The organism is Amycolatopsis bullii (genome assembly GCF_014654205.1).
GTDB classification, from domain to species: domain Bacteria; phylum Actinomycetota; class Actinomycetes; order Mycobacteriales; family Pseudonocardiaceae; genus Amycolatopsis; species Amycolatopsis plumensis.
The window spans coordinates 53,508-111,178 of the sequence record NZ_BNAW01000012.1; the positions used below are offsets into that span (position 1 = coordinate 53,508).

47 protein-coding genes and 1 pseudogene (2 of these 48 cut by a window edge) are annotated in these 57,671 nt (G+C 72.5%); 25 read left to right on the forward strand and 23 right to left on the reverse strand.

Features of this window, described 5'->3' with window-relative positions; translation table 11 throughout:
- From IE317_RS16535 to IE317_RS16560, 6 genes are all read left to right on the forward strand, one after another.
- Positions 1-1,222, forward strand: the 3' portion of a protein-coding gene (locus IE317_RS16535; RefSeq protein ID WP_191310950.1) for an anthranilate synthase component I. It extends 338 nt beyond the left edge of the window; only the last 1,222 of its 1,560 coding nucleotides appear in the window; its start codon lies off the left edge, out of view; its stop codon occupies positions 1,220-1,222.
- Positions 1,223-1,295: 73 nt separating this feature from the next.
- Positions 1,296-1,823, forward strand: a complete 528-nt coding sequence (locus IE317_RS16540; protein ID WP_191311130.1) for a Trp biosynthesis-associated membrane protein — start codon at positions 1,296-1,298, stop codon at positions 1,821-1,823.
- Positions 1,824-1,947: 124 nt separating this feature from the next.
- Positions 1,948-2,757: an indole-3-glycerol phosphate synthase TrpC gene (gene trpC, locus IE317_RS16545; RefSeq protein WP_191310952.1), complete on the forward strand. Its 810-nt coding sequence runs from the start codon at positions 1,948-1,950 to the stop codon at positions 2,755-2,757.
- Entirely contained in the window at positions 2,754-3,965 is a 1,212-nt protein-coding gene (trpB, locus tag IE317_RS16550; protein ID WP_191310954.1) for a tryptophan synthase subunit beta, read from the forward strand. The genes trpC and trpB overlap by 4 nt, the downstream gene beginning before the upstream one ends.
- Positions 3,962-4,753 (forward strand): tryptophan synthase subunit alpha, encoded by a 792-nt coding sequence (gene trpA, locus IE317_RS16555; protein ID WP_191310956.1) that lies wholly within the window; start codon positions 3,962-3,964, stop codon positions 4,751-4,753. The genes trpB and trpA overlap by 4 nt, the downstream gene beginning before the upstream one ends.
- 147 nt (positions 4,754-4,900) lie before the next feature.
- On the forward strand, positions 4,901-5,554 hold the full coding sequence (locus tag IE317_RS16560; RefSeq protein ID WP_191310958.1) for a peptidoglycan recognition protein family protein: 654 nt from the start codon (positions 4,901-4,903) through the stop codon (positions 5,552-5,554).
- Here IE317_RS16560 and IE317_RS16565 read toward each other — a convergent pair.
- Positions 5,546-6,904, reverse strand: a complete 1,359-nt coding sequence (locus tag IE317_RS16565; protein ID WP_191310960.1) for a glutamine synthetase family protein — start codon at positions 6,902-6,904, stop codon at positions 5,546-5,548. The two genes, IE317_RS16560 and IE317_RS16565, sit on opposite strands and share 9 nt — an antisense overlap.
- 55 nt (positions 6,905-6,959) lie before the next feature.
- Here IE317_RS16565 and IE317_RS16570 point away from each other — a divergent pair, with 55 nt between their 5' ends.
- Genes IE317_RS16570 through lgt form a run of 4 tightly spaced genes read left to right on the forward strand, consistent with a single transcriptional unit; the run spans position 6,960 to position 11,748 of the window.
- A complete protein-coding gene (locus IE317_RS16570; RefSeq protein WP_229902739.1) occupies positions 6,960-8,387 on the forward strand; it encodes an APC family permease in 1,428 nt (475 codons plus the stop codon).
- Positions 8,384-9,508: an amidohydrolase family protein gene (locus IE317_RS16575; RefSeq protein WP_191310964.1), complete on the forward strand. Its 1,125-nt coding sequence runs from the start codon at positions 8,384-8,386 to the stop codon at positions 9,506-9,508. Before IE317_RS16570 ends, IE317_RS16575 begins: the two co-directional genes overlap by 4 nt.
- Positions 9,505-10,674, forward strand: a complete 1,170-nt coding sequence (locus tag IE317_RS16580; protein ID WP_191310966.1) for a M20 metallopeptidase family protein — start codon at positions 9,505-9,507, stop codon at positions 10,672-10,674. Before IE317_RS16575 ends, IE317_RS16580 begins: the two co-directional genes overlap by 4 nt.
- Positions 10,675-10,692: 18 nt before the next feature.
- Positions 10,693-11,748 (forward strand): prolipoprotein diacylglyceryl transferase, encoded by a 1,056-nt coding sequence (gene lgt / locus IE317_RS16585; RefSeq protein ID WP_191310968.1) that lies wholly within the window; start codon positions 10,693-10,695, stop codon positions 11,746-11,748.
- A 5-nt stretch (positions 11,749-11,753) separates the two neighbouring features.
- Here the strand turns inward: lgt and IE317_RS16590 are convergent, their stop codons facing one another.
- Together IE317_RS16590 and IE317_RS16595 are read right to left on the reverse strand one after the other, a co-directional pair.
- Positions 11,754-12,254 carry an IS110 family transposase gene (locus tag IE317_RS16590; RefSeq protein WP_229902740.1) on the reverse strand — a complete coding sequence of 167 codons (501 nt, stop codon included), beginning with the start codon at positions 12,252-12,254 and terminating at the stop codon, positions 11,754-11,756.
- Between the two features lie 263 nt (positions 12,255-12,517).
- Complete coding sequence (locus tag IE317_RS16595; protein WP_191310970.1) at positions 12,518-13,303, reverse strand: SDR family oxidoreductase; 786 nt, start codon at positions 13,301-13,303, stop codon at positions 12,518-12,520.
- 300 nt (positions 13,304-13,603) lie between these two features.
- Between IE317_RS16595 and gltB the strand changes: the two genes are divergently transcribed.
- The 4 genes from gltB to IE317_RS16615 all read left to right on the forward strand — a co-directional run bounded on the left by gltB (position 13,604) and on the right by IE317_RS16615 (position 22,161).
- Positions 13,604-18,157, forward strand: a complete 4,554-nt coding sequence (gene gltB, locus IE317_RS16600) for a glutamate synthase large subunit (protein ID WP_191311132.1) — start codon at positions 13,604-13,606, stop codon at positions 18,155-18,157.
- A complete protein-coding gene (locus IE317_RS16605; RefSeq protein ID WP_191310972.1) occupies positions 18,150-19,658 on the forward strand; it encodes a glutamate synthase subunit beta in 1,509 nt (502 codons plus the stop codon). Before gltB ends, IE317_RS16605 begins: the two co-directional genes overlap by 8 nt.
- 159 nt (positions 19,659-19,817) lie before the next feature.
- Positions 19,818-20,696, forward strand: a complete 879-nt coding sequence (locus tag IE317_RS16610; RefSeq protein ID WP_191310974.1) for a trypsin-like serine peptidase — start codon at positions 19,818-19,820, stop codon at positions 20,694-20,696.
- Between the two features lie 82 nt (positions 20,697-20,778).
- Positions 20,779-22,161 carry an alpha/beta hydrolase gene (locus IE317_RS16615; protein ID WP_191310976.1) on the forward strand — a complete coding sequence of 461 codons (1,383 nt, stop codon included), beginning with the start codon at positions 20,779-20,781 and terminating at the stop codon, positions 22,159-22,161.
- 13 nt (positions 22,162-22,174) lie between these two features.
- Here the strand turns inward: IE317_RS16615 and IE317_RS16620 are convergent, their stop codons facing one another.
- Entirely contained in the window at positions 22,175-22,771 is a 597-nt protein-coding gene (locus IE317_RS16620) for a hypothetical protein (RefSeq protein WP_191310978.1), read from the reverse strand.
- Between the two features lie 24 nt (positions 22,772-22,795).
- On the opposite strand from IE317_RS16620, the gene IE317_RS16625 reads away from it, so the two are divergent.
- Entirely contained in the window at positions 22,796-24,187 is a 1,392-nt protein-coding gene (locus IE317_RS16625) for a class II 3-deoxy-7-phosphoheptulonate synthase (RefSeq protein ID WP_191310980.1), read from the forward strand.
- A 161-nt stretch (positions 24,188-24,348) separates the two neighbouring features.
- Here IE317_RS16625 and IE317_RS16630 read toward each other — a convergent pair whose 3' ends face one another.
- From IE317_RS16630 to pknB, 5 genes are all read right to left on the reverse strand, one after another.
- Positions 24,349-25,644 (reverse strand): wax ester/triacylglycerol synthase family O-acyltransferase, encoded by a 1,296-nt coding sequence (locus tag IE317_RS16630; protein WP_191310982.1) that lies wholly within the window; start codon positions 25,642-25,644, stop codon positions 24,349-24,351.
- A 185-nt stretch (positions 25,645-25,829) separates the two neighbouring features.
- Positions 25,830-26,534: a hypothetical protein gene (locus IE317_RS16635; RefSeq protein WP_191310984.1), complete on the reverse strand. Its 705-nt coding sequence runs from the start codon at positions 26,532-26,534 to the stop codon at positions 25,830-25,832.
- Between the two features lie 136 nt (positions 26,535-26,670).
- A complete protein-coding gene (locus IE317_RS16640) occupies positions 26,671-28,176 on the reverse strand; it encodes an SPFH domain-containing protein (RefSeq protein ID WP_191310986.1) in 1,506 nt (501 codons plus the stop codon).
- Between the two features lie 57 nt (positions 28,177-28,233).
- Positions 28,234-28,443 (reverse strand): hypothetical protein, encoded by a 210-nt coding sequence (locus tag IE317_RS16645; RefSeq protein WP_072480677.1) that lies wholly within the window; start codon positions 28,441-28,443, stop codon positions 28,234-28,236.
- Positions 28,440-30,461, reverse strand: a complete 2,022-nt coding sequence (pknB, locus tag IE317_RS16650; protein WP_191310988.1) for a Stk1 family PASTA domain-containing Ser/Thr kinase — start codon at positions 30,459-30,461, stop codon at positions 28,440-28,442. Before pknB ends, IE317_RS16645 begins: the two co-directional genes overlap by 4 nt.
- Before the next feature lie 103 nt (positions 30,462-30,564).
- On the opposite strand from pknB, the gene IE317_RS16655 reads away from it, so the two are divergent.
- Positions 30,565-30,933, forward strand: a complete 369-nt coding sequence (locus IE317_RS16655) for an Rv2175c family DNA-binding protein (RefSeq protein ID WP_191311134.1) — start codon at positions 30,565-30,567, stop codon at positions 30,931-30,933.
- 399 nt (positions 30,934-31,332) lie between these two features.
- On the opposite strand, the pseudogene IE317_RS45460 reads toward IE317_RS16655, so the two are convergent.
- Positions 31,333-32,040, reverse strand: a pseudogene (locus IE317_RS45460) (MFS transporter); the annotation flags it as partial.
- Here IE317_RS45460 and IE317_RS16665 point away from each other — a divergent pair.
- Positions 32,039-32,560 carry a CGNR zinc finger domain-containing protein gene (locus IE317_RS16665; protein WP_191311136.1) on the forward strand — a complete coding sequence of 174 codons (522 nt, stop codon included), beginning with the start codon at positions 32,039-32,041 and terminating at the stop codon, positions 32,558-32,560. The pseudogene IE317_RS45460 and the gene IE317_RS16665 sit on opposite strands and share 2 nt — an antisense overlap.
- Before the next feature lie 4 nt (positions 32,561-32,564).
- Here IE317_RS16665 and IE317_RS16670 read toward each other — a convergent pair whose 3' ends face one another.
- From IE317_RS16670 to merB, 5 genes are all read right to left on the reverse strand, one after another.
- On the reverse strand, positions 32,565-33,344 hold the full coding sequence (locus IE317_RS16670) for an LLM class F420-dependent oxidoreductase (RefSeq protein ID WP_191310990.1): 780 nt from the start codon (positions 33,342-33,344) through the stop codon (positions 32,565-32,567).
- The gene (locus IE317_RS16675) at positions 33,341-34,267 is read right to left on the reverse strand and encodes a phytoene/squalene synthase family protein (protein WP_191310992.1); all 927 of its coding nucleotides are present in this window, start codon (positions 34,265-34,267) and stop codon (positions 33,341-33,343) included. Before IE317_RS16675 ends, IE317_RS16670 begins: the two co-directional genes overlap by 4 nt.
- Positions 34,264-35,736, reverse strand: coding sequence for a phytoene desaturase family protein (gene crtI, locus IE317_RS16680; protein WP_191310994.1), 1,473 nt, complete (start codon positions 35,734-35,736; stop codon positions 34,264-34,266). Before crtI ends, IE317_RS16675 begins: the two co-directional genes overlap by 4 nt.
- Position 35,737: 1 nt before the next feature.
- A complete protein-coding gene (locus IE317_RS16685; RefSeq protein WP_191310996.1) occupies positions 35,738-36,829 on the reverse strand; it encodes a polyprenyl synthetase family protein in 1,092 nt (363 codons plus the stop codon).
- A 61-nt stretch (positions 36,830-36,890) separates the two neighbouring features.
- Positions 36,891-37,580, reverse strand: a complete 690-nt coding sequence (merB, locus tag IE317_RS16690) for an organomercurial lyase (RefSeq protein ID WP_191310998.1) — start codon at positions 37,578-37,580, stop codon at positions 36,891-36,893.
- Between the two features lie 49 nt (positions 37,581-37,629).
- Here merB and metF point away from each other — a divergent pair, with 49 nt between their 5' ends.
- The gene (gene metF / locus IE317_RS16695; protein ID WP_191311000.1) at positions 37,630-38,514 is read left to right on the forward strand and encodes a methylenetetrahydrofolate reductase [NAD(P)H]; all 885 of its coding nucleotides are present in this window, start codon (positions 37,630-37,632) and stop codon (positions 38,512-38,514) included.
- 107 nt (positions 38,515-38,621) lie between these two features.
- Entirely contained in the window at positions 38,622-40,304 is a 1,683-nt protein-coding gene (locus IE317_RS16700; RefSeq protein ID WP_191311002.1) for a DUF885 domain-containing protein, read from the forward strand.
- Between the two features lie 44 nt (positions 40,305-40,348).
- On the opposite strand, the gene IE317_RS16705 is transcribed toward IE317_RS16700, so the two are convergent.
- Positions 40,349-41,011, reverse strand: coding sequence for a M15 family metallopeptidase (locus IE317_RS16705; RefSeq protein ID WP_191311004.1), 663 nt, complete (start codon positions 41,009-41,011; stop codon positions 40,349-40,351).
- 212 nt (positions 41,012-41,223) lie between these two features.
- Between IE317_RS16705 and IE317_RS16710 the strand changes: the two genes are divergently transcribed.
- Positions 41,224-42,087: a DMT family transporter gene (locus IE317_RS16710; protein WP_373309058.1), complete on the forward strand. Its 864-nt coding sequence runs from the start codon at positions 41,224-41,226 to the stop codon at positions 42,085-42,087.
- Between the two features lie 19 nt (positions 42,088-42,106).
- Here IE317_RS16710 and IE317_RS16715 read toward each other — a convergent pair whose 3' ends face one another.
- Complete coding sequence (locus tag IE317_RS16715; protein ID WP_191311007.1) at positions 42,107-42,679, reverse strand: GNAT family N-acetyltransferase; 573 nt, start codon at positions 42,677-42,679, stop codon at positions 42,107-42,109.
- Positions 42,676-43,188 (reverse strand): YbaK/EbsC family protein, encoded by a 513-nt coding sequence (locus IE317_RS16720; protein ID WP_191311009.1) that lies wholly within the window; start codon positions 43,186-43,188, stop codon positions 42,676-42,678. The genes IE317_RS16715 and IE317_RS16720 overlap by 4 nt, the downstream gene beginning before the upstream one ends.
- 166 nt (positions 43,189-43,354) lie before the next feature.
- Here IE317_RS16720 and IE317_RS45465 point away from each other — a divergent pair, with 166 nt between their 5' ends.
- The 4 genes from IE317_RS45465 to IE317_RS16740 all read left to right on the forward strand — a co-directional run bounded on the left by IE317_RS45465 (position 43,355) and on the right by IE317_RS16740 (position 47,142).
- Positions 43,355-44,299, forward strand: a complete 945-nt coding sequence (locus IE317_RS45465) for an SAV_6107 family HEPN domain-containing protein (RefSeq protein ID WP_191311011.1) — start codon at positions 43,355-43,357, stop codon at positions 44,297-44,299.
- A complete protein-coding gene (locus IE317_RS16730) occupies positions 44,289-45,056 on the forward strand; it encodes a maleylpyruvate isomerase family mycothiol-dependent enzyme (protein ID WP_191311013.1) in 768 nt (255 codons plus the stop codon). Before IE317_RS45465 ends, IE317_RS16730 begins: the two co-directional genes overlap by 11 nt.
- A gap of 58 nt (positions 45,057-45,114) precedes the next feature.
- Complete coding sequence (locus IE317_RS16735) at positions 45,115-45,846, forward strand: VOC family protein (protein WP_191311015.1); 732 nt, start codon at positions 45,115-45,117, stop codon at positions 45,844-45,846.
- A 234-nt stretch (positions 45,847-46,080) separates the two neighbouring features.
- Complete coding sequence (locus tag IE317_RS16740) at positions 46,081-47,142, forward strand: GNAT family N-acetyltransferase (protein ID WP_191311138.1); 1,062 nt, start codon at positions 46,081-46,083, stop codon at positions 47,140-47,142.
- A 4-nt stretch (positions 47,143-47,146) separates the two neighbouring features.
- On the opposite strand, the gene def is transcribed toward IE317_RS16740, so the two are convergent.
- The 5 genes from def to pdxA form a co-directional block, all read right to left on the reverse strand.
- The gene (def, locus tag IE317_RS16745) at positions 47,147-47,647 is read right to left on the reverse strand and encodes a peptide deformylase (RefSeq protein WP_191311017.1); all 501 of its coding nucleotides are present in this window, start codon (positions 47,645-47,647) and stop codon (positions 47,147-47,149) included.
- Positions 47,648-47,883: 236 nt separating this feature from the next.
- The gene (locus tag IE317_RS16750; protein WP_191311019.1) at positions 47,884-52,581 is read right to left on the reverse strand and encodes a DEAD/DEAH box helicase; all 4,698 of its coding nucleotides are present in this window, start codon (positions 52,579-52,581) and stop codon (positions 47,884-47,886) included.
- Complete coding sequence (locus IE317_RS16755) at positions 52,574-53,362, reverse strand: DeoR/GlpR family DNA-binding transcription regulator (RefSeq protein WP_191311021.1); 789 nt, start codon at positions 53,360-53,362, stop codon at positions 52,574-52,576. Before IE317_RS16755 ends, IE317_RS16750 begins: the two co-directional genes overlap by 8 nt.
- Entirely contained in the window at positions 53,334-54,611 is a 1,278-nt protein-coding gene (locus IE317_RS16760; RefSeq protein WP_191311023.1) for an MFS transporter, read from the reverse strand. Before IE317_RS16760 ends, IE317_RS16755 begins: the two co-directional genes overlap by 29 nt.
- On the reverse strand, positions 54,608-55,636 hold the full coding sequence (gene pdxA / locus IE317_RS16765; protein ID WP_191311025.1) for a 4-hydroxythreonine-4-phosphate dehydrogenase PdxA: 1,029 nt from the start codon (positions 55,634-55,636) through the stop codon (positions 54,608-54,610). Before pdxA ends, IE317_RS16760 begins: the two co-directional genes overlap by 4 nt.
- A 336-nt stretch (positions 55,637-55,972) precedes the next feature.
- On the opposite strand from pdxA, the gene IE317_RS16770 reads away from it, so the two are divergent.
- Positions 55,973-57,671, forward strand: partial view of an Hsp70 family protein gene (locus IE317_RS16770; protein WP_191311140.1) — the 5' portion only. The gene runs 140 nt beyond the window's last position; only the first 1,699 of its 1,839 coding nucleotides appear in the window; the start codon lies at positions 55,973-55,975; its stop codon lies off the right edge, out of view.

The following is a 57,671-nucleotide window of genomic DNA, read 5'->3' on the forward strand; positions in this document are numbered from 1 at the left end:
GACGATCGAGGCCCTGCACACCGAGCCGCTGCCCGGCATGCCGCCGCTGACCGGCGGCATGGTCGGCTACATCGGCTACGACGCCGTTCGCTGGCTGGAGAAGCTGCCGGAGCTGGCCGAACGCGACCTCGACGTCCCCGAGCTGACCATGCTCCTGGCCACCGACCTGGCCGCGTTCGACCACCACGAGGGCACGGTCACGCTCATCGCGAACGCCGTCAACTGGGACGACTCGCCCGAGCGCGTGGACGCGGCCTACGACGACGCCGTCGCCCGGCTGAGCGCGATGACCGAGCAGCTGCAGGTGCCCGCGCCCGCCACCGTCGCGGCGTTCGAGCGGCCCGCGCCGGAATTCACCCGCAAGCGCTCCAAGGAAGACTTCCACACGGCCGTGGAGAAGGCCGTCGAGGCGATCAAGGCCGGCGAAGCGTTCCAGATCGTGCCGTCGCAACGGTTCGAGATCCCGACCGCGGCCGACGCGCTCGACATCTACCGCGTGCTCCGGACGTCGAACCCGAGCCCGTACATGTACCTGCTGCGGCTCGAGGGCTTCGACATCGTCGGCTCCAGCCCCGAATCGCTGGTCACCGTGCGGGACGGCAAGGCGACCACGCACCCGATCGCGGGCACCCGCTGGCGGGGAGCCGACCCCGAAGAGGACGCGCAGCTGGCCAAGGACCTGCTGGCCGACGAGAAGGAGCGCGCCGAGCACCTGATGCTCGTCGACCTCGGCCGCAACGACCTCGGCAAGGTCTGCAAGCCGGGCACCGTGCGCGTGGTCGACTTCTTCCAGATCGAGCGCTACAGCCACGTCATGCACATCGTGTCCACCGTCACCGGCGAGCTGGCCGAGGGCAAGACGGCGTTCGACGCGGTCACGGCGTGCTTCCCGGCCGGAACGCTCTCGGGTGCGCCCAAGGTCCGCGCGATGGAGCTGATCGAGGAGCTCGAGCCGGTCCGCCGCGCGCTGTACGGCGGGGTCGTCGGCTACCTCGACTTCGCCGGCGACGCCGACACTGCGATCGCGATCCGCACGGCACTGGTGAAGGACGGCATCGCGCACGTCCAGGCCGGGGGCGGGGTGGTCGCCGACTCGGTGCCGGACTACGAGGACACCGAGTCGCTGAACAAGGCCCGCACCGTGCTCTCGGCCGTGGCCGCCGCGCAGACGATGGTGGCGGCGGGGGCCCTCGACCCGGCCGCGGACGCCGCCCATGTCTGACACGCCGGACGCGCCGCGCGCCGCCTCCCCGGCCGCTCCGGCGACGGCGACGGCGTCGAGGCGTCCACTGTGGATGATCGTGGTGGCGCTCCTGCTGGGCGCGCTGGCCCTGTGGGGTGCGTCACGGCTGACCTGGTTCGCGGAGTTCCGCGACGGCGGCGTCCGCGGGACGGTCCTGTACCGCGAGATCGGCGAGCAGCGGGCCGGCGCGCTCGTGCCGCTGGCCCTGCTGGGCCTGGCCGGCATCGCCGGGCTGGTGGCCACGGGCGGCTGGGCGCGCCGAGTGCTCGGCGTGGTGCTCGCGCTGGCGGGCGCCGCGGCGATCTGGACCGGCGTGGCCGGGATCCGGTTCTCCGGCTACGCGGCCGGGCTGCCGGTGACGGAGATGCTGCTGGGCCGCGGGCTCGCCGTGGTCGCGGGAATTCTCGTCGCCGCCGGCGGGTTGGCAGCCGTCAAGGGCGCCGGCCGGGCCACCCGGCTCGGGGCGAAGTACTCGGCACCCGCCACCCGGAAAAAGGTCCGTGACCCCGACGCGGAGCTGTGGGAAGCCCTGTCCGACGGGGAAGATCCCACGGACGTCCGCGGCAGGCATTCGGAGTAACGCGCACACCCGGAACCGGGCGTCTCGGATGCGGGGGTTAGCATCGTTTCGGCGGGAAGGGGAAGGTTTTTGTGAGCGACCTTGCGAGTGAATCCGTGAGCACGCGCCCTGGTGGGGGCGCCCGGTGAGCGTGCTCGAAGACATCGTCGCCGGCGTGCGGGAAGATCTCGCCGTGCGGGAATCCGCGCTGCCGTTCGACGAGCTGAAGATCCGCGCGGCCGCCGCCCCGGCCCCGCGTGACGTGATGGCCGCCCTGCGCGAGTCCGGCATCGGCGTGATCGCCGAAGTCAAGCGGCGCAGCCCGTCGAAGGGCGAGCTGGCCGACATCCCCGACCCGGCCGCGCTGGCGAAGGACTACGAAGCCGGCGGCGCGCGCGTGATCAGCGTGCTCACCGAGCAGCGCCGCTTCGGCGGCTCGCTGGCCGACCTGGACGCGGTCCGCGCGGCGGTGGACATCCCCATCCTGCGCAAGGACTTCATCGTCAGCCCGTACCAGGTGCACGAGGCCCGCCTGCACGGCGCCGACATGGTGCTGCTGATCGTCGCCGCCCTGGAGCAGAACGCGCTCGTCGCGCTGCTCGACCGCGTCGAATCGCTCGGCATGACCGCGCTGGTGGAGATCCACAACGCCGAGGAGGCCGACCGGGCCCTCGAGGCGGGCGCGAAGGTCATCGGCGTCAACGCGCGCAACCTGCACACCCTCGAGGTGGACCGGGACGTCTTCTCGCGGCTGGCCCCCGGCCTGCCGATGGACGTCTACAAGGTCGCCGAGTCCGGTGTCCGCGGCCCGGGCGACCTGATGTCGTACGCCGGCCACGGCGCCGACGCGGTGCTGGTCGGCGAGGGCCTGGTCGCCTCCGGCGACCCGAAGGGCGCCCTGGTCAAGCTGGTCACCGCCGGCTCCCACCCCGCCTGCCCGAGGCCGTCGCGGTGACCCGGGAGCACGGCAAGCACGACCCGGACGAGCGCGGCTACTACGGCCCGTACGGCGGGCGGTTCATGCCGGAGGCGCTGATCGGCGTCGTCGACGAGGTCGCCGCCGAGTACGACAAGGCCCGCCACGACCCCGAGTTCCTGAACGAGTTCAACCGCCTGCTGCGCGAGTACGCCGGCCGTCCGTCGCTGCTGACCGAGGCCAAGCGCTTCGGCGAGCACGCCGGTGGCGCGCGCGTGTTCCTCAAGCGCGAGGACCTGAACCACACCGGCTCTCACAAGATCAACAACGTGCTGGGCCAGGCGCTGCTCACCAAGCGGATGGGCAAGAAGCGCGTCATCGCCGAGACCGGCGCGGGCCAGCACGGCGTCGCGACGGCCACCGCGTGCGCGCTGCTCGACCTCGACTGCGTCGTCTACATGGGCGAGGTCGACACCGAGCGCCAGGCGCTGAACGTGGCCCGCATGCGGCTGCTCGGCGCCGAGGTGATCCCGGTCAAGACCGGCTCGCGCACGCTGAAGGACGCGATCAACGAGGCGCTGCGCGACTGGGTCACCAACGCCGACACGACGCACTACCTGTTCGGCACGGCCGCCGGGCCGGCGCCGTTCCCGACGATGGTGCGCAACTTCCACCACGTCATCGGCGCCGAGGCGCGGGAGCAGATCCTGGAGCAGGCCGGACGCCTGCCCGACGTCGTCGCGGCATGCGTCGGCGGCGGGTCGAACGCGATCGGCATCTTCTCCGGATTCTACGACGACCCGTCGGTGCGGCTGGTCGGCTTGGAGCCGGGCGGCGAGGGCATCGAGGGCAACCGCCACGGCGCCACCCTGACCAAGGGCACCCCGGGCAACCTGCACGGCGCGATGACGTACCTGCTGCAGGACGAGGACGGCCAGACGGTCGAGTCGCACTCGATCTCGGCCGGGCTCGACTACCCGGGCGTCGGCCCCGAGCACGCGTGGCTCAAGGACACCGGCCGCGCCGAGTACCGCCCGGTCACCGACGCCGAGGCGATGGACGCGTTCAAGCTGCTGTCCCGCACCGAGGGCATCATCCCGGCGATCGAGTCGGCGCACGCGCTGGCCGGCGCGCTGGTGCTGGGCCGCGAGCTGGGCCCTTCGGGCCTCATTGTCGTGAACCTCTCCGGCCGCGGCGACAAGGACATGGACACGGCGGCCAAGTGGTTCGGACTGGTGAACGAATGAGCGGGCTCGACGACCTCTTCGCGACGACCCGCGCGGAGGGTCGCGGCGCGCTGATCGGCTACCTGCCGGCCGGGTTCCCCACGGTCGAGGGATCGAAGGACCTGATCGCGGCCTGCGTGGACGGCGGCGCGGACCTGATCGAGGTCGGCGTCCCGTATTCGGACCCGGTGATGGACGGCCCGACCATCCAGGCGGCCTCGGTGACGGCGCTGGACAACGGCTTCCGCCTCAAGCACCTGTTCGAGGTGGTCGAGTCGGTGTCGGCGCGGGGTGGCCGCGCGGTCGTGATGACGTACTGGAACCCGGTCAACCGCTACGGCGTCGACCGCTTCGCCCGCGACCTGGCGTCGGCGGGCGGGCTCGGCCTGATCACGCCGGACCTGATCCCGGACGAAGCCGGGGCGTGGCTTTCCGCGTCGGAGACCCACGGCCTCGACCGGATCTTCCTGGTGGCCCCGTCGTCCTCGGAGGAGCGGCTGGCATTGACGGCGGCCGCGTCGTCGGGGTTCATCTACGCGACCGCGGTGATGGGCGTGACGGGCGCGCGGGACCAGGTCGGCGCGGGGGCGGAGACGCTGGTCCGCCGCACCCGGGCGCACACGGACCTGCCGATCGGCGTGGGTCTGGGTGTCCGCTCGGGCGACCAGGCGGCCGAGGTGGCGTCCTTCGCGGACGCGGTGATCGTCGGATCGGCGCTGGTTACAGCGGCGGCGGAGGGCGCTGACGGCGTTCGCCGCCTGTCGGCGGAGCTGGCTGAAGGTGTGCGCCGGGCGGTCGCGACGGCCTAAGCCAAAGTGCCACATCCGTGTGGCACTTGGCCTTAGGGTAGAGCGACGAAACGGATATCGAGCTCACCCGCCTCTTCACCGCCACAATCCGCCTCACCTGACCGGCTTTGTACGAAAGCTATACGCCCCCGCGGCAAAGTCCGCCCCATGGACATCGCACACCTCCCGCGGCGCAGCTTCCTCCGCGGTGCCGCCGGTCTCGCCGTCGCCGGGGCCGCCGGGCTCGTACTCCCGAGAGCCGCCCAGGCCGCGACCGAGCCGCGGATCTACAGCTGTGCCGAATGGGGCGCCCGGCCGCCCGCCGATGCGCTCACCACGCTCGACCACCCCGCCGACCGCATCCTCATCCACCACATCGCCAGCGCCAACAGCACCGACTACTCCCTCGCCCACGCCTTCCAGGTCGCGCGGGACGACCAGCACGACCACATCGACAACAACGGCTGGTCCGACACCGGCCAGCACTTCACCGTCAGCCGCGGCGGGTACCGGCTCGAAGGGCGGCACGGCAGCCTCGAGGCCCTGCGCGGCCGGACCACCATGATCCAGGGCGCGCACTGCCCGGGGCAGAACACCAACGCCATCGGCATCGAAAACGAAGGCCTTTACACCAGCGTCGAACCACCCCGGCTGCAGTGGGAATCGCTCGTCGTCTTCTGCGCCTACATCTGCCGCCAGTACGGCATCCCGGTCGAGGAGATCAAGGGCCACCGCGACTTCTACAACACCGAATGCCCGGGCGACAAGCTCTACGCCAAGCTCCCGCAGCTCCGGAGCGAGGTCGCGAAAGCTCTAGTGTAGGTACCGCATCACGGCGCACAGCTCGTCCGGCGGCAGCGCACCGAGCCGGTCGAGCTCGCCGCGGCGGACGTCCATCAGCGTCGTCGCCAGCTCTGGGCCGAACGCCGACGTCAACGCCGAGTCCGCTTCGAACGCCGTCACCGCTTCGGCCAGCGAGGTCGGCAGCCGTGTCGCCGAGGGGAGCGTTCCGGGGTCGACGTCGACCGGCTCCGGCAGCGTCGCCTCCTCCGAAACCCCGGCCAGGCCGGCGAAGATCAGCGCCGCCACCACCAGGTACGGGTTCGCCGTCAGGTCGAAGCACTTGACCTCGAAGTTCGCCGCCCGGTCGCGCTGCCCGGCCGGGCCCTGCACCAGCCGCAACGGTGCCTCGCGGTTCTCCAGGCCCCACGCGTGGAACGCCCCGGCCCAGTGGTGCGGCTCGAGCCGCAGGTAGCTGACCACCGAAGGCGCGCCGATCGCCAGCAGCGCCGGCAGCCGCGAGAGGATGCCCGCGCCGAACGCCTCCGCCGTCTCCGTGAGGCCGAACCGCCGGTCGCCGCCCGCGCAGAGGTTGCGGTCGCCGTCCCAGAGGCTCAGGTGGACGTGCCCGCCGTTGCCGACGCCGTCCGGGGCGAACTTCGGCGTGAACGACGCCCGCAGCCCGTGGTGCTCGCTGACCGTCCGGATCGTTTCGCGCGTCAGCACGGCGACGTCGGCCGCGCGCACCGGGTCGCCGGCCGCCACCGACACCTCGAACTGCCCGGCCGCGTACTCGGGGTGGATCTGTTCGACCGCGACACCCTGGGCGGTCAACGCGGACACCAGCGCCCGCAGGTAGCGCGCCTGCGACGACAGCCGCGCGTAGCCGTAGGCCGGGCCCGCGGTGGCCGAGCGCGGGTCGTCCGGCGCGTCGGCCGCCGTGACCACCCACTCGATCTCGAACGCCGTCCGCGCGTTGTAACCCAGTTCCGCGAGCCGGGCCGTCGCCGCAGCGGCCAGCGCCCGCGCGTCCTGCGGGTGCGGCTCGCCTTCCTGGTCGTACCGCCACGCCGGCGCCCACGCCCAGCCCGGCTGCGCCGCCAGCGGCACGAGCGCGTCGAGGTCCGGGTGCAGCCGCAGGTCGCCGACCGGGCCGCGCGAATGCGTGCCGCCCGCGATGTCGTCGGTGGCCAGGAAGAAGTCGAAGGAGTTCGACGCGCCGACGCCCCACGCCGCCGCCGACCACAGCCGGTCCACCGGCACGGCTTTCACCCGCGCGATCCCGCTGTTGTCCACGAAGGTCAGCGCGACCAGCTCCACGCCGGCGGCGCGCAGGCCGTCGGCCCGGAGTGCGCCCTGTTGCGCGAGTTCTGCCCGATCGAGCTGGCTCATCCTGCCCCCGTCGCTGTTCACTGGATCCGCTCACCTGAGAAGAGAGGTGAAGATCGTGTCAGACACCGTCGAAACCCGTCCAGGGCTGCGCCGCTCCCTGACCGTCTGGCAGGCGGTCGGCCTGTCCGTGGCGCTGATGGCCCCGAGCATGGCCGCCAACATCAACCCCCAGCAGACCGCGGCGGCCGCCGGGCGTGCCGTGCCGCTCGCCTTCCTGCTCTCCGCGGTCGGCGTCCTGCTGGTCGCGTACGGCTTCGTCAAGCTCTGCCAGTACTACCAGCACGCCGGTTCGGTGTACGCCTTCGTCGGCGCGACCCTCGGCCCGCGCGCGGGTGTCGTCTCCGGCATCGGTCTTCTCGGGACGTACACGTTCTACGCCGTCGTCACGAGCTCGGCCGCGGGCACGCTGGGCACGGCTTTCCTGACCCAGACCGGGATCTGGCCCGATCCGCCGTCCTGGGGCCCGTTCGTGCTGACGGCCGTCGCGCTGATCGGCGCCTGGCTGCTGGCCGTGCTGCCCGCCCGCCGCGGCACGAGCACCCTGCTCGCCGTCGAAGGCGCGACGATCGCGGTGATCCTGCTGGTCACCGTGGTCATCGGCGTCCGGCTCGCCGCCGGGAACGCCCCGGGCGGCGCCCGGTTCACGATGGCCGTCTTCGTCCCGGAAACCGGGCTGTCCGGCGTGTTCCTCGGTGCGGTGTTCGGCTTCCTGTCCTTCGCCGGGTTCGAAGCCGCCGCGACGCTCGGCGAGGAAACCCGCGACCCGGAGCGCAACATCCCGCGCGCCATCCTCGGCACGGCGATCTTCGGCGGCCTCTACTTCGTGGTGGTGACGGCCGTGGAGATGATGGCGTTCGGCAGCGACGCGGGCGCGTTCCACGACTCGCCGTCCCTGCTCGGCGACCTCGGCAGCCGGTACGCGGGGGCCTGGGCCGGCGACGTGATCAGCGTCGGCGCCGCGATCAGCGCGTTCGGCTGCTGCCTCGCCTGCGTCGTGGGCGGTTCGCGGCTGCTCTACGCCCTGGGCCGCGACGCGGGTGGCGGCCTCGGCCGGACGTCCTCGCGGGGCACGCCGGTGGCCGCGGTGACGGCCGTGACCGCCATGGCGGCCCTGATCATCGTGGTGTGCGCGGTCTTCTTCGGCGCGACGGCCTCGGACACGTTCGCCTGGTCCGGCTCGATCGGGACGCTCATCCTGCTGGTCGTCTACCTGCTCACCACGATCGGCGCGATCCTGCTGCTGTTCGTGAAACGCCGGATGCGCGTGCCGGCCTGGCACCTCGTCTTCCCGGTCGGCGCGCTCGCCGTGCTCGGATACACCGTGTACGTCAACGTCGTGCCGTATCCGACCGAGGGCCCGGCGCGGTGGTTCCCGGTGGTGGCCGCGGCGGTGCTCGTGCTCGCGGTGATCTTCGTGCTGTCCGCGCCCGCCTACGCTCGTAGGGTGGGGGAGAAGCTCGGCACTGGGGACGGAGGCGCATGAGGAGCCTGCTCCCGTTCGTCGCGGACCTCCCGCTGGTGGACCACCACTGCCACGGCGTCGTCACCCGGGACGTCGCCCGCGGGGAGTTCGAGGCGATGCTGACCGAGGCCGACGCGCCCTCGCCGCTGGGCACGAGCCTGTTCGACTCGCTCATCGGGCTGGCCGTGCGCGAACGCTGCGCCCCCGTGCTCGACCTGCCGAAACACGCGGACGCCGACGCCTACCTCGAGCGCCGCGCCGCACTGGGCGCCGCCGAGGTGACCCGGCGGTTCCTCCGGACCACCGGCACGACCGACTTCCTCCTCGACGGCGGCTTCCTGCCGGACGCGCTCACCACCACGCCGGAATTCGCGGAGCTCGCGGGCACCCGCGCGCACGACGTCGTCCGGCTGGAACAGGTGGCCGAGGCGGTGATCCGCGGAACCACCGCGGCCGGGTTCGCCGCGGCTTTCGCCGACGAGCTGGGGAAACGCGCCGCCACCGCCGTCGGGCTCAAGTCGATCGCGGCCTACCGCGTCGGCCTGGAGCTGGCGGGAGAGCGGCCGACGCCGGCGGAGGTCGAGGCCGCCGCCGGACGCTGGCTGGCCGCGGGTGGCGGCCGGCTGGCCGACGAGGTGCTGCACCGCCACCTCGTGTTCACCGGCCTCGACCTGGGCCTGCCGGTGCAGTTCCACGTCGGCTACGGCGACGCCGACGTCGACCTGCACCGCTGCGACCCGCTGCTGCTCACCGGGCTGCTGCGGGCCACGCGCGACCTCGGCGTGCCCGTCCTCCTGCTGCACAACTACCCGTTCCACCGCCATGCCGCGTATCTGGCGCAGGTCTTCGAGCACGTGTTCGTCGACGCCGGGCTCATCACGCACAACGCGGGGTTCCGGGCACCGGCCGTGCTGGCCGAGCTCCTGGAGCTCGCGCCGTTCGGGAAGGTGCTCTTCTCCACTGACGCCTTCGGCCTGGCCGAGCTGTACCACCTGGGCACGGCCCTGTTCCGGCAGGGACTGTCGGACTTCCTGCGTGCCGCTCTGGCGGCCGACGCGATGTCCGAAAAGGACGCCGTCCGGCTGTGTGCTTTGGTGGGACACGAGAACGCGAAGAGGATCTACCGCTTGGAGCACGTGTGACTGATCTGTGGACCCGGTGGACGCAGGCGATCGCCGACGAACTGCCCGCCGCCGTCGAGCTGCGGCACGCCGTGCACGCCGACCCGCGCGGTTCCGGCGACGAGGAGGACACCGCCCGCCTGGTGGCCGGTGCGCTCGGTGCGGGTGACGGCACCCGCGTCGCCAAGACCGGCCGGGCCATCCCGCTGCCCGGCGGGGACGGCCCGGCCGTGGCGCTGCGGGCCGAGCTCGACGCCCTCCCGGTGCTGGAGGGCACCGGCGTGCCGTGGGCGTCCGGGAACGAGTTCATGCACGCCTGCGGCCACGACGTCCACCTCGCCGCGGTGGTCGCCGTCTGCCGGGCCGCGCGGCGCGTCGGCGTGCCGCGGCCGATCCTGGCGCTGCTGCAGCCGCGGGAGGAGACCTCCCCGCCCGGCGCGCTCGACGTCGTCGAGTCCGGGGTGCTGGCCGAGCACGGGGTGGACACGGTGATCGGCGCGCACGTCCAGCCGCGGATCGCGCACGGCGTCGTCTCGGCGGTGCCGGGCCCGGTGAACGCCTCCACCGACGAGTTCGAGGTCACCATGCACGGCCAGGGCGGCCACGCCGGCTACCCGCACCTGCTGCGCGACCCGATCCTGGCGCTGTCGCAGCTGGTGGTGAGCCTGCAGCAGCTCGCGTCCCGCCGGATCGACCCGGTGTTCGGCGCGGTCTGCTCGATCGGCCGCATCCAGGGCGGCTCGGCGGCCAACGTCGTCCCGAACAGCGCGAGCGCGTTCGGCTCACTGCGCCTGATGCGCACGAAGGACCGTGAGCGCGCCCTGGAGACCCTGGCCGACATCGTGCACGGCACCGCGCGGGCCCACGGCTGCACGGCCGAGCTGGAGATCAGCCCCTGCGAGCCGGTCCTGGACAACGACGCTTCCCTGGCCGCGGGGGCCCAGCGGTGGCTGCGGCACGCCGGCTTCACCGTCGACGACCAGTTCCGGTCCTTCGGCGCCGACGACTTCGCCCACTACTGCGGCGGACGGACCCGTGGCCTCATGCTGTTCGTCGGCCTCGGCGACACGGCGGGGGTGCCGAGCCTGCACGACGAGCGGTTCCTGCCGCGTGACCAATCCGTCACCCAGGTCGCGCACGCGCTGGTGGCGGGGTACCTGGCCGCCTTGGATGCTCCGGCGCCTTAGCGCTACGGTGGCCGCGTGATGAGCGCCTACCTCGCGACGATCCCCAGCCCCGACCGCGGTGTCTGGCACCTGGGACCGATCCCGCTCCGCGCGTACGCCCTGTGCATCATCGCCGGCATCATCGTGGCGATCTGGTGGGGCGAGCGCCGCTGGGTGGCCCGCGGCGGCACCAAGGGCACGGTGATCGACGTCGCGGTGTTCGCCGTGCCGTTCGGCCTGGTCGGCGGCCGGTTGTACCACGTGATCACCGACCCGGAGCTGTACTTCACCGAGGGCCGCAACCCGTGGAACGCGTTCGCGATCTGGGACGGCGGCCTGGGTATCTGGGGCGCGATCGCCCTCGGCGCGGTGGGTGCGCTCATCGCCTGCCGCCGCAAGGGCATCCCGCTGCCGGCCATGGCGGACGCGGTGGCGCCGGGCATCGTCGTCGCGCAGGCCATCGGGCGCATCGGCAACTACTTCAACCAGGAGCTCTACGGCGCGCACACGGACCTGCCGTGGGGCCTGGAGGTCTACCAGCGCTTCAACCCGGAGGACCCGGACAACCTGCTGAACGGCGTCGCGACCGGGCACATCCCGCTGCCGGAGAGCCCGGTCCACCCGACGTTCCTGTACGAGCTGATCTGGAACCTGCTGGTCGCGCTGCTGGTGGTGTGGGCGGACCGGCGGTTCAAGCTCGGGCACGGGCGGGCGTTCGCGCTGTACGTGGCCGGGTACACGGTGGGCCGCGGCTGGATCGAGATGATGCGGACCGACACGGCGAACCACATCCTCGGGCTGCGGGTCAACGTCTGGACGTCGATCCTGCTGTTCCTCGGGGCGGCGGCGTACTTCGTGGTCGCGGGCAAGCGGGGACCGCGGGAAGCGCCGGAGACCCTGGTGAGCAAGGACGCTGTTCCGGAGGTTCCGGCTTCGGAGACTGCGGAGGCTGGGGTTGCGCCTTCGGCTTCGGCTTCGGGCGAGCCTGAGGTCACGGAGGAGCCCGAGCACGCCACGGTGGCGGCCGAGGCCCCGGAGAAGCCCACTTCGGAGGACACCCCCGCCGAGAAGCCGAAGAAGACCGACGAGAGCTGAGAGCCCTATGTCAAGCGGCCTGTTGGTTGAGGGTGTTGAGTCTGCCGTGTAAGTCGGGGTTGTAGGGCTGGTGGTCCTGCCACGATCAGGTCATGGCGAGCGCGGATGAGCATTCGCAGCGCGATGGTGTCATCCCGGTCCGGGCGAACGGTGGCCCAGCGACCGGCGTCGGTGCGCAAAGCATCGGCCAGCACGAAGGCGTCGAACCGGTCGTCTTTGTTGCCGGCGCTGCCGTAACGGGCTCGCAGTGACCGGACCTGCCTGGCCGAGATGGCCACGACCTCGAAGCCCTCGCGCAGCAGGTGCTCGACCACAGGCCCGTCACCCCGCTCGATCCCGACCCGGGCGACGCCATGCCGGGACAGCAACGCGGTGATCGTGCTCAGCCCGGCCCCGGAGTGCGGGAGGGTGGCTTCCTCGATCCGGTGTCCGGCGGCATCGACGATGCAGACGGCGTGGTGCTGCCAGGACCAGTCGATTCCGGCGAACGCGGGCGTAGCCTCCATGGTGTGCTCCTTTCCGTCAGCCCACGGAAATCAGCACTCCCGGTCCGGGACGTGACGGTCGGTCGCTCACTGAGGCGCTCCAGGCTGGCAAGCCTGGGCGCAAAGCCCTATGGCCGATCTGCACGTCCCGGGCTACCGGGCCCTGCAACTCTCAGCCAGGTCATCCCCACAGGGTGACTCGGTCAGCCCGGCAGTGACCCGGCAGACCCGGGGTGCAGACAAGACGCATACGCCTGTCCACCCCCAACGTCCACCAGTGAGCGTCAGAGGTCGGGCAGGCCCAGCTCGAGGTTCGGCGCCTGCAACCCGCCGTCGACCTCGAGGATCTTGCCCGTGATGTACCCGCCCGCCCGCGACGCCAGGAACACCACCGTGGCCGCGATGTCCTCGGCCTCGCCGATCTTCGCCAGCGGTGTCGCGGCCTCCATCTTGGCGCGCAGCTCCGGGTTCCCCACCACGATCTCCAGCGCCGACGTCGCCACCGAGCCCACCGAGATCGCGTTGACCCGGACCCGCGGCGCCAGGTCCGCCGCCGCCAGGCGCGTGTAATGGGCCAGAGCCGCTTTCGCCGTTCCGTACGCCGCGAAGCCGCGGCCGCTGACCCGGCCCATCACCGACGAGATGTTGACCACCGAGCCGCCCGTCTCCAGCAGTGAAGGCGCCGCCGCCACCGTCAGCGCGTGGGCCGTCGCGACGTTGAAGCGGAACGCTTCCTCCATGAACTCGACGGTGCTCTCCAGCAACGGGCGCGGGTACGTGCCGCCGACGTTGTTGACCACCAGGTCGAGGCGCCCGAACTCGGACACCGCCGTCGCGGCCAGCGCGGCCGCCGCCTCGGGGGAGGAGAGGTCGACGGGCACCGGGAACGCCCGGCGGCCGGCCGCCGAGACGCGGGCAGCCACCTCGTCGAGCTGGGCGGCGGTGCGGGACGCGATCACCACGTCGGCGCCCGCTTCGGCGAGGGCCACCGCGGTGGCCGCGCCGATCCCGCGTCCGGCGCCGGTGACCACCGCGACCTGGTCGGTGAGCTTGAACCGATCGAGGATCATGCGGCGAAATGTAACACGTTCTAGTGACCGGGGACACAGGGCGCCGATCAGGTCACGTTCGCCTTGACTGAAGTTTCCGGGCCGTATACTTAGCTGAACGAACTACCGGGAACCCATCAGGAACTATGTCGTTCCGCGCAGCCAGATCGTTACCGTCCGACGTCGCTCGAGGCGCTCTGGAGTGCTGCTGCGGTGTTTCCCAGGTGTTAAAGTCGCGCTAACGAAGCGGGCCATCGTCGTCCCGTGCGCTCCCCGGCCGGTAGCCCGGCCCCGCACGACAAGACGACGAAGGAGGTCCCGTTGATCTTCTCCGCCATTCCCGGCAAGCAGGGTCTGTACGACCCGGAGACCGAGCAGGACTCCTGCGGTGTGGCCATGGTGGCCGACATCCGCGGGCGCCGCTCCCACGGCATCGTCACCGACGGCCTGGCCGCGCTGACCAACCTCGACCACCGCGGCGCCGCGGGTGCCGAGCCCACCTCCGGCGACGGCGCCGGCATCCTGCTCCAGCTGCCCGACGCGCTGCTGCGCGCCGAGGCCGGCTTCGAGCTGCCCGCCCCGGACGAGCACGGGCACCACACCTACGCCGCCGGCATCGCGTTCCTGCCGCAAGACGCCGAGCAGCGCCGCAAGGCCGTCGGGCTGGCCGAACGCATCGCCGTCGAAGAAGGACTGGAGGTCCTCGGCTGGCGTGAGGTGCCCGTCGACGCCGACCGCGCCGACATCGGCCCGACCGCCCGCTCGGTCATGCCCCACTTCGCCATGCTTTTCGTCACCGGCGACGGAAAATCGGGCCTGGAGCTGGACCGGCTGGCCTTCTGCCTGCGCAAGCGCGTCGAGCACGAAAGCGCGAACTCCGGCTGCGGCACGTACTTCCCGTCGCTGTCCTCGCGGACGATCGTCTACAAGGGCATGGTGACGCCGGAGCAGCTGCCCGCGTTCTTCGGCGACCTGCGCGACGAACGCCTGGAAAGCGCCATCGCGCTGGTGCACTCCCGCTTCTCCACCAACACCTTCCCCTCGTGGCCGCTGGCCCACCCGTTCCGGTTCGTCGCCCACAACGGGGAAATCAACACCATCCGCGGCAACCGCAACCGCATGCGGGCCCGCGAGGCGCTGTTGGAATCCGACGTCATCCCCGGCGACCTGAGCAGGCTGTTCCCGATCTGCTCGCCGGACGCGTCGGACTCGGCGTCCTTCGACGAGGTCCTGGAGCTGCTGCACCTGGGCGGCCGGTCGCTTCCGCACGCGGTGCTGATGATGATCCCGGAGGCGTGGGAGAACCACGCCACCATGAAGCCCGAGCGGCGCGCGTTCTACCAGTTCCACGCGAGCCTGATGGAGCCGTGGGACGGCCCGGCCTGCGTCACCTTCACCGACGGCAGCCTGGTCGGGGCGGTCCTCGACCGCAACGGCCTGCGCCCGGCGCGCTGGTGGCGCACGGCCGACGACCGCGTGGTCCTGGCGAGCGAGGCCGGCGTGCTGGACGTCGCCCCGAAGGACGTCGTCGCGAAGGGCCGGCTCAAGCCCGGCAAGATGTTCCTGGTCGACACCGAGGCCGGCCGGATCGTGGACGACGAAGAGGTCAAGTCCGCGCTCGCCGCCGAGCTGCCCTACGACTCCTGGCTGCACGCGGGCCTGCTCAAGATCGCCGAGCTGCCCGACCGCGACCACGTCGTGCAGAGCCACGATTCCGTGCTGCGCCGCCAGCATTCCTTCGGCTACACCGAAGAAGAGCTCAAGATCCTGCTCGCGCCGATGGCCGAGAAGGGCGCCGAGCCGATCGGCTCGATGGGGTCGGACACCCCGCCCGCGGTGCTGTCGAAGCGGTCCCGGCTGCTCTACGACTACTTCAAGCAGAACTTCGCCCAGGTGACCAACCCGCCGCTGGACGCGATCCGCGAGGAGCTCGTCACCTGCATGGCGCGGATCATGGGCCCGGAGCGCAACCTGCTGGCCCCCGGTCCGGCGTCCTGCCGCCACCTGAAGCTGCCGTACCCGGTCATCGACAACGACGAGCTCGCCAAGCTCATCCACATCAACGACGACGGCGACCTCCCCGGCTTCGCCTGCAGCGTCCTTTCCGGACTGTACGAAGTGGACGGTGGCGCGGAAGCGCTCGCCGCGGCCATCGAGCGCGTCCGGCGGGAGGCGTCCGAGGCGATCGCGGCCGGAGCGCGCACGCTCGTGCTGTCCGACCGCGACTCCGACCACCGGATGGCGCCGATCCCGTCGCTGCTGCTCGTGTCCGCGGTGCACCACCACCTGGTCCGCACCAAGGAACGCCTGCGCGTCGCGCTGGTCGTCGAAAGCGGCGACGCGCGCGAGGTGCACCACATCGCGCTGCTGCTCGGCTACGGCGCCGCCGCGGTCAACCCGTACCTGGCCTTCGAGACCATCGAGGACATGATCGGGCAGGGCGCGGTCACCGGCATCGAGCCCGCGAAGGCCGTGCGCAACTACGTCCACGCGCTGGTCAAGGGCGTCCTGAAGATCATGTCCAAGATGGGCATCTCCACGGTGGGCGCGTACACCGCCGCCCAGGTCTTCGAATCCCTCGGCCTGAGCCAGGACCTGCTCGACGAGTACTTCACCGGGACGTCGTCGAAGCTCGGTGGCGTCGGCCTGGAGGTGCTCGCCGAAGAGGTCGCGGCGCGCCACCGCCGCGCGTACCCGGAGAACCCGACCGACCGCGTCCACCGTGGACTCGAGACGGGCGGCGAATACGCCTACCGCCGCGAGGGCGAGCTGCACCTGTTCACGCCGGAGACGGTGTTCCTGCTGCAGCACGCGTCCAAGACCGGCCGCGAGGAGGTGTACCGCAAGTACACCGAAGAGGTGCACCGCCTCTACCGCGAGGGCGGCACGCTGCGCGGGCTCTTCTCGTTCCGCGACGGCGTCCGCGAGCCGGTGCCGCTCGACGAGGTCGAGCCCGCCGAAGCGATCTTCAAGCGCTTCAACACCGGCGCGATGTCGTACGGCTCGATTTCGGCCGAGGCGCACGAAACGCTGGCCATCGCGATGAACCGCATCGGCGGCCGGTCCAACACGGGCGAGGGCGGCGAGGACCCCGAGCGCCTCTACGACCCCGAGCGCCGCAGCGCGATCAAGCAGGTCGCGAGTGGACGGTTCGGCGTCACCAGCGAATACCTGGTCAACGCCGACGACATCCAGATCAAGATGGCGCAGGGCGCGAAGCCCGGCGAAGGTGGCCAGCTGCCGCCGAACAAGGTGTACCCGTGGATCGCGCGCACCCGGCACTCGACGCCGGGCGTCGGCCTGATTTCGCCGCCGCCGCACCACGACATCTACTCCATCGAGGACCTGGCCCAGCTGATCCACGACCTCAAGAACGCCAACGAGCACGCCCGCATCCACGTGAAGCTGGTGTCCTCGCTGGGCGTCGGCACGGTCGCGGCGGGCGTGTCCAAGGCCCACGCGGACGTCGTGCTCATCTCGGGCCACGACGGCGGCACCGGCGCGTCCCCGATGAACTCGCTCAAGCACGCGGGTACGCCGTGGGAGATCGGCCTCGCCGAGACCCAGCAGACGTTGCTGCTCAACGGGTTGCGCGACCGGATCACCGTGCAGGTCGACGGCGCCATGAAGACCGGGCGCGACGTCGTCATCGCGGCGCTGCTCGGCGCCGAGGAGTACGGCTTCGCGACGGCCCCGCTCGTCGTCGCCGGCTGCATCATGATGCGCGTCTGCCACCTGGACACCTGCCCGGTCGGCGTCGCCACGCAGAGCCCGGAGCTGCGCAAGCGCTACACCGGCCAGGTCGAGCACGTGGTCAACTTCTTCAAGTTCGTCGCCGAAGAAGTCCGGGAAACCCTGGCGGCGCTGGGCTTCCGCACGCTCGACGAGGCCATCGGCCACGCCGAGCTGCTGGACACCGACGAGGCGGTCGACCACTGGAAGGCGTCCGGTCTGGACCTGGCGCCGATCTTCGAGATGCCTTCGGAGACGCCGTACGGTGGCGCCAAGCGGCGCACCCGCGGCCAGGACCACGGCCTCGAGCACGCCCTGGACCGCACGCTCATCCAGCTCGCCGAGGCGGCCCTGGAAGACGCGCACCAGGTGAACATCGAGCTGCCGGTGCGCAACGTCAACCGGACCGTCGGCACGCTGCTCGGCTCGGAGATCACCCGCCGCTACGGCGGCGACGGCCTGCCCGAGGGCACGATCAACGTCAAGCTGACCGGTTCGGCGGGGCAGTCGCTCGGCGCGTTCCTGCCGCGCGGCATCACCCTGGACATGGTCGGCGACGCGAACGACTACGTCGGCAAGGGCCTCTCCGGTGGGCGGATCGTCGTCCGCCCCGACCCGGAGGCGTCCTTCGCCGCCGAAGCGCAGACGATCGCGGGCAACACGATCGCCTACGGCGCCACCGGCGGCGAGATCTTCCTGCGCGGCCAGGTCGGCGAACGCTTCTGCGTCCGCAACTCCGGCGCCACGGTCGTCGCCGAGGGCGTCGGCGACCACGCCTTCGAGTACATGACCGGCGGCCGCGCGGTGGTGCTCGGCCCGACCGGGCGCAACCTGGCGGCCGGCATGTCCGGCGGCATCGCCTTCGTCCTCGACGTCGACGCGAAGAAGGTCAACCAGGACATGGTGGACCTGCTGCGCCCGACCGCCGACGACCTGGCGTGGCTCAAGAAAACCGTGCAACAGCACTACGATCTCACCCGCTCCGCGGTGGCGGCCTCGCTGCTCGGCGACTGGCCGCGCCGGTCCGTGGCGTTCACGAAGGTGATGCCGCGCGACTACCAGCGGGTCCTGGACGCGGCGAAGGCAGCGCGCGCTGCCGGCCGCGACGTCGACGAGGCGATCATGGAGGCCGCTCGTGGCTGACCCGACCGGTTTCTTGAAATACGAACGCGAAGAGCCGAAGAAGAAGTCCCACGAAGAACGGCTTTCCTCGTGGGGCGAGGTCTACGCGGACGTTCCTTCCGCCGAGCGCAACGAACAGGTGCGCAAGCAGGCTTCGCGGTGCATGGACTGCGGCATCCCGTTCTGCCACTCCGGCGGCTCGGGCTGCCCGCTGGGCAACCTGATCCCGGAGTGGAACGACCTGGTCCGCCGCGGCGACTGGGCCGCGGCGAGCGACCGGCTGCACGCCACCAACAACTTCCCCGAGTTCACCGGGAAGCTGTGCCCGGCGCCGTGCGAGGCGGGCTGCGTGCTGTCGATCTCGCCGCTGTCGGGCGGGCCGGTGTCGATCAAGCGCGTCGAGCAGACGATCGCCGACCAGTCCTGGGAAGCGGGCTACGTCCAGCCGCAGGTGTCCGAAGTGTCCAGTGGCCGCCGGGTGGCGATCGTCGGCTCCGGCCCGGCCGGACTGGCGGCGGCCCAGCAGCTGACCCGCGCGGGCCACGAGGTCACGGTGTTCGAGCGCGACGACCGCCTCGGCGGGCTGCTGCGCTACGGCATCCCCGAGTTCAAGATGGAGAAGAAGGTCCTCGACCGGCGCCTGGCGCAGCTGCGCAAGGAGGGCACCCGGTTCGTGACGGGCTGCGAGGTCGGCGTCGACCTGTCGGTGGAGGACCTGCGCGCGCAGTACGACGCGGTGGTCCTGGCCGTGGGAGCACTGCGCGGCCGCGACGACACGACGACGCCGGGCCGCGAGCTGGCGGGCATCCACCTGGCGATGGAGCACCTGGTCCCGGCCAACAAGTACGTCGAGGGCGACGGCCCGCCCGCGATCGACGCCCGCGGCAAACACGTGGTGATCATCGGCGGCGGCGACACCGGCGCGGATTCGTACGGAACGGCCACCCGCCAGGGCGCGCTGTCGGTGACCCAGCTCGACCAGTACCCGATGCCGCCCACGGTCCGCGACGACGAGCGCTCGCCGTGGCCGACGTGGCCGTACATCCTGCGCACGTACGCGGCGCACGAAGAGGCGGGCGAGCGCAAATTCGCGGTGGCGGTCAAGCGGTTCGTCGGTTCTCCCGAGGGCCGCGTGACGGCGGTCGAGCTCCAGCAGGTCCGCGTCCAGAAGGACCCGGCCACCGGACGGCGCGAGGTCATCCCGGTCAACGACGAGGTCGAGACGCTCCCGGCGGACCTGGTCCTGCTGGCCATCGGGTTCGAGGGCGTCGAGGAGATGCCGCTGCTCTCCGGCTTGGGCTTGTCCTTGACCCGCCGAGGGACGCTGTCGTGCGGCGCGGACTGGCAGACGGAGACGCCGGGGGTGTTCGTGTGCGGGGATGCGCACCGAGGCGCGTCGCTGGTGGTGTGGGCGATCGCGGAGGGGCGGTCGGTGGCCAACGCGGTGGACACCTACCTGACGGGGGCGTCGGACCTGCCGGCGCCGGTGCACCCGACGGCGTTGCCGCTCGCGGTCGTCTGATCCGTTCGTCTCGGAAGCCCCCTCGCCACTGGTGAGGGGGCTTCCGGCGTTCTGAAAGCGTTACGCCGGACGGCGGCTGTGCAGTCTGTACACGGCCAACTACTTTCGAGTGGTTGTGTCGCCTTTGCGACGATTCACTTCTGCGGAAGGTGGGGCGTCTTGAAGCACACGAAAACCGCGGTGATCACCGCCATCCTCTCTCTCGCGTTCGCCCTGGTCGGCACCCCCGCTCAGGCCGCGAAACCCTTCTGGACGCCCGATGCGATGCGGGCGGCCGTTCCGATGGACTCCCTCGTCAAAGCCCCGGCCGCAACGCCGGCTGACGTCGCCAGAGGGCAGAGCGCGATCATCCAGAGCATCCCGAACGGTGGTGGGCCCTGGACCGGCGGCGGCAAGGTCACCCAGACCGCCGGGCGCGTGTTCTTCCTCTTCAACGGCCAGAAAGCGTCCTGCTCCGGGGACGCCGTCACCAGCACCAACGGCAGCGTCGTCGTCACCGCCGGGCACTGCGTGAAGTACCAGGGCAGCTGGCACACCCAGTGGGTCTTCGTACCCGGCTACGACAACGGCAACGCCCCCTACGGCCAGTGGTCCGCCAAGACCACCCTCACCACACCCCAGTGGGAAGCCAGCGAGGACATCAACTACGACGTCGGCATGGCCGTCGTGAACCCGCTCAACGGGCAGCGGCTCACCGACGTCGTCGGCGCTCAGGGCATCGCCTTCAACCAGCCGAAGAACCAGAACATGTACACCTTCGGCTACCCGGCCGCGGCGCCCTACGACGGCACGAAGCTGATCTACTGCAGCGGCAGCACCTTCACCGACTTCCTGCTGACCAAGGACCACGGCATGAGCTGCAACATGACCGGTGGCTCCAGCGGCGGTCCGTGGTTCCTGTCGTTCAACGAGAGCACCGGCACCGGCGTGCAGGCCTCGGTGAACAGCTTCGGCTACAACTTCCTGCCCGGCTACATGTTCGGGCCGTACTTCGGCACCGACGCGCAGAACCTGTACAACCGCGCGCAAGCCGCGTGAGGCGCCGTCAGCCCAGGGGCGGAGCGGGAGTTCCGGTCCCTGGGCTGACGTCCACGCGCCCGCGGCCGAGCAGGCTCGGGGCATGCGGAAAACCCTGATCGCACTGATCTTCCTGCCCCTGCTCGCCGCGCCACCGGCGGAGGCGGCTCCGAGACTGCAGTGGACGTCCCCCTGCCCGGACTACGGCATGACGCCGTCCCCGACGGCCGGGCTCGAGTGCGCGACCCTGCGCGTGCCGCTCGACTACGCGCACCCCGGCCGCACCATCGAGCTCACGCTCTCCCGCCACGCCGCCCTCCCCGGCAGGAAACGAGGCGTGCTGCTGATGAACCCCGGCGGGCCGGGCAGCCCCGGGCTCGCCATGCCCGCCCAGCTGCTGCAGCGCGCGGGCGGCTCCGGCCTGCCGGACGCTTACGACGTCATCGGGTTCGACCCGCGCGGCACCACCTACAGCACGCCGGTGACGTGCGGCATGACGACGGCGGAGGAGCGCGGCGCGGTCCTCGGCCCGTACGCGGACGGGCCGCGGGACGTCGCCGCCACCGCGGCGAAAGCGCGTGCCGTCGCGGAAAAATGCGGGAATGCGTCCACAAAGGACTTGCTGCCGCACATGACGACGGCGAACACCGCCCGTGACCTCGACCGGATCCGGGAAGCGCTGGGGGAGAAGAAGATCTCCTACTACGGCGTCTCCTACGGCAGCTACCTCGGCGCCGCCTACGCGTCGATGTTCCCCGGCCGCACCGACCGGGTCGTGCTCGACAGCGTCCTCGGCCCGCGGGGCCTCGACGTCCGCGCCAACCAGCGCTTCGCCGAGGGCTTCGACGACCGCTTCCCGGACTTCGCCGCGTGGGCGGCCCAGCGCGACGACGTCTACCACCTGGGGCGGACCCCGGCCGCGGTGACGGCGAAGTTCTTCGAGCTCGCCGCCGTCCGCGGACCCGAATTCCGGACGAACACGTGGAACGGCCTCTACGACGACGCTTCCTTCCCGGCGGTGGCCCGGGAATGGGCGGGCACCGCGCGCGCCGCGGCCGGGCCCCTCGACGGCGACAACCACGCCGCGCTGCAGCTGCAGGTGATCTGCAACGACGCCGACTGGCCCGAGCAGATCGGCTACTACCAGCACGCCGTCGAGCGCGAACGGGCGCGGCACCCGATGTTCGGCCCGGCCGCGGCGAACGTGAACCCGTGCGCGTTCTGGCCGGTCGAACGCACCGAACCGCCGGTGCGCGTCGGCGGCCCCGGCCCGGCGAACGTCCTGCTGGTGCAGAACCTGCGCGACCCGGCGACCCCGCTGTCCGGCGCGCGGGAGACGCGGGCGGCCTTCGGGGACCGTGCGCGAATGGTGACCGTCGACGTCGGCGGGCACGGGGTGTTCACCCGGGAAAACGCCTGCGGAAACGGAGTGGTGCTGCGCTATCTGCGGGACGGGGTCTTCCCCGCGGCGGACGGTTCCTGCTGATTCCCGCCCGGGGTCAGGTCAAGGCGGTGAGCAGCGCCCAGTAGCCGCCCCCGCCGACGACGACCCCCATCAGCAGGCCGGCCAGCACCTCCGGGGTGGTGTGGTCGCGCAGCGCCACGCGCGACCACGCCACCCAGGCCGTCGGCAGGACGAGCAAGAGCGCCCACGGGCCGTACGTCAGCGTCAGCACGACCACGGCGGCCGAGGCGACCGCGGCGTGCAGGGAGATCTTGAACTTCGCGCCGAAGGTGATCGCCACCGCGACCACCAGGCTCGCCAGCATCGACCCGGCCAGCGCGACCAACTGCGCAGGCGAGCCGCCGGCGAGCAGCACGGCGAAACCGAGACCGAGCGACGCCCCGGCGACCAGCAGCGGGACCCGGCGGCCGGCCCGGTTCGTCACGTGATGGCCGTCCCACTTGCCGCGTCTCGCGCCGCGGACGATCACCGCCATCGGGATCAGCGAACCGGTGACGGAGATGAGCAGGCCCCAGGTCAGCGCCGGGAGCGGCCGGTGCCCGGTGGCGGCCCAGGCCACGGCGAGCGGCAGCGTCAGGACCCACACCCAAGGGGCCAGGACCTCGGTGGCCAGCCGGGAGAAGCGGAGCACGGCGCGAACCTTATCCTGGACCGCGTGAACTGGACTGTGGACGTCCCCGTCGACACACTGCCCGAGCTCCCGCCGCTGCCGCCCGAACTGCGGGAGCGGCTCGACCAGGCGCTGGCCCTCCCGGCCGCTCAGCAGCCGGAGTGGCCCGACCCCGAGGCCACCCGCCGGGTCCGCGGCGTGCTGGAGAGCGTGCCGCCGATCACCGTCCCGGCCGAGATCGACCGGCTGAAGAGCCACCTGGCCATGGTCGCCCGCGGCGAGGCCTTCCTCCTGCAGGGCGGCGACTGCGCGGAGACGTTCGAGTCCAACACCGAGCCGCACATCCGCGCCAACCTGCGCACGCTGCTGCAGATGGCCGTCGTGCTCACCTACGGCGCGAGCCTGCCGGTGGTCAAGGTCGGCCGCATCGCCGGCCAGTACGCGAAGCCGCGCTCGGCCGCGACGGACGCACTGGGCCTGCCGGTGTACCGCGGCGACATCATCAACTCCCTGGTCGCCAAGCCCGAGCTGCGCGTGCCGGACCCCGGCCGGATGATCCGCGCCTACGCCAACGCGGGCGCCGCGATGAACCTGGTCCGCGCGCTCACCGCCGCCGGCATGGCCGACCTGCACCAGGTGCACGACTGGAACAAGGACTTCGTGTCGGCGTCGCCGGCCGCGCAGCGCTTCGAGTCGCTGGCAAACGAGATCGACCGCGGCCTGCGGTTCATGTCGGCGTGCGGCGTCACCGACACGTCGCTGCAGTCGACGGAGATCTTCGCCAGCCACGAGGCGCTGCTGCTCGACTACGAGCGGGCGATGCTGCGCATGGACAACGCGGACGCGGCCAACCCGAAGCTCTACAACCTCTCGTCGCACTTCCTGTGGGTCGGCGAGCGGACCCGCCAGCTGGACGGCGCGCACATCGCGTTCGCCGAGCTGCTGGCCAACCCGATCGGGTTGAAGATCGGCCCGACGACCACGCCGGAGCAGGCGCTCGAGTACGTCGAGCGGCTCGACCCGCGCCACGAGCCGGGCCGGCTGACGCTGATCGCGCGGATGGGCAACGGCAAGGTCCGCGAGGTGCTGCCGGCGATCGTGGAGAAGGTCGAGGCGTCCGGGCACAAGGTCATCTGGCAGTGCGACCCGATGCACGGCAACACCCACGAGTCGTCGACCGGCTACAAGACCCGGCACTTCGACCGGATCGTCGACGAGGTCCAAGGCTTCTTCGAGGTGCACAACAAGCTGGGCACCTACCCGGGCGGCATCCACGTGGAGCTGACGGGCGAGGACGTCACCGAGTGCCTGGGCGGGGCACAGGAGATCTCGGACATCGACCTGTCGGGCCGCTACGAGACGGCCTGCGACCCGCGGCTGAACACGCAGCAGTCCCTGGAGCTGGCGTTCCTGGTCGCGGAGATGCTGCGCGGCTGAGCCCGGTACCAGGCCGGACGAGGCTGCCGAGGTGAGGCGCTGGGCCGCCCGGGCGTTGATCCGGGCGGCCGCAGGTCTTGAATGACTCATTCCTGTCTTCGGAGGTCATGAATGAGTCATTCATGACCTCGGCGCCGGCACCCCGGCCGCGGAACGGCCGCTCAGCAGGCGTCGAGCAGGCGGGCCGCCGACTTCAGGACCGCGTCTCGCAGCGAACCCACGTCCGGCACCGCCGCGCCGTTGGCCTGCAGTCCGATGTGGACCGAGTCCCGGTACGTGGCGACCGCGATGCCCACCGCGTGGCGCGGGGCCAGCGGCACGAACGGGTACACCTCCGCCAGCCTCGCGCCGTCGAGCGACAGGCGGGCCGGGGGCAGCGGGACCGTGGTGATCACCAGGTCGAACAGCATCGGCGCGGCCCGGCCCGCCGTGCGGGTGCCCAGGCGGTGCAGCAGCGGCGGGACCCGGTCGGCCAGCAGCGGCAGCGCGCCGGCGCCGCGGCTCGGGCCCGCCGCCTTGTTGCGGGTCATCGCCCGGCGGACCACCCGCAGCCGCTCGACCGGGTCGTCGTCGCCGACCGGCAGGTCGCACAGGTACCCCGAGAGCTTGTTGCCGCCGAGCTGCGCACCGGCCCGGCCGCGCACGCTCACCGGGATCAGCGCGCGCAGCGTGCGGCCGTCGGCCCGCTGCCCGCGGTTGACCAGCCACTCGCGCAGGGCCCCGGACAGCACCGCGAGCACGACGTCGTTGGTCGTGCCGCCGTGGGCGCGGCGCACCCGGCGCAGCTCGGACAGCGGCAGCCGGGCGAAGCCGAGGCGGCGCTCGGCCGACGGCGGTGCCGACACCGGCGACAGCGGCGGGCGGGCCGCCCGCACCAGCGACGACGCGATGCCGGCCTGGTCCCGGACCGTGCCGAGCGCGCCCTTCACCGTGTCCAAAGTGGAGCGCGGGGCGGGGATCGGCGCGGGCGCCCGGTCCGGCAGCTTGACGCCGTCGAGCAGCCCGGCCGCGACCGCGTACGCGCCGGCGCCGTCGGTCAGCGCGTGGTGCAGTTTCAGCAGCAGCGCGAAGTTCCCGTCCGGCAGCCCGGTGACCAGCGTGAGGTCCCACAGCGGCCGGGTCGTGTCGAGCGGCTCGGCGATCCACCGCGACGCGTACGCCGCGAGGGGGTCCGGTTCGTACAGCGAACTCAACACGACGTGGTGAACGTGGTCGGCCGCGACGAAACCGGGGTCGTCGCTCCAGCTGGCCGAGCCCGGCGGGAACAGTTCCGCGCGCGCCCGCTGGCGCAGCTTCGGCAGCCGGGCGGCCCGCTGGGCGAGCAACGCCGTCAACGCGGCCGGATCCACCGGGCCGCGGGCGGTGAAGGTGACCACCGCCCCCATGTGCATCGGGGTGGTTTCGCTTTCCAGGCACAGGAAAGCGACGTCGAGTGCGCTGAGCTGCGAGCCTGCCATGGGCGACCTTTCCGGGTTCGCGGGGGGCGCACGGCCACGTGCGTCGGAAGGGAAGGAACCCACTGCACCAGCCCGACGTGACGGCCGGGTGGTCGAAGTGTTTCCACGACGCTAACTACCCACCCCGTTCGTCCGTTCGAGACACCCCGGGCCGCGGTGCCCCGGCTCACAGATCGAAAACGGGCTCATTCCCCCGGAGCATGCCCGGGTTCTTCCACCCGGGCCACCGGCGTGCCCCAATCGGGGGTGAGCGCGACCTGCTTGCCGACGCGGCGCACCGGCAGGCCGTTCACCTGCCGTTTGCCGAGGCCCGGCCAGATCTCCGCGGCGTCCTTCGCCGCGGCGCGGATCGCGCCGCCGTCGAGTGTGGTGCGGGTCTCCGGGATCTCCCGGTCCGTCCACTGCACGACCAGCTTCAGCGGGCCGGCCGAGGGGAGCGGCCACAGGAAGATCTCGTGCTCGACGGCGAACCGCGTGCCGCCGACCGGCGTGGCCCGCAGCACCGGGGCCTCCGGTTCGGACGCGGACGGCACCGAGATCGTCTCGGAGCTCGCCCGGCTGCCGTCGGCGTAGAGCACGCCGATGAGCAGCCCGTTGTAGTCGGGCTTGCGCCGGTGGTCGATCAGGCCCTCGGCGGGGTCGTCGACCAGGCTGTCCCGGGAGTACACCGTGACGCGCAGGGTCAGCGCCTGCGGCCACACCTCGATGGCCCGCAGCGCGACCACCGTGCGTTCGGAGCGGCCCAGCGGCTGCGCCCACGGCAGCACGGCCGGGACGATGTATTCGCGCGGGGGATCGGTCCAGTGCCGCCCGTTGAACGCGTAAAGCTCCTGCTCCGGGACGGGGAACAGGGGACGCTCGCGCGGACCGCCGGTGAAGAAGCTGCTCATCGGGCGGCCCGCGACACGCTGTCCGGCACCATGCGCCCACGGTAGGACAACCGCCCGGGAATTTCCGCCCCCGATCGGGCGTACGGCCCTTGCTACCCGTGATCCGGGACACAAGGGCCGTACACAGCGTGACTCGCTAGTCGCTGAGCTTGAGCTCGCCGTTCTTCCGCGCGGCCTCGTCGAGCTCCTTCTCCGTCGGCTTGCCCATGGCGTCCATCAGCTGGCGGGCCAGGCCGAGGCCGGTCCCGCCGAGCGACAGCGCCTTGGCGAACATGTCGGACATGCCGTCGGCGCCGTTGAGCACGACCATGTGGTCGACGTTGCCGAACGCGCTCGCGCCCGCCTCGACGATCTCCGGCCAGCGCTCGGCCAGCTGCTGCGCGACGACGGCTTCCTGGTTCTCCGCCAGCGCCGCCGCCCGCGCCTTGATCGCGTCCGCCTCGGCCAGGCCCTTCGCACGGGCCGCCTCGGCTTCGGCGAGGCCGCGCGCCTTCGCGGCTTCCGCTTCCGCCAGGCCGCGGGCCTTGGCCGCGGCGGCCTCGGCCTCACCGGTCGCCCGGGTCGCGCCCGCCATCGCTTCGGCGCGGGCCTTGGTGGCCTGGGCCTCGGCCTCGGCGGCCGTCTTGACGCGGGTCGCGTCCGCCGCGGCCCGCAGCTCGGTCTCCTTCGCCTCGGCCTGTGCCTTGGCGATCGAGGCGTCACGGGCGGCGTCGGCCGTGGTCCGGGTGTCGTACGCCTTCGCGTCGGCCGGCTTGCGGACCTGCGACTGCAGCCGCTGCTCGGCCAGCGCGGCCTCCAGTTCGGCGGCGCGGGTCTCCTGGACGACGACCTCCTGGCGGGCGGTCGCCTCGGCCAGCGGGCCGGACTGCGACGCCTTCGCCCGCGCCTGGTCCACCTCGGCCTGGTAGCCGGCCTGCTGGATCTGGCTCTCGCGGACGGCGGCGGCCTTCTTCGCGGCCGAGACCTGCTCGACCTCGGCGGCCTCCTGGTCGCGCTGCGCTTCGGCGATGCGGGCGGACGCGGCGATCGCGGCGGCGTGCGGCTTGCCGAGGTTGAGGATGTAGCCGGACTCGTCGTCGATCTCCTGGATCTGCAGCGAGTCGACGATCAGCCCGAGCTTGATCATCTCGGTGGCCGAGGACTGGCGCACCTCGCCGGTGAGCGCGTCCCGGTTGTGGATCATCTCCTCGATGGTCAGGCCGCCGACGATCGAGCGCAGGTGCCCGGAGAAGAGCTCGTGGATCGTGTCGTTCATGCCCTTCTGCTGGTCCAGGAACCGGCGGGCGGCGTTGGCGATCGAGGCGTAGTCGTCCCCGACTTTGTAGATCACGACGGCCCGCACGGTGACCGGCAGCCCCTGCTTGGTGACGCAGGAGACCTGCAGGTTGACGCCGCGGGTGTCCAGCGACAGCCGCCGCGCGGTCTGGAACCCGGGGATGACGTTCACCCCGCGGCCGGTGATGATCTTGAAGCCCAGGCTGTCCGCGGTCTCCGCGCGGTCGACGCGGACCCCCAGCCCGGAGATGATCAGCGCCTCGTTCGGTTCGGCCACTTTGTACAGCAGCCGCAGGATGCCGAACACGACGATCAGCACGGCGATGACGCCACCGGCGGAAACCAGCAGGATTTCCACGAGGCTCATGGCACCGACCCCCTCGCTCTTTTCTGTTGTGCGTGTGTTGGTGCCCCTTCCACGCCGTCAGCGGCCCAGGGGTTGCCACCGTTCCACGTAAACCGTCCGCGGGGGTTCGAAGTCGACCACGAGCACCTGGGTGCCCGACGTGAACGTCTCCTCCGGGTCGGCCGGGTAGGCGTAGAACGCCTCCGTGCCGCCCCGGACGTTCAGGAGCACCTCACCGATGAGGCCGGGGCCGATCGTGCCCGTCACGCGGCCCCGGCTGCCGATCATCCCCCGAACCCCTTCAGCTTGACCTTGGAGTTCTTCGCCACGAACGTGCCCGGCTCCGGGTCCTGCTGGAAGACGAAGTCGAACCCGCCGCCGCCGCCGTTGCCGCGGCCGCGGCCGCCGTCGCGGTCGGCCTTCAGCCCGGCCTGCTCGAGGATCTTCTGGGCGTCCTCGAACGAGCGGAACCGGACGTCCGGCACCTGGACGGCGTTGTTGACGAACACGCCGATCCGCTTGGCCTTCGCCGCCGCGCCGGCCGGCGGGTCGGTCCGGGTGACGGCACCGGCCGGGACGTTCTGCTTGAACTCCTCGCCCGCCTGGAACGGCTCGAACCCGGCCGCTTGCAGCTGCTTGAACGCGTCGTCCTTGGACTGGCCGGTCACGTCCGGGACCGGCGGCAGCGGGATCGGGCCCTTCGACACGGTGATCGTCACCTGGCCGCCGATGGTGAGCTGGCTGCCCGCCGCCGGCGTCGTGCGGATGACCGCGCCCTGCGGAACGTCGGCGTCGAAGTCGTCGGTGCCGCGGACCGGCGTCAGCTGGGAGGCCTTGATCGCCTTCTCGGCGTCGGCCAGCGCGGTGCCCGGCCGGATGTCCGGCACCGCCGGGCGCCCCTTCGACAGCACCACCGACACGGTCGCGTTCGGCGAGAGCGTCGTGCCCTCCGGCGGGTCGGCGCGCAGGACGGTGTTCGACGGCGCGGTGTTGTCGTACTCCTGGGTGAACTGCGGGTTCAGCTTCACCGCCCGGAGCGCGTCCCCGGCCGCGGCCTGGTTCAGCCCGACCAGCTTCGGCACCCGCGCGGTCTTGTCGCCGCCGGTGTCGGTGAGGATGAAGGCGAACGCCCCGATCAGCCCGCCGAGCAGCAGCACCGCGGCGGCGATCACGAGGATCCGCTTGCGGTTGTCCGGCGGCGGCTTCTCCGGCTCGGGCCGGCTCCGGCGCCGCGGCGGCGGCGCCACCGGCGGCACCTGCGTGGTCGCCGGCCCGGCGGCGTGGCTCAGCGCCCGCGTCACGTTCGGACGGTGCACCGGCATCGTCTTCTCGGTGTCCGGCACCTGCGGGATCCGCGGGAGCGTGCGCTCGGTGTCGGCGAGGTCGCCCTGGCCGTGGGACACCGGGATCGGCACGGTCACCGGCAGCAGCCCCAGCTGGGCGCGCACCGCGGTCAGCTCGGTGAGGAACTCCCCGGCGTCGGCCGGGCGCCGCTGCGGGTCCCGCCGCGTCGCGCGCACGACCAGGTCGTCGAGCGCGGGCGGCAGGTCCGGGCGCAGCTCGCTCGGCCGGGGGACGTCGTCGTTCACGTGCCGGTAGGCCACCGAGATCGCCGTGTCCCCGGTGTAGGGCACCCGGCCGGTCAGCATCTCGTACAACAGGATCCCGGCCGAGTAGACGTCGCCGCGTGCCGACGCCGCGCCGGTGGCGACCTGCTCGGGGGAGAGGTAGGCGACCGTGCCGAGGATGACGCTCGAGGAGGTCGTGCCCGCGCTCGCCACGGCCCGCACCAGGCCGAAGTCCGCCACCTTCACCGCCCCGCCGGTGTGCTGCCCGACCCGGCCGATCAGCACGTTCTCCGGCTTCACGTCCCGGTGCACCAGCCCGGAGGCGTGCGCGGCGGCCAGCGCCGAGAGCACCGGCTCGGCCACGCTCAGCGCCACCGCGACGTCCAGCGGGCCCTCGTCGTCCAGCAGGTCGCGCAGCGTCCCGCCGTCGACCAGCTCCATCACCAGGAAGGCCAGGCCCGACTCCGCACCCGGTGGCAGGTCGAAACCCTGGTCGTGCACCGCCACGACGTGCGGGTGGTGCAGCTGCGCCGCGGACTGCGCCTCCCGCACGAACCGGTCCACGAACGACCGGTCGTCGGCGAAGCGCGGATCCATGATCTTGATCGCGACCGGACGGTCCAGCCGGGTGTCCGTCCCCCGATAGACGGAAGACATTCCGCCGTGGGCGAGCAGCCGGTCCACCCGGTAGCGGCGCTCCAAAAGCGTGCCGACCAGGCTGGGTTGGGTGCGTGTCACGAGTATGGATCGTACGGAATCGGCCACGCCTCGTGGAGGAGACCTCGCGGGTCACCCATGCGCACTAGCGGGTGAGGGGACGAAATGTGGCACAGTGTCACCTGTGAGTGGGATTCCTGTCGCCGAAGACATCCTCGACACCGCCATCGCGGTCCTCCCGTTGCCGGAGGTGGCGACCGTCCTCGGGACTTCGACCAACAAGGTCCGGCAGATGCTGCGTGACGGGCAGCTGATCGCGCTCAAGCGCGGCGGTGAACTGTGCGTGCCCAGCGACTTCTTCGTGAAGGACGGCGTCGTCAAGGGCCTGGCCGGCACGATCACCGTGCTCGCCGACTCCGGCTTCTCCCGGACCGAGATGCTGCGGTGGCTGTTCACCGCCGACGACACCCTGCCCGGGAGCACGCCGATCAACGCCCTGCGGACCAGCCACGGCACCGAGGTCAAGCGGCGCGCCCAGGCGATGGCGTTCTGACCTGCTGAAAAAGGCTGCGATCAGCTGAACGCCCGCCGCGGTGAGCAGGCAGGCGGGGAGTGACCACGCGGCCAGCGGTCCGGCCAGTGCCGCGCCCGCCGCCAGCCCGGTGATCTTCACGCTCGCCGCCGTCGTGAACACCTGCGCCCGGACGTGCTCCGGCGCTTCGCGGTGGCGGATCACGAACAACGCTGTGAGCTGCGGACCTTCGGCGAAACCGGCCAGCACGGCGGCCACGATGACACCGTGCCCACCGGCGGCGAGCAGGCAGCTCGCCGCCAGCAGGAGGGTGCTCAGCCGGACGATCCGGTCGGGTGCCCACGGCAGTGGTTTCTTCGCGAGGACCGCGTTGGCCAGCAGGGAGGCCACGGCCAGGACGGCCAGCAGCAGCGCGCCGTCCGCCGGGCCGCGCAGGTGCGCCGCGCCCAGCAGTGGGTAACAGACGGTGACCATGCCGACGCCGGCGCAGGAGATCGTCGACGCGGCGGTCGCCCGCCGGAGCGGCACGTTGCGCACGAGGACCCGGAAGCCGTCCTTGAGGCGGGCCTTCTTCGGTGTCCGCTTCGGCAGGGCCCACGCCACCGGGATCGCCGCGGCGACCAGGCCGGCCGCGACGACCAGCCCGGCGGAACCGCCGAGCAGCCCGGCGAGACCGGGGCCGGCGAGCGCGGCGGCGGTGAACGTCATGGCGTCGAAGCGGCTGGCTTTCGGCAACCGCTCCGGTCCGGCGACCGAGGGGAGCTGCGCGGTCCAGCCGCCGGCGATGGCGGGGTTGAGCAGGCCCGTCACGACCGCCACCGCGACGACGGCTTCGAGCGGCAGCCGCCCGAAGAGCGCGCTGACCAGCGCAATCCCGCTTGCGTAGCCGCCGAGGGCGACGGCCAGCAGCCGTCCCGGGGTGGCGCTGCGGTCCAGCAGGGCGCCGAACACCGGCCCGCCCGCGGCGGCGGCCGCGGTCAGCCCGGCGAGCAAGGCGGCGCCGGCGTGCGGGCCCGCGGTCATCCCGAGCAGCAGCAGCGCGGGGCCGGACAGCTCGTCGCCGGTCCGGGCGAGCGTGGCGCCGGCCAGGTAACGCCTTATCATGGGCGAGACGTTACAGTGGGGCATGGCTTTTCCGCACCGGGATTCCGTGCAGCGCGCGGTGGACCTGCTCGTCGTGTTGCTGGCGCCGTCCCCCGACCCGGCCGCCGTGGCGCAGGTGTTGCGCGACCACGGCGAACCGGAGGTGGCGCTGACCCAGGAGGAGGTCGCGGAACTGCGCGCGGCGGCGCTGGAACTGCGTGAAGTCTTCGCGGCGCCCGACGTCGCTTCGGCGGCTTCGGTGCTCAACGCGTTGTTCGCGGCGTACGCGGGCCCACCGCGCCTGACCGACCACGAAGAGGGTTACGGCTGGCACCTGCACGCGGACGCGGCCGACGACGGGCCCTGGGGTGCGTGGCTGGTGACGTCGTCGGCGCTGGGGCTGGCTTCGCTGCTGGCGGAGCGCCAGGACGTGCCGGGCGGGCTGTGCGCGTCACCGTCGTGCGGGAAGCCGTTCGCCCACACGGGGGGCGGCAGCCCGCGGAAGTTCTGCTCGCCCCGGTGCGCGACACGCGAACGCGTCGCCGCGCACCGGGCGCGCGGGTGAAGCGTCAGCCCTGGGTCTTGTCGCGCCAGGCGATCCACGACTTGAGGGCGTCGAGGTCGTAGTCCGGGCCGCCCACGCCGACGGTGAACGTCGTGACGCCCAGCTCCAGGAGCTTAGGGCCCAGCTCGTCCGGCTCGCCCTGGACACCGCACGACCGCTCGATCTCGCCCGGGTCGCGGCCGACGTCCGCGCAGTGCTGGTCGAGGATCTTGACCTTGCGGCCGACGACCTCCGGGTCGCCGAAGCCGTGCCAGATGTCGCCGTGCTTGGCGACCAGCTTGAGCGTCTTCTTCTCGCCGCCGCCGCCGATCAGGACCGGGATCTTGCGGGTCGGGGCCGGGTTCAGCTTGCTCAGGCGCGATTCGATGCGCGGGAGGGACTCCGCGAGGTCGTCGAGGCGGCCGCCCGCGGTGCCGAACTCGTAGCCGTACTCGTCGTAGTCCTTCTCGAACCAGCCCGAGCCGATGCCGAGGATGAGCCGCCCGCCGGAGATGTGGTCGACCGTGCGGGCCATGTCGGCCAGCAGCTCGGGGTTGCGGTAGCTGTTGCAGGTGACGAGCGCGCCGATCTCCACCCGGGACGTCGACTCCGCCCACGCGCCGAGCATCGTCCAGCACTCGAAGTGCATGCCTTCGGGATCGCCGTAGAGCGGGTAGAAGTGGTCCCAGTTGAAAATGATGTCGGCGCCGAGGTCTTCGGCGGCCGACGCGGTGCGCCGGATGCTGTCGTAGTCGGCGTGCTGCGGCTGGAGCTGCAGGCCGATCCGGATGCGTCGTTCGGTCATGATCGCAGCCTACGACCGCCCCGGAACGTCTCGCGCGCCCAGACCGCGGCCAAGGGTGGTAGTGCCACCACCAGCCTGCGCCGCTTGGGCACCACCGCCCGCCGCGTCAGGATGTCGTAGTCCAGCGCGACGATCTCGTCGAGGATGCCCTCGTACAACGTCAACGCCGTCCGCACGCACGGCCGCGATTCGGGACGCAGCAACGCCACGCCCGCTTCGGCCCGCCGGTACACCGCCCGCGTCCGCGCGACGAAGTACGCCAGTGCCGCCCGGATCCGGGGATCCGGCCGCCGTCGCTCCAGCAGCTCGCGCGAGACGCCGAAGGCGGCCAGTTCCGAAGCCGGCAGGTAGAGGCGGCCACGGTCGAGGTCCTCGCCGACGTCGCGCAGGAAGTTCGTCAGCTGGAACGCCTCGCCCAGCGCGATCGCGCCCGGCTCGGCGTCGGCCAGGGGACCGACCGTGCCGAACACCGGCAGCATCTGCAGCCCGATCACCGCGGCCGAGCCGTACACGTATTCGCCCAGTTCGGCGAACGTCCGGTACTCGACCGGCGCGAGGTCCATCCGCATCGACTTCAGGAACGCGTCGAACAAGTCCCGCGAGAGACCGTAGCGCCGCACGGTGTCGGCCAAGGCGACGAGCACCGGCTCGGCCGGGTCGCCACCGGAGAAGACGACGTCGACCATCTCGCCGACCCGGTCCAAGGACTCGGCCGGGTCGGTGCCCGGGGCCGGGTTGTCGACCAGTTCGTCCGCCATCCGCGCGAAGCCGTACAGCGTGTGCGCGGCGGGCCGGGCCCGGGCCGGCAGCAGCCGCGTCGCGAGGAAGAACGTGCGGCCGTAGTGGGCGTTGATGCGGCGGCATTCGGTGTACGCCGCCCGCAGGTCCGGCGGAAGGATGCCCGCCGCGTCGAGTTCGTTCACCGGCCGGTGATCCGCTCCGCCGCCAGCCGTCCGGAGATCAGCACCGGCGGAATCCCGACGCCGGGCGTGGTGCCGCAGCCGGCCAGCACGACGTTGCCCGCCGCGCGGACCAGGTTCGCCGGCCGGAACGGGCCGGTCTGGGTGAACGTGTGCGCGAGCGAGAACGGCGTTCCGGCGGTGAGCCCGCGCGCCGCCCAGTCGGCGGGCGTGATCGTCTCGTCGACGGTGAACTCCCCGCCGAAACCGGTGAGCCCGCGCGCCTCCAGCGTGCGGAACAGCTCTTCGCGGTACGGCCCGCGGACGCGGTCCCAGTCGATCGGGCCGCGGCGCAGGTTCGGCGCGGGCGCGAGCACCGAGACGATCTCGCCGCCGCGCCCGGCCAGCCCCGGGTCGGTCGCCGTCGGCCGGGTGACCAGCAGCGACGGGTCGCTCATCAGCTTGCCCTCGCGGATGATCTCGGCGAACGTCCGTTCCCAGGCGCCGCCGAAGAAGATCGTGTGGTGCCCGAGGTCCCACTTCTCCGTGGTCCGCCCGTGCAGGACCACCGCCGACGGCGAGTAGCGCAGCGGCAGCGGACGGCGGGGCCGCGCGCCGAGCAGCCGGTAGGCCGTGCCGAGCTCGGTGGCGAGCACGACGGCGTCGCAGGCGATCCGCTCGCCCGAGCGCGTCCGGACCGCGCGCACCCGCGAGTGCACCCGTTCGAGCCACGCCGCTTCGGTGCCGAACCGCACGTCCGCGCCCGCCCGCGCGGCGGCCCCGGTCATCGCCCGGCCGATCTCGCCCATCCCGCCTTCGGGGTAGTAGACGCCGCCGACGGTGTCCATGTAGGCGATGACGCCGTACGCGCCGATCGCGCGGGCCGGGTCGAGGCCCGCGTACAGGGCTTGGAAGGTGAACAGCCGCCGGACGCGCTCGTCGAGCAGGTAGCGCTCGACGCGCGGGCCGAGCCGCCCGAAGCCGCCCAGCGCGGCGAGGCGGGCCAGCTCGGGGCGGGCCAGGTCGAGCGGCGAATCGAAGTTCGCCGCCAGGAAGTGGTCCTTCTGCACGGTGTACAGCTCGGTCAGCCAGCGCCGCAGCGCCCGGTAGCCCGCCGCTTCGCGGGCGCCGGCGAAGGCGCGGATTTCGGCCTCCATCGCGTCGCCGTCGGTGTGCAGCGAGAGGGCGCTGCCGTCGGCGAACCGCGCCCGGTATGCGGGGTCGAGCCGGGTCAGGCGCAGATTCTTGGCTAGGGGCTCGCCGACCGCGGCGAACGCCTCTTCCAGCAGCTCCGGCATGGTGAGCACGCTCGCGCCGGTGTCCACGGCGTTGCCGTCGAAGCTCTGCTGCCCGGTGCGGCCGCCCGGGACGTCCGCCTGCTCCAGCAGCGTGACCCGCCGTCCGGCGCCGAGCAGGTGCAGGGTCGTCGAAAGGCCGGCCAAACCGGCGCCGATGACGACGACGTGGTCGGCGGGACCGTCGATCGTGCGCACGTCAGTACTTCCGCTGGGTGGCCTTGACGACGAGCCCGGTCAGCGCCGCGGGCGCCGGCTCGGCCAGGTGCGCGCGGTCCAGCGCGGCCATCGCCGCCGTCGTCAGCTCGTCGATCCGGCGCTCGACCGCGTCGACCGCGCCGACCTGCTGCAACGCCATCCGGACGGTCTCCACGCCCTCGTCGGAGAGGTCCGCGTCGCCGATCGCGTCCGCGATGACCGTGGCCGCGGCCGTCTGGCCCTTCTCCGCGGCGAGCTGCAGGCCGAGGGCGACGAGCAGGGTGCGCTTGCCCTCGCGCAGGTCGTCGCCGGCGGGCTTGCCGGTGACCGACGGGTCGCCGAACACGCCGAGCAGGTCGTCCCGCAGCTGGAACGCGACGCCGACCTCGCCGCCGAACTCCAGCAGCGTGGCGATGAGCTCCGGGGAGGCGCCGCCGAGCGCGGCGCCCAGGTGCAGCGGCCGCTGCACGGTGTAGGCGGCGGTCTTGAGCCGGTCGATCTTGAGCGCGGCCTCGACGGAGGCGTCCCCGGTGGCCTGCGTGCGGACGTCGAGGTACTGCCCGGCGAGGACCTCGGTGCGCATCGCGCGCCAGGCCGGGCGGGCCGCGGCGAGGGTCTCGGCGGGCAGCGGCGCGTCGGCGAACATGTCGTCCGCCCAGGCCAGTGCCAGGTCGCCGACCAGCACGGCGGTGGCCAGGCCGAACGTCGCGGGGGAGCCGAGCCAGCCGCGGTCGGCGTGCAGCTTCGCGCCCGCGATGTGCACGGTCGGGTTGCCGCGGCGGGAGTCGGAGGAGTCGATGAGATCGTCGTGGATCAGCGCGCACGCCTGGATCAGTTCGAGGCTGGACACCGCCTGCAGCACGCCCTCGGCGTCCGGGCCGTCCGGGTCGCCGCCCGCGCCGCGCCAGCCCCACCAGGCGAACGTCGGGCGCAAGCGTTTGCCGCCGCCCAGCACGAACCCGCGCAGCGCGTCGATCCCGGCGGCCACGGTGGGCTCGGTGCCGAGGATTTCCGTGCTCGCCCGACCGAGGAACCCGGCCAGCGCGCGCTCGACGTGGGCGGGCAGGTCACGGTCGGCGGCGGGCGCGTTCATACCCGTAATACTCGCGGAACGCGCGGGGGCGCGGCCCTCCGGGGCACCCCGATGTGGCGAATCAGACTCCGGCCGTGGCGGCCCAGAACGGCCCCGTGAGACCCGCTTCGGCGAAGTAGGCGACGGCGTCCTGCGGCTCCCGCCGCCGGTAGCCACGCTCCAGCCGTCCCGCGTACCAGCCGCGGGCGAGCCGCCAGAGGGTGACCAGGTCGAGCACGGAACCCCGGGACTGCCCGGTGTGCGCCAGCCAGGCGTCCACACAGGACTCGCAGCAGAAGAGGCGCTGGTTCGCGCAGGTGCGCAGCACGTCGTCCCACATCCGCGCGGCGGGCACCGGGAAGTGCGCCACCTGCCTGCCCTCGGGCGGCCCGGACCGGTTCACGACCAGCGCGTGCGGCTGCCCGCAGCCGGGGCAGCGGGTCGCGACGAGCACCTCCGGCTCGGCGTCGACCAGGTGGGGGATGGCGAACGAGTCCCACGCGCAGCCGCCCCACCACAGCGTGTGCGCGCCCATCACGGAGAACCCGAGCGACTTCGCGGCGAAGGGGTGGGCGAGGACGACGTGCTCGCACTCGTCCAGCACCAGGTGGCGGGCGACGGCGAGGCGGTGCAGGGCCTGCTTCGCGACGGCCAGCGACCCGCCCGCGGCGGCGGCCAGCTCCGGCGCGCCCGGCGCGCGGCCGTGGCGGGCGAAGGCGCGGTAGACCGCGAGGCGCACGTCCTCGTCCCAGCTGGCGTCGTCTTCCCGCATCGCTCACTCCTGTATCGAGTCTAGAGCCGGGCCCCTTAACATTCGAGGTATGACGTCGGTGATCGAGCGGTTGCGAGGAGACGGGCCCAAGTTCTCCATCGAGTTCTTCCCACCCCGGGACACGGCGGACGAGGCCGTCCTCTGGAAGGCGATCCGGGAGCTCGAGCCGTACGACCCGGCCTACATGTCGATCACCTACGGCGCCGGCGGCTCCAGCCGCGACGGCACGGTCCGCAGCATCGCCCGGGTCGCGACCGAGACGACGCTGGTGCCGATGGCCCACCTGACCGCGGTCAACCACTCCGTCGCCGAGCTGCGGAACGTGATCGGCTGGTACGCCTCGGTCGGCGTCCGCAACATCCTCGCCCTGCGCGGCGACCCGCCCGGCGACGTCTACGGCGAGTGGATCCCGCACCCCGAGGGCCTCACCTACGCCGAAGAGCTGGTGCAGCTGGTCCGTGAGCTGGGCGACTTCTGCGTCGGCGTCTCGGCGTACACCTACGGCCACCCGCGCTCGTCCGACCTGGAAACGGACACGAAGTACCTGGTCCGCAAGCTGCGGGCGGGGGCCGACTTCGCGATCGCGCAGCTGTTCCACGACCCCGAGGACTTCCTGCGGCTGCGCGACCGGGTCGCCGCGACCGGCTGCGACGTCCCCGTGCTGCCCGGTGTGATGCCGTTGACGACCATGCGGACGCTCCAGACGACGATCAAGCTGTCCGGCGCTCCGGCCCCCCGCAAGCTCCTGGACCGGCTCGAACCGCTGGCCGACGACCCCAAGGCGTTCCGCGCGGCGGGCATCGACGTCACCACCGAGCTGTGCGAGAAGCTGATCGCCGAAGGCGTCCCCAACCTGCACTTCTACACGTTCAACCGCTCGAAGGCGACGCGCGAGGTGATCGCCCGGCTGGGGCTCGTCCCGGCCCGTGCTTAAGTGCTGTGACAACCGGGGCGTTCGCCCCGGGCCGGGGGCTCCGCCACCCGGACCCCCGTACTGAAGTCCGTACCACCGGATACTTGTGGCCCGGTAGCGTGCGGCGCATGGCTTCTACTGCTTCCGAAGGCGTGCACGAAATCTGTGACCGCTACGTCGACGACTACGTGGCCGCGGACCCGGTCGCGGCGACCGTCCACGGCGTCGCCGGCCACGACCACCGGCTGACCGACTACTCGGCGGACGGCTTCGCCGAGCGCGCCGGCCTGGCCGCGCGGGCGCACGCCGCCGTCTCCGCCGCCGAGCCCCGCGACGCCGCCGAGCGCGCCGCCAAGGCCGTGTTCACCGAGCGCATCGGCCTGGAGCTGGAGATCCACGAGGCCGGCCTGGACGTGGCGAGCCTCAACGTCATCTCCAGCCCGGTGCAGGAACTGCGGATGGTGTTCGACCTGATGCCCTTGGACACCGAGCAGGACTGGGCGGTCGTCTCGGCCCGGATCGCCGAGGTCCCGCAGGCGCTGGCGAACATCCGCAGCGGCCTGCTTTCGGCGGCCGACGCGGGGCACGTCTCGGCACTGCGTCAGGTCGCGAAGGTGGCGGAGCAGTGCGAAACGTGGGCGGGCCTGAAGGAGGAGGCGGGCTTCTTCACCGAACTCGTGGGCGGTGGGCCGTCGCCGTCGTTGAAGGCGGACCTCGAACACCGCGCGCGGGCCGCGGAGGAGGCGTTCGCGGAGTTCGCCGGCTTCCTGCGGGCCGAGCTGGCGCCGAAGGCCCCGGTCAAGGACGCCGTCGGCGAGGACGTCTACCGCCTGTGGTCGCGGTACTTCGTCGGCGCGGCGCTGGACCTGCGTGAGGCGTACGAGTGGGGCTGGGCGGAGTTCGCCCGCATCGAGGCCGAGATGCGCGCGGTGGCGAACCGGATCAAGCCGGGCGCGTCGGCCGCGGAGGCCGCGGCGGCCTTGGATGCGGACCCGCGGTACCGCGTCCGGGGGCGCGCGGAGTTCGAGGCTTGGATGCAGCGCTTGTCCGACGACGCCCTGAAGTCGTTGCGCGGCAAGCACTTCGAGATTTCCGACCGGGTGATGGCCCTGGAGTGCAAGATCGCCCCGCCGGGTGGCGGCGTGGGCGCGTACTACACGGGACCGAGCGAAGACTTCACGCGGCCGGGCCGCATGTGGTGGTCCCTGCCGGCGGGCCGCGACGAGTTCAGCACCTGGCGCGAGACGAGCACGGTGTACCACGAGGGAGCGCCGGGCCACCACCTCCAGATCGCGACGGCGGTGGACCAGTCGGGCGGGCTGAACAAGTACCAGCGGCTGCTGGCGTTCACCTCGGGCCACGCGGAGGGCTGGGCTCTGTACGCGGAGCGCCTGATGGAGGAACTGGGCTACCTGTCCGACGACGGCGACCTGCTCGGGATGCTGTCGGAGCAGCTGTTCCGCGCGGCCCGCGTGGTGGTCGACCTGGGCATGCACCTGGAACTTCTCATTCCGGCCGGAACGGGCTTCCACGAGGGCGAGCGGTGGACGCCGGACCTGGGCCTGGAGTTCATGCTGACCCGCACGATCACCGACCAGGCCCACATCCGCGACGAGATCGACCGCTACCTGGGCTGGCCGGGCCAGGCCCCGGCGTACAAGATCGGCGAGCGCCTGTGGCTGGCGGCCCGGTCTGAAGCCCAGGCCCGAGCCGGGGCGGGCTTCGACATCAAGCGGTTCCACACGGAGGCCCTGAAGATGGGCGGGATGGGGCTGGACACGCTGCGGGAGCAGCTGTCCCACCTGGACTGAGGTGTCGGTGCGGGGTAACCGGATCGGTTGCCCCGCACCGGGACTCAGCCGGCCGCGTCGTGTGAACGCGTCCCGTAGCGCGCCTCGGCCGCTCCGGTGATCAGCGCCCAGTAGCGGTCCCCGAAAGACCAGTGCCACCACTCCGTCGGATAGTTGACGAAACCCTCGGCCAGCAGCGCCTGCGCCAGGATCCGCCGATGGGTGCGTGCCTGCTCGCCGAGCCCGGCGGCGTCGGTGTAACAGGCGCCGCCGCTGTCCTCCGGAGTCGCGTTCACGGGGGTGCCCAGATCCAGTTCCCGGCCGTCCGCGTCGGCGAGGGTCAGATCAACTGCAGCTCCCGCGCTGTGCGGCGCGATCTCCGGTGGTGACACGAAGCGGCTCGCGGCCGACCGGATCCGTTCGCCCGGCCACCCGGGGTGTCCGGCCCGCAGCCTCGCCGCGTAGTCGTCGAAATAGCGACGCTGCAAGCGTGGCGGACGGTAACCCTCGATGATCAGGAACCGCAGGCCTCCCGGCAACCGCGCCTGGGCCTCGAGCAGCCGCTCCAGCAGGCTTTTCCGCAGGTGGTGGAAGGCGTCGGAGTCGGCCTGCTTCCGCGGGTCCACCAGGAACGAACTCTCCGTCCGGATGTCGATCAGCGGCTCGCCGCACTCGCGGACGGGAACGGCGGACACCCGGGGATCCGCCATCAAGATGATCTCGTTCATCCGGCGATCGTCGCACCGGAAACCCCATGGCGGTTCCCGCTGCGCCTCAAGTAGGTTCCCCTCGTGCGCCGAATCCTCTTCGTGACCCCACCGCCTCGCGCCTGAGCGGGGTGGTCCTCCGCCGCGTGGCCTTCGGGGCCCGCGGCTGATTCGTGGTGCGCACTCACCCCGCGTCGTCGATCTCCCTTTCCTTCGACGCAGGAGCGTTTCCCTTGGTGTCTCTGTCCACGCGCGCCCATTCCTCGGCCGCGCTCGTTCTCGCCGGTGTCCTCTGGGGCACCGGTGGCCTCGCCGGCTCGCTGCTCGCCCGGCGAGCCGGCCTCCACCCGCTCGCCGTCGCCGACTACCGGCTGCTCGTCGGCGGGGTCGTCGGGGCCGTCCTCCTGAAAGGCCGTGCCCTTCCGCGGACGTCCGAAGCGGCGAAGCGTGTCCTCGCCGTCGGTGGCCTCTTCGCGCTCTTCCAGGCGAGTTACTTCGCCGCCGTCGCGCTCAGCTCGGTCAGTGTCGCCACCATGACCACGATCGGCGCCGCGCCCGTCATCGTCACCCTCCTGTCGGTGCGGAAGTTCCGGCGCTGGACGGTGGTGTCCGTGGCGGGCACCCTCGCCGGCCTGGCGCTGCTCCAGTGGTCTCCGGGCGAAGCGATTTCGTTCGGCGGCCTCGGTTTCGCCTTGCTCGCGGCGGCCGGTTTCGCGACGCTCACCCTGGTCACCGCGAAGCCGGTCGAAGGCCTCGACCCGCTGTCGACGACGACGTACGGCTGCCTCGCCGGCGGCGTGCTGCTCCTCCCCGTCGCGGGCTGGTCGGGCATGGCGATCCCGCTGCACGCGGACGTCGTCGCGATCGTCTGCTACCTCGGCGCGATCCCGACAGCGCTCGCGTACGCCGCGTACCTGCGCGGGCTGGCCGACGCGCACCCGGTGCTCGGATCGCTGTCGGCGGTGCTCGAGCCGTTGACGGCCGCGGTGCTGTCCGCCGCGCTGCTCGGTGAACGGCTGAGCGTCACGGCGTGGTGCGGCGCCGCCGTGCTGGTCGCGGCGCTGGTCGTCGGCTACTGGCGGCCCGAGCCGCGGTGACGGCCCGCTGCCCCTCGGCTCAGCGCGGGTCGAGGGGCAGCGCCCGCCCCAGGATCGCGAACGGCCGCGGGTCGCCGGCGAAGTGGTAGTCGCGCAGGACGTCGACGAACCCGGTGCGGCGGTAGAGCTTCCACGCCCGGCTCGTGCCCTCCGGCGTCGACAGCAGGACGTTCGCGCTCGGGACGCCTTCCAGGAGGCCGCGCAGCAGGTCCTCGCCGATCTGGTGGCCCTGGTTCTCCGGCCGGACGTGGATCTCGGTCAGCTCGAAGTAGTCCGACAGCCAGCGGTCGGCCTCGGCGGCCCCCGACCGGCGGCTCAGGCCGTGGCGCACCTGCTCGTGCCACCACTGCCCGGCGCGGCCGCGGTAACCGTAGGCCACGCCGAGCAGGACGTCGTCGGCGTCGAGGGCGGCCATGCAGCGCCAGCCCTCACGCAGTGCGTGGGTGAGCCACATCGGCGCGCGCTGCTCGGCGGTGCCCGCCGGGTACCGCATCGCCCGGACGTAGATGTCGAGCGCTTCGGGCAGGCGGGCACGGAACTCGTCCGCGGAGAGCTGGACGTACCGGGAGCAGCCGGCGGGCATCGCGGTCACGGCTGCCCATTCTCCTCCGCGCCGCCGAGCGCGCCCGGGGTGCCCCCGGTCAACGCCACCAGGTCCGCGAACGTCGTCGGGTAGACGGTCTTCGGGTGCCCGGCGGCGGCCCAGACGACGTCGTGCTCGCGCAGCGCGGTGTCGACGAGCGTCGGCAGCGGCGACGGGTGCCCGGTGGGGGCGACGCCGCCGATCGGCTGCCCGGTGTGGGCACGCACGAAATCGGCGTCGGCCTTGCCGATTTCGCCCCCGGCCAGCTGTTCGAGGGTGCCCGGATCGGCGCGGTGGGCGCCGGAGGTGAGGGCGAGGAGCGCTTTTTTGTCGGACCCCAGGCGGAAGATGAGGCTGTTGGCGATGGCCCCGACGGGCACGCCGAGTGCCTCGGCCGCCTGGGCGGCGGTCCGGACCTCGGCGGGCAGGACACGGATGCCCTCGGCGGCGGCGTGCTGCCCGGCCTCGGTCAGCGCGGCCGCCACCTTGGCGACGGCGGGGTGCTCCAGCGAACTCATGAAGCTATGAGATCACGCCACCGACCTGGTGTCCCGCACCACGCCCGCCCGGGGTTGAGCGAGCACCGGGTCGGGGTTACTCTGGAAATTGTTCGAACAGGCGTTCGACATCGGTGAGCGGGCACCGGTCAGGTGCCGGGCTCACCCGCGCAGGAGGAGGGTCGTCATGTCCGTCAAGGTCGTGTCCCCCGCGGATCACGGGCAGCCGGAGCTGCCCATGTCGCTGCGCCCGCAGCCGGCCCCGGCCGGCCCCGGGCGCTCCCGGCAGTGCTTGACGCCGGCAGCAGAGCCGAGGCACCGCCCAGCGGCGGCGGACTCCCGGCAGCCGCAGCTGCCGATCCCCCTGTGCACGTCGGCTGCCGAACGGCCGGATTCGCTGCGCGCCTCGGGTGCCGGGCAGTCCGAGCTGCCGCTTCCGGCCCCGGAGATCCCGGAGCAGGGCCGCCCGGCGGATACAGGTCGGTCCGAGCGCGCTGGTGCGAAGTCCGGTCAGCTCGAGTTTCCGTCCGCGGAGCTGTCCCGCCAGCCGGTAGCGGCGCCCGCTGCCGACTCCGGGCCGTCCACCACGCCGGCGGATGCGCCGCAGGCCCAGCCGCCCGCCGTGTCCGGCCTGCCGACTCCCGAAGCTCCGGCCGAAGCCGAGCTCCCGATGTCGCTCCGCCCGCCCGGCGCCGACTCCGACCAGTCCCAGCTGCCCATGTCCCTGCGCCCTCCCGCGTCGCCCGCCGCCGCCGGGTTGCTGGCCCAGGCGCGGCGGGGGCTCGCCGAGGCCACCCGAGAAACCCGGCCCGCCGAACGCTTCATCGGGGCCTACCTCGCCGCCCTGCGGGGCGCCGCCGCCGTGCTGGCCGCGCGGGGGCGGCCGCACCGGGGGCGGGCCCGGCCCGCCAGCACCTGGGTGCTGCTCGACTCCGTCGCCCCCGAGCTGCGGGAGTGGTCGGCCTTCTTCGCCAGCAACTCGGCCACGCGCGCCGCCGCGCAGGCCGGGATCACCGGGAAGGTCACCGCCGAGTCGGCCGCCGGGCTGGTCGGGGCCGCCACGCCGTTCCTCGAACTCGTCCGCCGGCTCGTGCACGGCCTGCCGATCACCGGGGAAGCCCATGTCGCGTGAGCGCGGCCCGGTCGACCAGGGGCGGTTGCTCACGGCGTTGGGAATCGAAGGCAGGCTGCTGGCCGAAGCGGTACGCGCGGCGCCGACCGAAGCGCCGGTGCCCGCTTGCCCCGGCTGGTCGCTCGGCGAGGTCGCCCGGCACGTCGGCAGCCTCTACCGGATGGTCCGCCGCCGGCTGACCGACGGCCGGAGCCCCGAAGACTGGCCGCGCGAGCCCGAGCCGGGCCAGAGCCTGCAGGACTTCCTGGAGGCGGGCCTCACCGAACTGCTCGACGAGCTCGCCGCGCACGACCCGGAGGAACGCGCCGACACCTGGTGGCCGGCAGACCGGACGTACGGGTTCTGGCGCCGCCGGATGCTGCACGAAACGGTCGTCCACCGGGTCGACGTCGAGCAGGCGGCGGGCGCGGAACCGCGCGGCGTGCCGGACGACGTCGCCATCGACGGCATCGACGAGGTGCTCACCCTGTGGTTCGGGCAGAAACTGCCGATGCTCGGCCTGACCGGCACGAAAGCGGGCTCGGTCGGCGTCCGGGCCGGCGCGCACAGCTGGATCGCGCGGGCCGGCCCGGTCACCACGGAGGCCTGGCGCTGTTCGGCCGAGGAGGCCGAAGCCGCGGACGACGTTGTCACGGCCAAGCCCGCGCAGATCTACCTGTGGCTCTGGGGCCGCGCGTCCCTGACCGCGGTGACCGTGCGCGGCGTACACGACCAGGCAGCCCAGCTCTGGGCGCTGCTGCGGCTCGCGACCCGATGACCCGGCCGGTGGGGAAGCCGAACCGGAATCGTCGGAGGTGGCGGTTAGCCTGCGGCGCATGACCACGCGCCTGGTAAACCTGGTGATCGACGCGGCGCGCCCGGAAGTCCTGGCGGACTTCTGGGCCGCGCTGCTCGGCTGGCACGCGGTCGTCGAGGAAGACGGCGAAATCGACGTCCGGGCTCCGGCAAGCGACGGCTGGAACCTGGACCTCGTCTTCGTGCCGGTCCGCGAACCCAAGGAGGTCAAGAACCGCATCCACCTGGACCTGGCGAGCACGACCCCCGAGCACCAGGCCGAGCTGGTGGCGCGCGCCCTGGAGCTGGGCGGCCGCCGGGCCGACCTCGGGCAGGGCGACGTGCCCTGGGTGGTGCTCGCCGATCCGGAAGGCAACGAATTCTGCGTCCTCGAGCCGCGCGAACGGTACGCGGACACCGGCGCGGTGGCGGCGATCCTCGTCGACGCCCACGACCCGGAGCTCCTGGCGGGCTTCTGGGCGCGGATCACCGGCCGGCCGATCCGAGCCCGCGAAGGCGACGCCCTGGTGGGGTTGCGCGCGCCGTCCGGGCGGGGGCCGTGGCTGGAGTTCCTGCGCAACGACGACGTCAAGCGGGTCAAGAACCGCGTGCACCTGGACGTCGCGCCCCCGGCGGGAGCGGATCACGCGGAGGCGGTGACGGAGGTCATCGCGGCCGGTGCGGCGCCGGCGGACCTGGGCGGTCCCGCGCTGCCGTGGCGGGTGCTGACCGATCCGGAGGGCAACGAGTTCTGCGTGCTGACCCCACGCTGACCCGGCGTGAGCCTCGCCCGGAGAGCCTGGGCAAGGCGTCGCTGCCCGGGTGTCGACGCCGGGCTCGCCGCCCAGCCGGCCGCCCCTGGGCGCGCCGGTGATGCAGCTGCAGTGCGGGCCGGGTGTTTCGGCGGCGTTGCCCGGGCGCGTCGAACGCTGACCTGCGCGAAACACCGGCGTCCTGGGAAGGCAACAACCCCGGGGGACCGTGGGGGCATGGAGACCTCCGAAGCGTTGCCCCAGCCGGGCCGGACGGCCGTCGTCGAGGAGCCGGCGGCGCCGTCGGCGTGGCGGGTGCGGATCCGGATGCACGACCACCCGGGCACCCTCGCCCGCATCGCCATCCGGCTCGCCGACCTCGAGTGCAACATCCTCGGCCTGTCCGTCCTGCCGGTGCCCGGCGGGGTGCTTGACGAGATCGTGCTGCGTCCCGCGACCGGCCTGCCCCGGCGGCACCTGGTCGACGCCATCCGCGCCGAGGGCTGCGAGTGCACGGCGATCATCGACGCCGACGTCCACGAGCTCGTCGACCCGTCGGCGTCGACGCTGCTGGCGGCCCGCCGCGCGATCGACGACCCGGCGCGCCTGGCCGACGTGCTGAAGGACGTACTGGCCGCGGACGTCGTCACGCTCGTGCCCGCGACGGAGGCGAACCCGGCGCGCACGGAGAGCGGGCACCGGGCGGTGTTCGCGCTGGCCGACGGCGGCGCGCTGGTGGCGCGCCGCCAGTGGGCGCCGTTCGTGCAGCTGGAGCTGACCCGCGCCGAAGCCCTGGTGACGCTGCTCGCGGCGGCGGCCCGGAACGCGGCCGGCCCGGTGGTCCTCGACCGCCCCGACGGCGCGGCGATCGTGCTGCGCAAGGGCGTCCCCGGCGACGCCGACGCGGTCGCCGAACTGCACCGCCGCTGCTCGATGGCCACGCTGTTCCGGCGCTACCACACGGGAGTGCGGACGGTCCCGCGCCGCAGGCTCCACCGGCTGCTGGTGCCTCCGCGCGGCACGAGCGTGCTCGCCGTCTTCGGTCGCGAGGTGATCGGCCTGGCCCAGCTCATCCCGACGCTCACGGGCGGAGCTGAGATCTCCCTCCTGGTGGAGGACGACTGGCAGCGGCAGGGAATCGGCACGGCCCTGCTGGCGCGGCTCGCGGTGCTGGCGGAGGCTCAGGGCATCACGGAGCTGTCCGCGGACTGCCTCGCGGGCGACGACATCCTGCCCCGTACGGCGGCGCGAGCCGGCCTGCGCACCGAACGCGGCATCGAGGACGCCGGCCGGCTGAGGCTGTTCCTGCCGGCTTGAGCCGTCAGCGCTTCCAGAACCAGTCTTTGTCGCGCGCCGCGCGCAGGGCGGACTTCTTGCGCTCGGCGGTGAGCCGGTCGAGGTAGAGAACGCCGTCGAGGTGATCGGTCTCGTGCTGCAGGCATTGCGCCAGCACGTCTTCGCCTTCGACCTCGATGGGTTCGTTGTGGATGTCGACGCCGCGGACCTTCGCGTGCTTCGCCCGCTTGGTGGGGAACCACAGTTCCGGCACCGACAGGCAACCTTCGTCGATCTCGTGCGTTTCCTCGGACAGTTCGACGATCTCGGGGTTGACGACATACCCGGTCAGCCCGGCAACGTCGTAGCTGAAGACCCGAAGCCCCACGCCGATCTGCGGCGCGGCCAGCCCGGCCCGCCCGGCGGGTTTGACGGAGTCGACCAGATCCCGCACGAGCGCCTCGAGCTTCTCGTCGAACACGGTGACCGGATCGCAGACGGACTTGAGGATCGGATCGCCGAAATAGCGCAGTTCGCGCATCGCCATGAGCAGAACATCCTTCGTGCGTGTCGGACTGGCAGCTTAGGGCAGCCCGGGTCGGTGCCGTCGGCGAATCGGCAACCGGTGGACCGGGTCGGTCCAGCAGCAGGCCCAGCACGGGCCGCAGGACGGCGCACGGACTTCACCGGAAGCCGGCCGGCGATGCCGTGCAGGCCGTCGGTCGGCAGAGGCGGGCAGCGGCTTCCGCCGAGCCGGATGCGTGGCCGCCTTCCCTTCGTCTCTCAGGCCCGCAGCCGCAGGCCGGAGGGGGTGGCCCGGAATCCCGCCTCCTGCAGCACCTCCGCCAGCTCGGAGGTCAGTGCTTGCTCGCCGTCCGCGCGTTGGACCGACAGCTGGCCCAGCCAGCCCTCGCGGACGGCTGCCGACAGGGCCTGGGCGGCCTGCGACAACGCCTCGCGCTCCTCGGTGAAACTCAGCAGTGATCGCCCTCCTCGCTCCACGTACAGGGCCGGGACTCCGTCGACCAGGACCGCCAGTGCGCCCGCCTTGCGGGCCGGGCGGTGCTTCGTGTCGCCCGTCGCCGCCGGCCAGGGGAGGGCCGCGCCGTACGGTTGGGCCGGGTCCGCTGCCGCCAAGACCACGGGGCGGCCCGGTGCCGGGCGGCCCGGACCCGACAGAGCCCGCAAACGGTCCACCGCACCCTTCGCCGCGAACTGGGCCGCGCCGAGGCCCTCCACCACGTAACCGCGGATCACCTGGCCCGTGTCCTCCATGCCGCGGAGGACCTTGTAGATCCCGGAGAACCCGCCGGTGACGCGTTCGGTGTCGAGCGCGCCGCGGGTCAGGACGCCGTGGCGCTCCAGGAACGCCTCCGTCCGCGCGTGGGCTCGGCGGGTCGCGTCGGTTTCGCGGGGCGGGGTCAGCGCCCACCGGCCCGCGACCGTCGGCGGCCCGGACCGCGACGGCATCTGCGGCCGGCCCGCCCGCAGCCGCGCGTACCGGCCGCGCGGTGCCTGGCGACGGGGCTTGTGCGCGCCGTGCCCCGCGACCTGCGCCCGTAGCGGGCCCAGGGTGTCGCCGGTGACCAATCCGGCCCAGACCAGGTCCCACAGCGCCGCCACCACTTCGGCGTCGTTGGGCGCCTTCTCCACCAGCACTGTCGCGCGGTCCACCAGCTGGCGGAAGAACAGCGCGCCACCCTCCAAAGTGGACACGATCGCGTCGTGCAGCGGGCCGGTCGGGATGTCCTCGACGACTTCGGGCAGCAGGAGGTCGGCCACGTCGGTCGGCGCCAGGGCGATCCAGCCGTCGCCGCCGGACAGCGCGCCGCAACCCGCCCAGGTGACCTCGCCCGCCGTCGTCAGCTCGTCGAGCAACGCGGGGGAGTAGCCCGGCAGCCGGCCGGGCAGGATCAGCGACTCCACCGCGCTCGCCGGCAACGGCGCCCCGGCGAGCTGCTCCACCACCGACAGCACGTCGTCCGCCGTCGGGGCCGCCCGGACACGGCCGCCGAACCCGTGCCACGCGGGCAGGAACCGGCCCAGTGCCGCCGGTTCGACCGGTTCGACTTCGGCGCGCAGTTTCGCCAGCGACGCCCGGCGCAGCCGCCGCAGCACCGCCGCATCGCAGTACTCGACCCCGACGCCGTGGGTTTCGGGATGCCCGACCGGGCTCAGCTCGCCGCGCACCAGGCGGCCTTCCCCGGTCATCCGGTCGAGCACGCCGGTGACGACCGCCGTGCCGAGCCCGAACCGGGCTGCCGCGTCCGCCGCCGCGAACGGGCCCCGGCCGCGGGCGTAGCGCGACAGCAGGTCCCCGAGCGGGTCCGCCACCGGTTCGGTGAACGCTTCGGGTACGCCCACCGGCAGCGCGGTGCCCAGCGCGTCGCGCACCCGGCCGGCGTCCTCGATGGCCAGGAACCGTTCCGCGCCGCCGATCCGCACCCGGATCGCCCGCCTGGCCGCTTCCAGCTCGGTGAGCCACTCGGCCTGGATCCCGCGCTCCGCGGCCTCCTCGACGGTCAGGTCGCCGAGGAACCGCAGCAGGTCGGCGGCGTCCTCGGCCGAGCGTGCGTGCCTGTCCGGGGCGAGCCGCTGCAGCGACCGCTCCACTTCGGCGACGGCTTCGGGATCCAGCAGTTCCCGGATCGCCTCGGTGCCCAGGAGCTCGGCCAGCAGTGCCGAGTCGAGCGACAGCGCCGCCGCCCGCCGCTCGGCCAGCGGCGCGTCGGTTTCGTACAGGAACATCCCGATGTAGCCGAAGAGCAGGCTGCGCGCGAACGGCGACGCGGCCGGCGTTTCGACCTCCACCAGCCGGACCTTGCGCGACCGGACATCGGCCATCAGCTCGCGCAGGCCGCTGACGTCGTAGACGTCCTGCAGGACTTCCCGCATCGCTTCCAGCACGACCGGGAACCGCTCGTACTTCGCCGCGACGGACAGCAACTGCGAGGCGCGTTGTCGCTGCTGCCACAGCGGAGTCCGGCGCCGGGGATCCCGGCGGGGCAGGAGCAGCGACCGCGCCGCGCACTCCCGGAACCGCGCCGCGAACACGGCCGAGCCGCCGACCTCGGCGACGATCAGCTGCTCGACCTCCTCGGGGTCGAGCAGCACGTCGTCCGCGCCGATGGTGACCTCGCCGCCCTCGGCGTCGAGCGCGTCCGGCAGCCGCAGGACGATGCCGTCGTCGGAGTGCGCCACCTGCGCGTCGACCCCGCGGTTTTCCCGCAGCCGGGCGGCGATGGCCAGCGCCCACGGCGCGTTCACCTGCGCGCCGAACGGCGAGTGCACGACGATCCGCCAGTCGCCGAGCTCGTCGCGGTAGCGCTCCAGCAGGATCGTGCGGTCGTTCGGGACGTGGCGGGTGGCCGCCTTCTGCTCGGCGAGGTAGGCGAGCAGGTTGTCGCACGCCCGCTCGTCCAGCCCCGCCGCCTCGGCCCGCTCGCGGGCCTTGACATCGTCCGAAGTGGACAGTTCGCGGACGAACTTGCCCAGTGCCCGGCCCAGTTCCAGCGGACGGCCCGGCGCATCGCCCTTCCAGAACGGCATCCGCGCCGGTTCGCCCGGCGCCGGCACCACGATGACGCGGTCGTGCGTGATGTCGGTGATCCGCCACGACGACGTGCCCAGCAGGATGGTGTCGCCGACGCGCGACTCGTACACCATCTCCTCGTCGAACTCGCCGACGCGCGAACCGGGCTTGTCGTCCGCACCCGGGGTCATGACGGTGAACAGGCCGCGGTCGGGGATGGTGCCGCCCGACGTGACGGCCAGCCGCTGCGCACCGGGCCGCCCGCGCAGCTCACCGCCGATCCGGTCCCAGGTGATCCGCGCCCGCAGCTCGCCGAACTCCTCGCTCGGGTAGCGGCCGGCGAGCATGTCGAGCACCGCGTGCAAGGCGTCGTCCGGCAGCGCGGCGAAGGGAGCCGCCCGCCGGACCAGCGACGCCAGGTCCGGGACCGTCCACGGTTCCAGCGCCACCATGGCGACGACGTGCTGCGCCAGGACGTCCAAAGGGTTGCGCGGGTAGCGGACCGCCTCGATGGCGCCGCTCGCCATCCGCTCGGCGACGACCGCGCAGGAGACGAGGTCACCGCGGAACTTGGGGAACATCACCCCGGACGACACCGCGCCGACCTGGTGCCCGGCCCGGCCGACGCGCTGCAGCCCGGACGCCACCGTCGGCGGCGCCTCGATCTGGACGACCAGGTCGACCGCGCCCATGTCGATGCCCAGCTCCAGCGACGACGTCGCCACCACGCACGGCAGCTGCCCGGACTTCAGGGACTCCTCGACGTGGGTGCGCTGCTCCCGGGACATCGACCCGTGGTGGGCCCGGGCGATCACCGGTGGTGCCCCGGTGCTCACGCCGGACTGACCGACGGCTTCGGCCGGGAACGCGTCGGCGGGCGTGAGCTCGGTCTGCTCGGCGGCGAGCTCGTTGAGCCGGGCGGTGAGCCGTTCGGTGAGCCGGCGCGAGTTGGCGAAGACGATGGTCGAGCGGTGCGCGCGGATCAGGCTCAGCACCCGTTCTTCGACCGCCGGCCAGATCGACGGCCGCTGGACGGGGTTGCCGGCCATCTCCTCCATCGTGCCCAGCCCGCCCGGCGCAATGTTCCCGGGCGGGAACGCCTCGGTCAGCGACTCGAGTGACTCGAGCGACCCCGGCGACCCCAGGGACTCCAGCGCGTCGAGCGGGCTCGGCGCCGGGCCGCTGCGGGGTGCGTCGAGGTTGCTCATGTCCTCGACTGGGACCTCGACGCGGACCTCGATGGTCTTCGCCAGCTTCGGCTGGACCACGCGCACCGGACGGCCGCCGGCCAGGAACGCGCTCACCTCGTCGATCGGGCGGACCGTCGCCGACAGGCCGATCCGCTGCGCCGGCTTCGGCAGCAGCGCGTCGAGCCGCTCCAGCGAGAGCGCCAGGTGCGCGCCGCGTTTGCCGCCGGCGACCGCGTGCACCTCGTCGACGATCACGGTCTCGACGCCGCGCAGCGACTCCCGCGCCGACGACGTGAGGATGAGGAACAGCGACTCCGGCGTGGTCACCAGCACGTCCGGCGGGGTCTTGCCGAACGTGCGGCGCTCGGCCGCGGTGGTGTCGCCGGTGCGCATGCCCACTTCGATCCCGGGCACCGGCAGCCCGAGCCGGCGGCTGGCCTGCGAGATGCCGGCCAGCGGCGCCCGCAGGTTCCGCTGGACGTCGACCGCGAGGGCCTTCAGCGGCGAGACGTAGAGGATCCGGCAGCGCTTGGTGGCTTCCGCCGGCGGCGGCTCCACCGAGAGCCGGTCCAGCGCCCAGAGGAACGCGGACAGCGTCTTGCCGGACCCGGTGGGCGCGACGACGAGGGCGTGCTCACCCGCGTGTGCGGCCCGCCAGGCCCCTTCCTGCGCCGCGGTGGGCGCGGCGAAGGCCCCCGCGAACCAGTCCCGGGTCGCGGGCGAGAAGAGGTCGAGCACGTCAGTAGCCACGTCATTCATGATGCGCGGCACCACCGACAATTTCCGGGGCCCCGGCGACGATCACGCTCTCGGCGAATTGCGGGAACGTCACGTCCACCCGCGGCTCGTCGGTGATCAGCCGGTACTCGCGGTCGAGCGGCGCCCAGTAGGAAAAAGGGGCCTGGTCCAGCTTGGAGTGGTCGGCCAGCACGTACGCCTCGGCGCCCGCGTGGAGCATCGCGTGCTTGACCACCGACTGCTCGAGTGACGGGCAGCACAGCCCCCGGCCGGCAACCACGCCGTCCGCCCCCAGGAACACCCGATCGGGTGAGATATGCCGCAGCTGGGCCAGCACGCTTTCGCCGAGGATCGCTTCGCCGGGGTGCCGCAGCCGTCCGCCGAGGACGACGAGGTCGATCCCGGTGAAGCCCGCGAGCTCGCGGATCGCGGTGACGCCGTTGGTCACCACGGTCAGTCCCTCGCGGTGGGCGAGGTGGCGGGCCAGCCTGCCGGTGGTCGTGCCCGCGTCGAGCAGCACCACCTCGCCGTCCTGGACGAGCGCAGCGGCCTGCCGGGCGATGGCTTCCTTGGCCGCCGCGTGCTCCCGGTCCTTCTCGCGGGGGCTGCGTTCGGTGTCGAGCGCGCCGCCGTAAGTGCGGACGACGTGCCCGGCGCCGGCGAGCGAGGCGAGATCGCGGCGGATCGTCGACTCGGAGACGCCGAACTCTTCGGCCAGCTCCGCGATGCCGCCGGAGCCGTCGCGGACGGCTTCCAGCAGCATCGCGCGCCGGTCACGGGTGCCTGGTCGCGGCTGGGACATGCGCCGACCCTTCCACAGTGACGGGTTTCAGCCCGAAGAACGCCAGCGCGGCGGCCACAGCGAGGAACGCGGCCAGGACGGCGAACCCGGTGGCCGGGGTGCCGGTGACGTCGGTGAGCCAGCCCACCAGGTAGGGGCCGGCGAAGCCGCCGAGGTTGCCCAGCGCGTTGATCAGGCCCATCGCCACGGCGACCACTTCGATGCCGAGGACCCGGCTGGGAATGGCCCAGAACGGCCCGTACGGCATGTAGACGCCGGTCGCGACGACGCAGAGCAGCGCCAGCTGCACGGCCGCCGGCCAGTGCCCGAGGTTGCCCAGCAGCAGCCCGCCGATCGCGACGAGCAGCGGCACGGTGATCGCGAGCCGCCGGTTGCCGGTGCGGTCGGACCAGTGCGCGCACGCGACCATGCCGGCCAGCGCCAGCACGTACGGCACGGCCGACAGGAACCCGACGGCCGTGGCCGAGCCGCCGGTCATCGCCTTCACCACCGACGGCAGCCACAGGGAGAAGCCGTAAAAGCCGGTGACCCAGAAGAAATAGACGCCGACCAGCAGCAGCACCTGGGGGTTCGCCAGCGCTTTCCGGTACCCCTGCTTGGCGAACGCCGGCTTCGCGTCTTCTTCGGCCTTCAAGGTGGTTTCGAGGTACTCGCGTTCGGCCGCGGAGATCCACCGGGCCCGCGCCGGCCGGTCGGCCACCGCGAACCACCAGACGACCGCCCACACGAGCGGCGGCAGCCCCTGCAGGACGAACACCCAGCGCCAGGACAGGTGGTCGAGCATGAACCCGGACAGCGGCGACATGAGGATCGCCGAGATCGGCAGGCACGTCATCCACAGCGCGTTCGCCCGCGCCCGCTCGGCCTGCGGGAACCACGACGCCAGCAGGATCAGCACCGCGGGCCACACCCCGCCCTCGAACAGCCCGAGCAGCAACCGGGCCAGGTGCAGCTGCGTTTCGTTGCGCACCAGCCCGCACAGCACCGCCGCGACCGCCCACGCGACCATCAGCAGCAGCACGGTCTTGCGGGCGCTCCACTTCGCCGCCAGCACCGCCGCCGGGATCTGCAGCACCAGGTAGCCGACGAAGAAGATGCCGCTCGCGAGCCCCTTCGCGCCGGCCGACAACGGGAAGTCGTCGCCGATGTAGGGCAGGATCACCGCGACGTTCGTGCGGTCGAGATAGGCCAGCATGTACATGACCACCGCGACCGGGATCACGTACGCCCAGCGCTTGCGGGGGATCACCGGAGACCCGGTGGGTAGATGACGGGCAGCTTCCGCGCGTACGGCGCCAGGGTGGCTGCCGCCTTGAACGCCGCCCGCATGGTGCCGTGCGAGGCCCGGCCGGTGCCGGCGATGTCGAATGCCGTGCCGTGGTCGACCGACGTGCGCAGGATGGGCAGGCCGACCGTCACCGAGACCGTGCCTTCGAAGTCGTACGTCTTCGACGCGATGTGCCCTTGGTCGTGGTAGAGCGAGAGCACGCCGTCGAACCGGCCCTGGATCCCTTGGTGGAAGACGGAATCCGCCGGTATCGGGCCGACCACGTCGAGCCCGGCCGCCCGCGCGGCGGCGACCGCCGGGGCGATCGCGACGATCTCCTCGTCGCCGAACTTGCCGTTCTCCCCGCCGTGCGGGTTGAGGGCCGCCACCGCCAGTCTCGGTTTTTCCGCGCCGAACACCTGCAACGCGGTGTACGCCTCCCGGATCGCGTGCTCGATGTTCTCCCGGGTGATGTGGTCGATCGCCTCGCGCAGGGAAAGGTGCCGGGTGGCGAAGAAGATCTTCAGCCCGGAGACCCAGAACATCGTGTTGAACCGGGTCGACCCGGTCAGCTCGCCGAGCATCTCGGTGTGCCCCAGGTGCCGCGAGCCCGCCGCCCAGATGGCCTCCTTGTTGATCGGCGCGGTCACCACCGCGTCGACCTCGCCGGCCAGCGCGAGCCGGGTGGCGACCTCGATCGCCCCCACCGCCGCGGCGCCCGCGGTCGCGTTGACCTCGCCCCAGGGCAGGTCCTCGGTGACCACGCCGAGGTTCAGCACGTCGATCACGCCGGGGGTGAACCGCGCGTCGGCGACCGTGGCGATCGGGTTGACCTCCAGGTTCAGGCCCAGGTGCCGGACCAGGCGTTCCAGCACGATCGCGTCGCCCACCGCCACCCCGCGGGCCAGCTGCAGGGCTTCGGGCTCGGCGAGGGTCTTGAGGGTGATCTCCGGGCCGATGCCGACGGGGTCGCCGAGGGTGACGGCGAGGACGGGGAGGTCGCTCACGTGTTGTTCCTTCCGGTGGGCAGGACGTGGTCGCGCAGTTACGGGCGGGCGAGCGGGGGTGCCCGCCTGCCCGGAACACGGCGCTCGGCTGCCGGAAGTTCGCCCGTCGCGGCGGTGTGTGGCGACGAGCCGTACCGGGTATCTGGGTGCATCTTCGACCTTCGATCCTGCGCATTCCGGTCAACTTCGATGACTGAACTGTGCAACTATCGTGCACCTTGATCGCCGCCCACGTCAAGGAGCAGTGACTTTCCCGGGTCCGCACGCACGGTGACCGCACGCATGGCAGCATCACGCGGGCGCCGTCGTGGCGTGTTCTTCGCGAAGGGGAGTGCTGTGCGGATCCTGTCGGTGGACCTCGGGACGTCCAACACCGTCGCCGTGCTTTCGGCGCACGGGATGCCGCCCCGGGTCGTCGAAGTGGACGGCTCGGCCAACATGCCGTCGGCGGTGTTCGCCACCGAAGAGGGCACGATCATGGTCGGCCGCGACGCCGAGCGGCGCGCCCGGCTCGACCCCACGCGCTTCGAACCGAACCCCAAGCGCCGCATCGACGAGCAGACCCTGTTGCTCGGCACCGACGTCGTCCCGGTGACCGACGCGCTGGCCGCCATCCTGCGCCGGGTGCTCGAGGAGACCTCCCGCCAGCTCGGCGGCGAGCAGCCCGACGAGGTCCGGCTGACCCACCCCGCGCAGTGGGGGCAGACTCGCCGGAACGTGCTGATGTCCGCCGCCCGGCTCGCCGGGATGGGCCCGAACATCCTGCTGGTGCCCGAGCCCGTGGCCGCCGCGGCGCACTTCGCGTCGTTCCCCGGCAAGTCGCTCGCGCCCGGCCAGGCGCTCGCCGTCTACGACCTCGGCGCGGGCACCTTCGACGTCGCGGTCGTCGGCGCCACGCAGAACGGGTTCACCGTGCTCGCCGAGGACGGCCTGCCCGACCTGGGCGGCCTCGACGTCGACCAGGCGCTCATGGTGCACGTCGGGCGCGAGGTGTCGCACTCGGACCCGCAGCGCTGGCAGCGGCTGCTGCGCCCGGAGTCCACCGGCGACCGGCGCACCCGGCGTGCCCTGCAGGAGGACGTCAAGGCGGCCAAGGAGGCGCTGTCGCGGCACCCGCAGACCGAGGTGCCGATGCCCGAGCCGTTCAAGGACGTCCTCGTCACGCGCGGCGAACTGGAAGGCCTGGTCCGGCCGGCGATGCTGCGCAGCGTCGAGCTGCTGTCGCGGACGCTGCGGTCGTCCGGGCTGACCCCGGACCGGCTGGCCGGCATCTACCTCGTCGGCGGGTCGAGCCGACTGCCGCTGGTCGGCACGATGATCGCGGAGAAGCTCGGTGTCGTGCCGGCCAGCCTCGACCAGCCGGAGACCGCCGTCGCGCTCGGCGCGCAGCACGTGGCCCGCGACGGGCTGTCCGTGCGCACCCAGAACGTCGAAGGGGCGGTGGCCGCGGGCGCTCCGCCGCACCGCCCGCAGTACGCTCCGCCGCCTCCGCCGCAGTACCCGGGCTACGCGCCGTCGAACTTCCCGCCCAGCGGCCCGCAGCCGGTGCCGTCGAACTTCCCGGCGTACTCGCCCGCGCCGGAGAAGGCCGAGCCGCGCGGGAAGAAGAAACTGCTGATCGGGATCGCCGCCGCGGTCGTCGTGGTGCTCGCGGCCGGGCTGACCTTCTTCCTCACGTCGTCGTCCTCGGTGGCGACCTACACCGCGGACCAGTGCAAGACGCCGGGACAAGAGGACGACAAGGGCTTCACGGGGTGCCTGCGCCAGCTGGCCGGGAAGATCGCCGACACCGGCGACTGCAAGCCGGGCATGGGCAACGGCCCGGCGGCGCCGGCGCAGCGCCTGGGGGCCGCGTCGACCTGCTCCGCACCGGGCCGGGCGGGCACGCAGGTGACCTACGTCCACGGCGACGACGCCGACGCGCTCAAGCAGTACACCGACGGCCTGCTCGCCTCGGCGGGCGGTGACCGCACCGAGGCCGACTGGGGCGGCAACGGTCTCAAGGGGCACTACTCGTCGGCCGCGGGGAAGACGT

Excerpts from the sequence above, each read along its gene's own strand:
- IE317_RS16540 (WP_191311130.1), top strand. The coding sequence starts at position 1,296 with ATGATCGTGGTGGCGCTCCTGCTGGGCGCGCTGGCCCTGTGGGGTGCG.
- trpA (WP_191310956.1), top strand. The coding sequence starts at position 3,962 with ATGAGCGGGCTCGACGACCTCTTCGCGACGACCCGCGCGGAGGGTCGC.
- IE317_RS16560 (WP_191310958.1), top strand. The coding sequence starts at position 4,901 with ATGGACATCGCACACCTCCCGCGGCGCAGCTTCCTCCGCGGTGCCGCC.
- IE317_RS16565 (WP_191310960.1), bottom strand. The coding sequence starts at position 6,904 with ATGAGCCAGCTCGATCGGGCAGAACTCGCGCAACAGGGCGCACTCCGG.
- IE317_RS16575 (WP_191310964.1), top strand. The coding sequence starts at position 8,384 with ATGAGGAGCCTGCTCCCGTTCGTCGCGGACCTCCCGCTGGTGGACCAC.
- lgt (WP_191310968.1), top strand. The coding sequence starts at position 10,693 with ATGAGCGCCTACCTCGCGACGATCCCCAGCCCCGACCGCGGTGTCTGG.
- IE317_RS16590 (WP_229902740.1), bottom strand. The coding sequence starts at position 12,254 with ATGGAGGCTACGCCCGCGTTCGCCGGAATCGACTGGTCCTGGCAGCAC.
- IE317_RS16595 (WP_191310970.1), bottom strand. The coding sequence starts at position 13,303 with ATGATCCTCGATCGGTTCAAGCTCACCGACCAGGTCGCGGTGGTCACC.
- IE317_RS16615 (WP_191310976.1), top strand. The coding sequence starts at position 20,779 with ATGCGGAAAACCCTGATCGCACTGATCTTCCTGCCCCTGCTCGCCGCG.
- IE317_RS16630 (WP_191310982.1), bottom strand. The coding sequence starts at position 25,644 with ATGGCAGGCTCGCAGCTCAGCGCACTCGACGTCGCTTTCCTGTGCCTG.
- IE317_RS16635 (WP_191310984.1), bottom strand. The coding sequence starts at position 26,534 with ATGAGCAGCTTCTTCACCGGCGGTCCGCGCGAGCGTCCCCTGTTCCCC.
- IE317_RS16640 (WP_191310986.1), bottom strand. The coding sequence starts at position 28,176 with ATGAGCCTCGTGGAAATCCTGCTGGTTTCCGCCGGTGGCGTCATCGCC.
- IE317_RS16645 (WP_072480677.1), bottom strand. The coding sequence starts at position 28,443 with ATGATCGGCAGCCGGGGCCGCGTGACGGGCACGATCGGCCCCGGCCTC.
- IE317_RS16665 (WP_191311136.1), top strand. The coding sequence starts at position 32,039 with ATGGCTTTTCCGCACCGGGATTCCGTGCAGCGCGCGGTGGACCTGCTC.
- IE317_RS16670 (WP_191310990.1), bottom strand. The coding sequence starts at position 33,344 with ATGACCGAACGACGCATCCGGATCGGCCTGCAGCTCCAGCCGCAGCAC.
- IE317_RS16685 (WP_191310996.1), bottom strand. The coding sequence starts at position 36,829 with ATGAACGCGCCCGCCGCCGACCGTGACCTGCCCGCCCACGTCGAGCGC.
- merB (WP_191310998.1), bottom strand. The coding sequence starts at position 37,580 with ATGCGGGAAGACGACGCCAGCTGGGACGAGGACGTGCGCCTCGCGGTC.
- metF (WP_191311000.1), top strand. The coding sequence starts at position 37,630 with ATGACGTCGGTGATCGAGCGGTTGCGAGGAGACGGGCCCAAGTTCTCC.
- IE317_RS16700 (WP_191311002.1), top strand. The coding sequence starts at position 38,622 with ATGGCTTCTACTGCTTCCGAAGGCGTGCACGAAATCTGTGACCGCTAC.
- IE317_RS16705 (WP_191311004.1), bottom strand. The coding sequence starts at position 41,011 with ATGAACGAGATCATCTTGATGGCGGATCCCCGGGTGTCCGCCGTTCCC.
- IE317_RS16720 (WP_191311009.1), bottom strand. The coding sequence starts at position 43,188 with ATGAGTTCGCTGGAGCACCCCGCCGTCGCCAAGGTGGCGGCCGCGCTG.
- IE317_RS45465 (WP_191311011.1), top strand. The coding sequence starts at position 43,355 with ATGTCCGTCAAGGTCGTGTCCCCCGCGGATCACGGGCAGCCGGAGCTG.
- IE317_RS16730 (WP_191311013.1), top strand. The coding sequence starts at position 44,289 with ATGTCGCGTGAGCGCGGCCCGGTCGACCAGGGGCGGTTGCTCACGGCG.
- IE317_RS16735 (WP_191311015.1), top strand. The coding sequence starts at position 45,115 with ATGACCACGCGCCTGGTAAACCTGGTGATCGACGCGGCGCGCCCGGAA.
- def (WP_191311017.1), bottom strand. The coding sequence starts at position 47,647 with ATGGCGATGCGCGAACTGCGCTATTTCGGCGATCCGATCCTCAAGTCC.
- IE317_RS16750 (WP_191311019.1), bottom strand. The coding sequence starts at position 52,581 with ATGAATGACGTGGCTACTGACGTGCTCGACCTCTTCTCGCCCGCGACC.
- IE317_RS16755 (WP_191311021.1), bottom strand. The coding sequence starts at position 53,362 with ATGTCCCAGCCGCGACCAGGCACCCGTGACCGGCGCGCGATGCTGCTG.